At 38.3% G+C, this 57,671-nt stretch carries 53 protein-coding genes, 1 tRNA gene, 2 rRNA genes and 1 riboswitch (2 of these 57 running past the window's edge); of the genes, 33 read left to right on the forward strand and 23 right to left on the reverse strand.

The features are described from left to right. From cydD to ydiJ, 8 genes are all read right to left on the reverse strand, one after another. Window positions 1-1,710 carry the 5' portion of a heme ABC transporter permease/ATP-binding protein CydD gene (gene cydD / locus ACPT8Q_RS04845; RefSeq protein WP_061671336.1) on the reverse strand. 51 nt of this gene lie to the left of the window's left edge, so the window shows 1,710 of its 1,761 coding nt (coding positions 1-1,710); its start codon is at window positions 1,708-1,710; its stop codon lies beyond the left edge, outside the window. 61 nt (window positions 1,711-1,771) lie between these two features. Continuing rightward, window positions 1,772-2,728: a thioredoxin-disulfide reductase gene (gene trxB / locus ACPT8Q_RS04850; protein ID WP_005627209.1), complete on the reverse strand. Its 957-nt coding sequence runs from the start codon at window positions 2,726-2,728 to the stop codon at window positions 1,772-1,774. 73 nt (window positions 2,729-2,801) lie between these two features. Further along, a complete protein-coding gene (locus ACPT8Q_RS04855; protein ID WP_050949352.1) occupies window positions 2,802-3,659 on the reverse strand; it encodes a co-chaperone YbbN in 858 nt (285 codons plus the stop codon). Between the two features lie 79 nt (window positions 3,660-3,738). Then, a complete protein-coding gene (gene hemH / locus ACPT8Q_RS04860; RefSeq protein WP_118879896.1) occupies window positions 3,739-4,710 on the reverse strand; it encodes a ferrochelatase in 972 nt (323 codons plus the stop codon). Continuing rightward, window positions 4,707-5,123: a hotdog fold thioesterase gene (locus ACPT8Q_RS04865; protein WP_050949353.1), complete on the reverse strand. Its 417-nt coding sequence runs from the start codon at window positions 5,121-5,123 to the stop codon at window positions 4,707-4,709. Before ACPT8Q_RS04865 ends, hemH begins: the two co-directional genes overlap by 4 nt. A gap of 45 nt (window positions 5,124-5,168) precedes the next feature. Then, window positions 5,169-5,618, reverse strand: a complete 450-nt coding sequence (locus ACPT8Q_RS04870; protein ID WP_021035459.1) for a hypothetical protein — start codon at window positions 5,616-5,618, stop codon at window positions 5,169-5,171. Next, entirely contained in the window at window positions 5,575-5,757 is a 183-nt protein-coding gene (locus tag ACPT8Q_RS04875; RefSeq protein ID WP_050949355.1) for a hypothetical protein, read from the reverse strand. The genes ACPT8Q_RS04870 and ACPT8Q_RS04875 overlap by 44 nt, the downstream gene beginning before the upstream one ends. 53 nt (window positions 5,758-5,810) lie before the next feature. Beyond that, on the reverse strand, window positions 5,811-8,894 hold the full coding sequence (gene ydiJ / locus ACPT8Q_RS04880) for a D-2-hydroxyglutarate dehydrogenase YdiJ (RefSeq protein ID WP_118879897.1): 3,084 nt from the start codon (window positions 8,892-8,894) through the stop codon (window positions 5,811-5,813). A gap of 365 nt (window positions 8,895-9,259) precedes the next feature. Between ydiJ and ompA the strand changes: the two genes are divergently transcribed. Then, a complete protein-coding gene (ompA, locus tag ACPT8Q_RS04885) occupies window positions 9,260-10,336 on the forward strand; it encodes a porin OmpA (RefSeq protein WP_118879898.1) in 1,077 nt (358 codons plus the stop codon). A gap of 147 nt (window positions 10,337-10,483) precedes the next feature. Beyond that, on the forward strand, window positions 10,484-10,807 hold the full coding sequence (gene grxD, locus ACPT8Q_RS04890; RefSeq protein ID WP_014550916.1) for a Grx4 family monothiol glutaredoxin: 324 nt from the start codon (window positions 10,484-10,486) through the stop codon (window positions 10,805-10,807). Between the two features lie 76 nt (window positions 10,808-10,883). Here grxD and hisC read toward each other — a convergent pair whose 3' ends face one another. Together hisC and serC are read right to left on the reverse strand one after the other, a co-directional pair. Further along, window positions 10,884-11,984 carry a histidinol-phosphate transaminase gene (gene hisC / locus ACPT8Q_RS04895; protein WP_061671337.1) on the reverse strand — a complete coding sequence of 367 codons (1,101 nt, stop codon included), beginning with the start codon at window positions 11,982-11,984 and terminating at the stop codon, window positions 10,884-10,886. 89 nt (window positions 11,985-12,073) lie between these two features. After that, the gene (gene serC, locus ACPT8Q_RS04900) at window positions 12,074-13,162 is read right to left on the reverse strand and encodes a 3-phosphoserine/phosphohydroxythreonine transaminase (protein WP_425622254.1); all 1,089 of its coding nucleotides are present in this window, start codon (window positions 13,160-13,162) and stop codon (window positions 12,074-12,076) included. Window positions 13,163-13,352: 190 nt separating this feature from the next. On the opposite strand from serC, the gene ACPT8Q_RS04905 reads away from it, so the two are divergent. Further along, window positions 13,353-13,697: a DUF496 family protein gene (locus ACPT8Q_RS04905; protein ID WP_050837723.1), complete on the forward strand. Its 345-nt coding sequence runs from the start codon at window positions 13,353-13,355 to the stop codon at window positions 13,695-13,697. Between the two features lie 39 nt (window positions 13,698-13,736). Here ACPT8Q_RS04905 and ACPT8Q_RS04910 read toward each other — a convergent pair whose 3' ends face one another. Together ACPT8Q_RS04910 and ACPT8Q_RS04915 are read right to left on the reverse strand one after the other, a co-directional pair. After that, on the reverse strand, window positions 13,737-14,303 hold the full coding sequence (locus ACPT8Q_RS04910; protein WP_050949360.1) for an aminotransferase class IV family protein: 567 nt from the start codon (window positions 14,301-14,303) through the stop codon (window positions 13,737-13,739). 139 nt (window positions 14,304-14,442) lie between these two features. Then, the gene (locus tag ACPT8Q_RS04915; RefSeq protein WP_050949361.1) at window positions 14,443-15,435 is read right to left on the reverse strand and encodes an aminodeoxychorismate synthase component I; all 993 of its coding nucleotides are present in this window, start codon (window positions 15,433-15,435) and stop codon (window positions 14,443-14,445) included. Window positions 15,436-15,476: 41 nt separating this feature from the next. Here ACPT8Q_RS04915 and ACPT8Q_RS04920 point away from each other — a divergent pair, with 41 nt between their 5' ends. The 6 genes from ACPT8Q_RS04920 (at window position 15,477) to fbpC (ending at window position 21,232) form a co-directional block, all read left to right on the forward strand. Then, entirely contained in the window at window positions 15,477-16,049 is a 573-nt protein-coding gene (locus ACPT8Q_RS04920) for an anthranilate synthase component II (RefSeq protein WP_050949362.1), read from the forward strand. 460 nt (window positions 16,050-16,509) lie between these two features. Continuing rightward, window positions 16,510-17,256 (forward strand): methyltransferase regulatory domain-containing protein, encoded by a 747-nt coding sequence (locus ACPT8Q_RS04925; protein WP_374955602.1) that lies wholly within the window; start codon window positions 16,510-16,512, stop codon window positions 17,254-17,256. Continuing rightward, window positions 17,229-17,387: a hypothetical protein gene (locus ACPT8Q_RS04930; protein WP_374955601.1), complete on the forward strand. Its 159-nt coding sequence runs from the start codon at window positions 17,229-17,231 to the stop codon at window positions 17,385-17,387. The genes ACPT8Q_RS04925 and ACPT8Q_RS04930 overlap by 28 nt, the downstream gene beginning before the upstream one ends. A gap of 151 nt (window positions 17,388-17,538) precedes the next feature. Continuing rightward, window positions 17,539-18,537 carry an iron ABC transporter substrate-binding protein gene (locus tag ACPT8Q_RS04935; RefSeq protein WP_021035450.1) on the forward strand — a complete coding sequence of 333 codons (999 nt, stop codon included), beginning with the start codon at window positions 17,539-17,541 and terminating at the stop codon, window positions 18,535-18,537. A 117-nt stretch (window positions 18,538-18,654) separates the two neighbouring features. Further along, window positions 18,655-20,175, forward strand: coding sequence for an ABC transporter permease (locus ACPT8Q_RS04940; RefSeq protein ID WP_005664941.1), 1,521 nt, complete (start codon window positions 18,655-18,657; stop codon window positions 20,173-20,175). Then, window positions 20,162-21,232, forward strand: a complete 1,071-nt coding sequence (gene fbpC, locus ACPT8Q_RS04945; RefSeq protein WP_021035448.1) for a heme ABC transporter ATP-binding protein FbpC — start codon at window positions 20,162-20,164, stop codon at window positions 21,230-21,232. Before ACPT8Q_RS04940 ends, fbpC begins: the two co-directional genes overlap by 14 nt. A gap of 34 nt (window positions 21,233-21,266) precedes the next feature. Here the strand turns inward: fbpC and ACPT8Q_RS04950 are convergent, their stop codons facing one another. The 3 genes from ACPT8Q_RS04950 to ACPT8Q_RS04960 are packed head-to-tail and all read right to left on the reverse strand — an operon-like array spanning window position 21,267 to window position 23,454. Next, window positions 21,267-21,947: a M15 family metallopeptidase gene (locus tag ACPT8Q_RS04950; RefSeq protein ID WP_061671338.1), complete on the reverse strand. Its 681-nt coding sequence runs from the start codon at window positions 21,945-21,947 to the stop codon at window positions 21,267-21,269. A 1-nt stretch (window position 21,948) separates the two neighbouring features. Continuing rightward, window positions 21,949-23,082 carry a succinyl-diaminopimelate desuccinylase gene (gene dapE, locus ACPT8Q_RS04955; protein WP_050949364.1) on the reverse strand — a complete coding sequence of 378 codons (1,134 nt, stop codon included), beginning with the start codon at window positions 23,080-23,082 and terminating at the stop codon, window positions 21,949-21,951. 27 nt (window positions 23,083-23,109) lie between these two features. Next, window positions 23,110-23,454: an ArsC family reductase gene (locus tag ACPT8Q_RS04960; RefSeq protein WP_050847244.1), complete on the reverse strand. Its 345-nt coding sequence runs from the start codon at window positions 23,452-23,454 to the stop codon at window positions 23,110-23,112. 132 nt (window positions 23,455-23,586) lie between these two features. Here ACPT8Q_RS04960 and ACPT8Q_RS04965 point away from each other — a divergent pair, with 132 nt between their 5' ends. Further along, the gene (locus tag ACPT8Q_RS04965) at window positions 23,587-23,754 is read left to right on the forward strand and encodes a hypothetical protein (RefSeq protein WP_168770120.1); all 168 of its coding nucleotides are present in this window, start codon (window positions 23,587-23,589) and stop codon (window positions 23,752-23,754) included. A gap of 66 nt (window positions 23,755-23,820) precedes the next feature. Here ACPT8Q_RS04965 and htpG read toward each other — a convergent pair whose 3' ends face one another. Together htpG and ACPT8Q_RS04975 are read right to left on the reverse strand one after the other, a co-directional pair. Beyond that, the gene (gene htpG / locus ACPT8Q_RS04970; RefSeq protein WP_061671339.1) at window positions 23,821-25,701 is read right to left on the reverse strand and encodes a molecular chaperone HtpG; all 1,881 of its coding nucleotides are present in this window, start codon (window positions 25,699-25,701) and stop codon (window positions 23,821-23,823) included. Window positions 25,702-25,822: 121 nt separating this feature from the next. Further along, window positions 25,823-26,884: an ABC transporter substrate-binding protein gene (locus tag ACPT8Q_RS04975; RefSeq protein ID WP_050949366.1), complete on the reverse strand. Its 1,062-nt coding sequence runs from the start codon at window positions 26,882-26,884 to the stop codon at window positions 25,823-25,825. A 52-nt stretch (window positions 26,885-26,936) separates the two neighbouring features. Next, a riboswitch (TPP riboswitch) is annotated at window positions 26,937-27,026 on the reverse strand. 120 nt (window positions 27,027-27,146) lie between these two features. Here ACPT8Q_RS04975 and uvrD point away from each other — a divergent pair. The 5 genes from uvrD (at window position 27,147) to ACPT8Q_RS05000 (ending at window position 33,305) form a co-directional block, all read left to right on the forward strand. After that, window positions 27,147-29,321, forward strand: coding sequence for a DNA helicase II (gene uvrD / locus ACPT8Q_RS04980; protein WP_050949367.1), 2,175 nt, complete (start codon window positions 27,147-27,149; stop codon window positions 29,319-29,321). 92 nt (window positions 29,322-29,413) lie between these two features. Continuing rightward, a complete protein-coding gene (locus tag ACPT8Q_RS04985; protein WP_050949386.1) occupies window positions 29,414-30,415 on the forward strand; it encodes an ABC transporter permease subunit in 1,002 nt (333 codons plus the stop codon). 14 nt (window positions 30,416-30,429) lie between these two features. Then, complete coding sequence (locus tag ACPT8Q_RS04990) at window positions 30,430-31,317, forward strand: ABC transporter permease subunit (RefSeq protein WP_076773390.1); 888 nt, start codon at window positions 30,430-30,432, stop codon at window positions 31,315-31,317. Between the two features lie 9 nt (window positions 31,318-31,326). After that, window positions 31,327-32,319, forward strand: a complete 993-nt coding sequence (gene dppD, locus ACPT8Q_RS04995; protein WP_044330457.1) for a dipeptide ABC transporter ATP-binding protein — start codon at window positions 31,327-31,329, stop codon at window positions 32,317-32,319. A gap of 2 nt (window positions 32,320-32,321) precedes the next feature. Next, window positions 32,322-33,305, forward strand: coding sequence for a peptide ABC transporter ATP-binding protein (locus tag ACPT8Q_RS05000; protein WP_061671340.1), 984 nt, complete (start codon window positions 32,322-32,324; stop codon window positions 33,303-33,305). A 28-nt stretch (window positions 33,306-33,333) separates the two neighbouring features. Here ACPT8Q_RS05000 and ACPT8Q_RS05005 read toward each other — a convergent pair whose 3' ends face one another. Continuing rightward, entirely contained in the window at window positions 33,334-34,140 is an 807-nt protein-coding gene (locus ACPT8Q_RS05005; RefSeq protein WP_050949388.1) for a DNA ligase, read from the reverse strand. A gap of 205 nt (window positions 34,141-34,345) precedes the next feature. Here ACPT8Q_RS05005 and lpcA point away from each other — a divergent pair, with 205 nt between their 5' ends. The 7 genes from lpcA to ACPT8Q_RS05040 all read left to right on the forward strand — a co-directional run bounded on the left by lpcA (window position 34,346) and on the right by ACPT8Q_RS05040 (window position 38,878). Continuing rightward, window positions 34,346-34,930 carry a D-sedoheptulose 7-phosphate isomerase gene (gene lpcA / locus ACPT8Q_RS05010; RefSeq protein ID WP_050949369.1) on the forward strand — a complete coding sequence of 195 codons (585 nt, stop codon included), beginning with the start codon at window positions 34,346-34,348 and terminating at the stop codon, window positions 34,928-34,930. Window positions 34,931-35,056: 126 nt separating this feature from the next. Then, the gene (gene artP, locus ACPT8Q_RS05015; protein ID WP_014550906.1) at window positions 35,057-35,788 is read left to right on the forward strand and encodes an arginine ABC transporter ATP-binding protein ArtP; all 732 of its coding nucleotides are present in this window, start codon (window positions 35,057-35,059) and stop codon (window positions 35,786-35,788) included. Between the two features lie 16 nt (window positions 35,789-35,804). Beyond that, window positions 35,805-36,524 (forward strand): lysine/arginine/ornithine ABC transporter substrate-binding protein, encoded by a 720-nt coding sequence (locus tag ACPT8Q_RS05020; RefSeq protein WP_048951360.1) that lies wholly within the window; start codon window positions 35,805-35,807, stop codon window positions 36,522-36,524. 3 nt (window positions 36,525-36,527) lie between these two features. Next, window positions 36,528-37,193, forward strand: coding sequence for an arginine ABC transporter permease ArtQ (gene artQ / locus ACPT8Q_RS05025; protein WP_044330467.1), 666 nt, complete (start codon window positions 36,528-36,530; stop codon window positions 37,191-37,193). Beyond that, entirely contained in the window at window positions 37,193-37,876 is a 684-nt protein-coding gene (gene artM / locus ACPT8Q_RS05030; RefSeq protein WP_050949370.1) for an arginine ABC transporter permease ArtM, read from the forward strand. Before artQ ends, artM begins: the two co-directional genes overlap by 1 nt. A gap of 134 nt (window positions 37,877-38,010) precedes the next feature. Further along, a complete protein-coding gene (locus ACPT8Q_RS05035; RefSeq protein ID WP_050949371.1) occupies window positions 38,011-38,202 on the forward strand; it encodes a hypothetical protein in 192 nt (63 codons plus the stop codon). Window positions 38,203-38,419: 217 nt separating this feature from the next. Further along, window positions 38,420-38,878, forward strand: a complete 459-nt coding sequence (locus tag ACPT8Q_RS05040) for a hypothetical protein (RefSeq protein WP_050949372.1) — start codon at window positions 38,420-38,422, stop codon at window positions 38,876-38,878. Window positions 38,879-39,046: 168 nt separating this feature from the next. Here the strand turns inward: ACPT8Q_RS05040 and ACPT8Q_RS05045 are convergent, their stop codons facing one another. The 3 genes from ACPT8Q_RS05045 to metK form a co-directional block, all read right to left on the reverse strand. Then, the gene (locus tag ACPT8Q_RS05045; protein WP_050949373.1) at window positions 39,047-39,559 is read right to left on the reverse strand and encodes an opacity family porin; all 513 of its coding nucleotides are present in this window, start codon (window positions 39,557-39,559) and stop codon (window positions 39,047-39,049) included. Between the two features lie 50 nt (window positions 39,560-39,609). Continuing rightward, window positions 39,610-40,125, reverse strand: a complete 516-nt coding sequence (locus ACPT8Q_RS05050) for a SprT family zinc-dependent metalloprotease (RefSeq protein ID WP_050949374.1) — start codon at window positions 40,123-40,125, stop codon at window positions 39,610-39,612. Window positions 40,126-40,412: 287 nt separating this feature from the next. Then, entirely contained in the window at window positions 40,413-41,567 is a 1,155-nt protein-coding gene (gene metK / locus ACPT8Q_RS05055; protein WP_050949375.1) for a methionine adenosyltransferase, read from the reverse strand. Between the two features lie 510 nt (window positions 41,568-42,077). On the opposite strand from metK, the gene ybeY reads away from it, so the two are divergent. Both ybeY and ACPT8Q_RS05065 read left to right on the forward strand, forming a co-directional pair. Further along, window positions 42,078-42,542 carry an rRNA maturation RNase YbeY gene (gene ybeY, locus ACPT8Q_RS05060; protein ID WP_061671342.1) on the forward strand — a complete coding sequence of 155 codons (465 nt, stop codon included), beginning with the start codon at window positions 42,078-42,080 and terminating at the stop codon, window positions 42,540-42,542. A gap of 17 nt (window positions 42,543-42,559) precedes the next feature. Next, on the forward strand, window positions 42,560-43,345 hold the full coding sequence (locus tag ACPT8Q_RS05065; RefSeq protein ID WP_061671343.1) for a Cof-type HAD-IIB family hydrolase: 786 nt from the start codon (window positions 42,560-42,562) through the stop codon (window positions 43,343-43,345). Window positions 43,346-43,381: 36 nt separating this feature from the next. On the opposite strand, the gene ACPT8Q_RS05070 is transcribed toward ACPT8Q_RS05065, so the two are convergent. Together ACPT8Q_RS05070 and gap are read right to left on the reverse strand one after the other, a co-directional pair. Next, on the reverse strand, window positions 43,382-45,181 hold the full coding sequence (locus tag ACPT8Q_RS05070) for an AMP-dependent synthetase/ligase (protein ID WP_050949378.1): 1,800 nt from the start codon (window positions 45,179-45,181) through the stop codon (window positions 43,382-43,384). A 193-nt stretch (window positions 45,182-45,374) separates the two neighbouring features. Further along, a complete protein-coding gene (gene gap, locus ACPT8Q_RS05075; RefSeq protein ID WP_050949379.1) occupies window positions 45,375-46,394 on the reverse strand; it encodes a type I glyceraldehyde-3-phosphate dehydrogenase in 1,020 nt (339 codons plus the stop codon). Between the two features lie 250 nt (window positions 46,395-46,644). On the opposite strand from gap, the gene gmk reads away from it, so the two are divergent. From gmk to ACPT8Q_RS05120, 9 genes are all read left to right on the forward strand, one after another. Next, window positions 46,645-47,271, forward strand: a complete 627-nt coding sequence (gene gmk, locus ACPT8Q_RS05080; protein ID WP_021035427.1) for a guanylate kinase — start codon at window positions 46,645-46,647, stop codon at window positions 47,269-47,271. 62 nt (window positions 47,272-47,333) lie between these two features. After that, window positions 47,334-47,600, forward strand: coding sequence for a DNA-directed RNA polymerase subunit omega (gene rpoZ / locus ACPT8Q_RS05085; protein ID WP_042593663.1), 267 nt, complete (start codon window positions 47,334-47,336; stop codon window positions 47,598-47,600). Between the two features lie 291 nt (window positions 47,601-47,891). Beyond that, window positions 47,892-50,006: a bifunctional GTP diphosphokinase/guanosine-3',5'-bis pyrophosphate 3'-pyrophosphohydrolase gene (gene spoT, locus ACPT8Q_RS05090; protein WP_050949380.1), complete on the forward strand. Its 2,115-nt coding sequence runs from the start codon at window positions 47,892-47,894 to the stop codon at window positions 50,004-50,006. Continuing rightward, on the forward strand, window positions 50,003-52,084 hold the full coding sequence (gene recG, locus ACPT8Q_RS05095) for an ATP-dependent DNA helicase RecG (RefSeq protein ID WP_061671345.1): 2,082 nt from the start codon (window positions 50,003-50,005) through the stop codon (window positions 52,082-52,084). Before spoT ends, recG begins: the two co-directional genes overlap by 4 nt. Window positions 52,085-52,113: 29 nt before the next feature. Continuing rightward, window positions 52,114-52,923, forward strand: a complete 810-nt coding sequence (murI, locus tag ACPT8Q_RS05100; protein ID WP_061671346.1) for a glutamate racemase — start codon at window positions 52,114-52,116, stop codon at window positions 52,921-52,923. 210 nt (window positions 52,924-53,133) lie between these two features. After that, window positions 53,134-54,279, forward strand: a complete 1,146-nt coding sequence (gene lldD, locus ACPT8Q_RS05105) for an FMN-dependent L-lactate dehydrogenase LldD (RefSeq protein WP_050949383.1) — start codon at window positions 53,134-53,136, stop codon at window positions 54,277-54,279. Window positions 54,280-54,644: 365 nt separating this feature from the next. Next, window positions 54,645-56,183, forward strand: a 16S ribosomal RNA gene (locus ACPT8Q_RS05110). A 131-nt stretch (window positions 56,184-56,314) separates the two neighbouring features. Then, window positions 56,315-56,390: transfer RNA gene (locus tag ACPT8Q_RS05115), tRNA-Glu, on the forward strand. Window positions 56,391-56,659: 269 nt separating this feature from the next. Next, window positions 56,660-57,671, forward strand: a 23S ribosomal RNA gene (locus ACPT8Q_RS05120); it runs 1,886 nt beyond the window's last position. The 16S and 23S rRNA genes sit together here with 1 tRNA gene alongside, the layout of an rRNA operon.

The following is a 57,671-nucleotide window of genomic DNA, read 5'->3' on the forward strand; positions in this document are numbered from 1 at the left end:
ATGTTGTAATTCGGCAAATTTACCTTGCTGTACTATTTCTCCTCGTTGCATCACAAAAATTTGATCACATTGTTTCAAATCTTCAATTCGGTGTGTAATCATCAGTGTAGTTTGATGCTGGCTTGCTTCATTCAATGCTTGTAAAACAAGATTTTCTGATTGCGCATCTAAGCTTGCGGTTGGCTCATCAAGCAGAAGCAAATCGCCTTTGCGTAACAAAGCACGAGCAATGGCAAGGCGTTGCGCTTGTCCTACAGAAATGCCTAATCCACCATCTTTGATTTCGTGATGAAGTCCAAGTTTATCGGTAAATTCTTTCGCTTGAGAATGCATTAATGCTTGATTAATTTCTTCATCGTTGGCTTGAATATTGCCAAGTAGTAAGTTTTCCTTAATTGTGCCTTGTAATAACAATGGATTTTGTCCTACCCACGCAATATGTTTTCGCCAGTCAGCTAGATTGCTTTCGCGAAGTTCTTGACCATTAATTTTGAGCGAGCCTTTATAAGGTAAAAAGCCCAAAATAGCATTTATTAATGAAGTTTTACCTGCACCACTTTGTCCTACAAGTGCAACATTGTGATTTGCTGGAATTTGGAAGTTTAACGGCTTGGTTAATGCTGAACCCTGTGTCGAAAGCACCACTAAATTTTCGGCAGAAATTTCAACCGCACTTTCTAAAGAAATTGTTTTTTCATTTTGATGAACGGTTAAATAATCAGCTTCTAAGAAATCAACAATGGCATCTGCTGCACCAATACCCGCTGCGCGGTCGTGGTAATAAGTGCCGAGATCACGCAAGGGTTGATAAAATTCAGGCGCAAGAATTAAACAAAAGAAACCTGTGAAAAGTGTAAGCGGTGCATTATAGGTGCCAAATTCAATTTGACCTAAGTAGCTAAAACCAAAATAGACCGCCATCAGTGCAATGGAAATAGAGGTAAAAAATTCCAATACAGCAGAAGAGAGAAAAGCGAGTTTTAGCACATCCATTGTGGTCTCACGAAAATCTTCAGTGGCGTTTTCAATATGCTCAGTTTGTTCAGAAGTGCGGTTAAAAAGACGCAAGGTTTCTAAGCCGCGTAAGCGATCTAAAAATTGGGCACTTAGGCGAGAAAGGGTATCCATATTTTTTTGGCTGTTGTCAGCCGCAGCAATACCAACAATGATCATAAATAGAGGAACAAGCGGTGCAGTAATCATTAAGATTAAGCCTGCAGCCCAGTTCAACGGAAATACAGCAATGAAAATAACCACTGGAACAATGGCTGAAAGGCTTTGTTGAGGCAGAAAACGGGCATAGAAATTATGTAAGTTTTCTACTTGTTCTAACATAATGCTTGCCCAACTTCCAGCTGGTTTTTGATTAATTGTCGCAGGGCCGACAAGATGAATTTTATCCAGAATTTTTTGACGAATATGGTTGCGTAATAATTGTCCGCTTCGGAAACCAATTTTTTCTCGTACCCATAAAATAATAGCACGCATCCCGAAGCCGATAATTAGCCCGAGAAAATAAGGAATAAGTTCATCACGAGGCACATTTTGCATAATCAGTTTATCGAGCAACGTCGCAAGAAAATAAGTTTGCGCGACTAAAATAAGTGCAGAAAGCGTAGCGAGAGCAATGTTTGCACGCATTAATTTTTTGATAGGTTCTTGTTGTGCGCGAAGCCATTGTTGTAAATATTTTTGACGAACTTTATTCATAGGTTTATCGAGATATAGAAAAAGTTCCCCTCTTTTAAAAGAGGGGAATTAGCTAGAAAATTTATGCTTCTTGAGCATCTAAGTAGCGTTCTGCATCCAAGGCTGCCATACAACCAGTTCCTGCAGAGGTAATGGCTTGGCGATAATTGTGATCCATTACATCGCCTGCTGCGAACACGCCTTCCACAGAAGTGGCTGTTGCATTGCCTTCAAGACCAGATTTTACAACGATATAGCCATTATTCAATTCTAGTTGCCCTTGGAAAATTTCCGTATTTGGCGAGTGACCAATGGCTACGAATAAACCATCTAATTTGAGTTCTTCTTTCTCGCCAGTTTTTGTGTTGGCTAAACGTAATCCTGTTACACCCATATTATCGCCCAATACTTCATCTAAAGTGCGGTCAGTATGAAGAACGATTTTTCCTTCTTCCACTTTTTTGTACAAACGATCGATAAGAATTTTTTCCGCACGGAAGCTATCGCGACGGTGGATTAAATGCACTGTACTTGCAATATTGGCTAAGTAAAGGGCTTCTTCCACCGCAGTATTTCCTCCACCAATCACACCGACTGGTTTATTACGATAAAAGAATCCATCACAGGTTGCACAAGCGGAAACACCACGACCTTTGTAGTTTTCTTCTGAAGGTAAGCCAATATAGCGTGCAGAGGCACCTGTTGCGATAATTAACGCATCACAAGTGAAATTTTGCACATCGCCAAAAAGTTTGAATGGGCGAGAAGACAAATCTACGCGATTGATATGATCGAAGACGATTTCTGTCTCAAATTTTTCTGCGTGTTGCAACATACGTTGCATTAAACCTGAACCAGTAGTCATCTCAAAATCGCCCGGCCAGTTTTCGATTTCATCTGTAGTGGTAAGCTGGCCACCTTGTTGTAAACCCGTTACCAATACTGGTTTTAAGTTTGCACGTGCTGCATAAATGGCTGCCGTATAACCAGCAGGGCCTGAGCCTAAAATTAAAAGTTTTGCGTGTTTGGTATCTGACATAAAGAATCCTTGTTTGTAGTTAAGTAATAATATAATGCAATAAGTTGCATTTTACTGATTATAAACTTTTTGCTTAATAAAGCAGCGAATAAAGTAATCGACGAAATTTATTTGTCAGCGGATCAGCATTGCCCATTGCGCTTAAAATAGATAAAAATTGTTGTTTAACTTCACCATTTTGCGCGCCTAAGTCGGTTTTTAAAATACCGAAAAGTAGTGTCAGTGCTTCTTCATTTCTGCTCGCTTGATGAAGCTGAACAGCAAGTTTTATTGCAATTTCAGGCGTTGGATTTTTGGCATAATCAGCTTGTAATTGTTGAATTTCAGGCGTATCTGAAGCTTGAATTTGTAGCTCAATTTGTGCCTGTAATCCGTGCCAACGACTATCACGATCTTGCAATGGAATTTGATTTAAAATTTCTTGTGCTGGCTCCGTTTTTTTCATTGCAATATAGGTTTCAGAGTAGAGTAGGGCAACATCGCTATTTTTCTTATCTGAAAGTTCCCACGCATCTTTCAATAATGGCAATGCAGCTTCGTAATTTTCTACTTGCAAGAAATCTAATGCTTGTTGGAATTTTAAATCTTCCTCTTTAGGTAAAATAATGCTTAATCGTTGGATTAATGAAGATTTATCAAGCACGCTTGGAAATGCATCTAATGCCTGTGCTTCTTTAAACAAATAGGTGGTTGGCAATGCTTGGATGCGGAATTGTGCGGCAATCATTCGCTCTTTTTCACAATTTACTTTTCCAAGAATAAATTGTCCTTGATATTGTTCTGCAACTTGCTCAAGTAGCACCAAAAAATCTGCCGATTCTTTATGCGTTGGCGCATAAAAATTGATGACAAGTGGTTTTTCTAAGGATTGTTGCAGTATTTCAGTAAGATTTTGTTCGTTGATCTCAACGATAAAAGGAAAATCAGCCATGTTTTATCCTTGTGAAAAAAATAATGGCTGATTTTAGCAAAGTGCGGAAGATTTTAGAAACGTTTTACCATTTCTATTATTAAGTAAGTTTTTCTAGGATCAATTTTCCCATCATTTTAATATGTGCATGCTCTACATTAAGTGCAGGAATATATTGATAAGATTGTCCGCCATTGTTTAGGAAATTTTCTCGATTTTCTTCGTCAATTTCTTCAATGGTTTCTAAACAATCTACGGAGAAACCCGGGCAAATAACGGCAATTTTTTGAATGTTCTGTGCTGCAGCAGATTCTAAAAATTTATCGGTATAAGGTTGCAGCCATTCTTCACGGCCAAAGCGAGATTGAAACGTCATTCTCCATTGGTTTTCTGTTAAGCCCAGCTTATTAACAACTGCAATAGTCGTTTGTTTACAATGTTCACGATAATAATCGCCCATTTTTTCGTAACGCAGAGGAATACCGTGATAAGAAAATAACAAAAACTCATCGGATTTTAACCGCACTTTTATGGAGTCGGCTAAGGCATTAATGTAATTTTCATCAATATGATAAGAATGGATGAAATCAAAAGGCAGTAATCCTCGTTCTTCTTTAAGAGCGTTAGCGAAAGCATCAAATACTGCGCCTGTAGTTGAGCTAGAGTATTGCGGATAAAGAGGCAAGACAATAATTCGCTCAACTTGATTTTTAAGCAAATTTTTCACCGCACTTTGCATTGATGGATTGCCATAAGTCATGGCAATTTCTACTTGAGTATCGATATTTTGATTATCTAAATAGGCTTGTAATGCGTCTTTTTGTTGTCGTGAAATAGCAAGTAAAGGCGATCCTTGCTCTGTCCAAATGGCTTGATAATTTTTGGCGATACGTTTTGAACGCAATGGCAAAATAATGGCTTTGAGTAGAGGATACCATTTGCAACGGGGTAAATCGACCACGCGAGGATCCGTTAAGAATTGCCATAAATAACGGCTAATTGACTTTGGCGTTGGGCTATCTGGCGTGCCTAGATTGGCAAGTAATACGCCGATTTTTGCTGGTTTTGTCATAAATTGATTACGGAAAGGGTTAATCTAGAAACACAACAAAGTTTATTCTCTTCTGTGCGGATGTCAATTTGCCAAACTTGGATATTTCTGCCCAAATTAATTGGCGTGGCTCTTGCAGTTACTTTACCTGAACGAACAGGGCGAAGATGATTGGCGTTAATATCTAATCCCACCACAGTTTTGCCTTCTTCCAAACAAAGCGAACCCGCAAGAGAACCAATTGTTTCAGCTAAAGCAACCGAAACCCCACCGTGCAACACACCAAACGGCTGCATAGTACGATGATCCACTGGCATCGTCGCTTCAATCCAATCCTCGCCAAAAGCAGAAATTTCAATGCCAAGATGGCTAACTGCACTGTTAGCACAAATTTGATTTAAGTTTTCAAGGGTAAAAGTTTTTTTCCAGAGCATTTTTATCTTTATAAAAAATAAAGGTAAATTATTAGACTTACTTCATTAATAATTGCCTTTTTTAATTAATGTATCGACGGTCATTTTGATTTTTTTCAAGATTGCTTCATTATTTTTTTCATTTAATGAGCCAAACATTTTATCGTGCGTGATTAAAAATCTGACAGAAAAACTATATTCTCCTCGTTGATCCTCATTATCTTTTCTTAATACGATTAAAGGGTCATTCTTTTCTGAAATTCTAGCGTGATAAAGTTCTAAATACCAAGGGATAGCGTATTTACCCAGATCAGAACGTTTTAAACGACCAACTTTGCGATCACTATAATTTTCGTAAACTTCAACAAACCCTTGTTGTTCCCATTTATCAAGTAATTCAAAAACATCCATTGCGTAATTATCGATGTCTTCATCACTAAAACCTAGTTCTCGACTGATTTCTCTAAACAATTTATGTAGAGAAACTTTTGCTGGAATCTTTATTACATTTGCCATAATTGTAAATTTCCATAAATTTTTTTAAACGCTCTTCACGTGTTTCGCCTGTGATTCTGGTGCTTTCAATATGATTGCCCAGCTTTATCAGCTCATTAATGAGTTCTTGATTGGTTGGTGGTGAAAAATGTCTAGACATATTTCCTCCTTAGTAGTATCAAGTTTTGATGTTATTGTGGCATAAGTTCTCTTTTATTCCAATATTTCTAATAACGCCTGCACAGGATGCTTCAACACCACATGTTCATAACGTTTTACTTGACTGCGGCAAGAATAACCGGTTGCTAAACAAAAGTGCGGATCTTTTCCATGTAGTTTTTTATGCCATGATACATCGTAGATTTCTCGGCTCATTTTTTGATTTTGCACTTCATGTCCAAATACACCAGCCATACCGCAACAGCCTACTTTTTCTACATTCAGTTGTTGTCCAAATCTTCCAAAAATTTCTTGCCATTCTTTTGGACTATTCGGCATAAAAGTAGATTCCGTACAATGAGGGAATAAATACCAACCTAAAGTGCGGTCAGTTTTGGCGATGTTTTTTAACTTCTCTTGCAAATCCGCATTTTGTAATCTTTGTTTTAACCATTCGTGAGCAGTGAGAACGTGAAAATCGCCCCGTTTTTCTTGTAGTGCTTCTTTATATTCATCTCGATAAGACAGCACGATGGCTGGATCAATGCCTACAAGTGGAATGCCTAATTTTGCCATTCGATTTAAAAACTCGGCTTGGTTTTGGGCTGTTTTGCTAAAGCGTTTTAAGAAGCCTTTAATGTGCATTGCTTTGCCGTTTGGTTTAAATGGCAACAGAATTGGTGTGAAGCCTAATTTCTGCGTAAGCATAACAAAATCGCGTACCACTTTCGCATCATAGTAAGAGGTATAAGGATCTTGCACAATAAATAAAACATTGTTTTTTTCTACCGCACTTAGGTTTTCCAATTCTTCTAAGGATTTTCCTTGATAATGAATTTCTACCAGCTGTTGTTGCAAATTGGGTTCAGAAAGCAAGGGCAAATCGGTCATGCCTAGCGTTTTTTCCACTAATGTTTGCGTGATTTTTAGCTTGGTAAAATAATTAAACAATTTTGCCTGTTTTGCCATATAAGGCGCAGCGATTTCTAAATTTGCCACAACGTGATCTTTTGCCGGTCGTAAGTAGCGACTGTGATAAAAATGAAAGAATTTCGCACGGAAACTTGGCACATCAATTTTAATCGGGCATTGACTCGCACAGGCTTTACAAGCAAGGCAAGTATCCATTGCAGCTTTCACTTCGTGAGAAAAATCATAATCGCCTCGCCATTTTTGAACCGTATTGCTTAGTCTTTTCACAAGTGCGGTTAGTTTTATTTCTGTTTTACGGAAGTCTAATTGTTCGGGCGAAACATTTTCATTTGCCATCAATCGCAGCCATTCTCGCACCATCGCAGCGCGACCTTTCGGCGAAAATACACGGTTTTTACTGACTTTCATTGATGGACACATAATACTGTGTTCATCAAAATTAAAACATAAACCGTTTCCATTGCAGTTCATCGCACCCTTAAATTCATCACGCATTTGGATAGGAATTTGGCGATCCTTATCAGCCCGCATTGGCGAAAGAATAGAATAAAGTTCCTCTTTGGAATCTAAAGGCGTACAGATTTTGCCGGGGTTTAAGCGATTGTTCGGATCGAATAAGGTTTTGATATAACGAAGTTCGTGCCAGAGTTCTGGCGTAAAGAATTTTTCGCCGTAATGGGAACGCACGCCTTTTCCGTGTTCTCCCCAAAGTAATCCACCATATTTAATTGTAAGTTCTGCCACTTCATCTGAAATTTGTTTAAATAATTTCACTTGTTCTTTATCGCATAAATCAAGTGCAGGGCGAACGTGCAACACGCCTGCATCCACGTGACCAAACATGCCATATTGTAAATTGTGTTTATCTAATAAAGCACGAAATTCACTGATGTAATCCGCAAGATTTTCTGGGGGAACACAAGTATCTTCTACAAAAGGAATCGGTTTGGCTGCACCTTTTGCATTACCAAGTAAGCCCACCGCTTTTTTTCGCATTGCATAAATTCGTTCAATAGACGGTAAATCAGAACAGACTTGATAGCCAATAATGTGATCTTGATTGTGTTCAATTTTTTCATCAAGTGAGTGACAAAGTGCGGTGACTTGGCGGTCGATTTTTTCTTTATTATTACCGGCAAATTCCACAATATTTAAACCGAGAATTGGATCTTCTTCATCTTCTGTCAGAAGTTCATTCACAGAGTGCCAAATAATATCTTGTTTGGCGAGGTTTAAGACTTTGGAATCAACAGTTTCCACAGAAAGCGCATTGGCTTTGACCATAAAAGGTGCATTGCGTAATGCCGCATCAAAAGAACGATATTTAATATTGATGAGCGTGCGATACTGCGGAATTGGCAGAAGATTGAGTTTGGCTTCGCAAATAAATGCGAGAGAACCTTCAGAGCCAGTGAGAATTCTCGTAAGATTAAATTCACTTTCATCTTCATTGAATACATTTTTCAGATCGTATCCCGTTAAAAAACGGTTAAGTTGTGGCAAATCTTTAATGATTGCCGCTCTTTTTTCTTTGCAGTGTTGTGCGATTGTTTGGTGGAGCTTTTTGCTGTTTTCACTTAATTCAAGCGCATCAATGTTTTCTAAAACATCAACAGAATTGACCGCACTTGTATCTAAAATCTCACCGTTCATTAATACTGCGCGTAATGCTAAAACGTGATTAGAGGTTTTACCATATTGTAATGAACCTTGCCCCGAGGCATCCGTATTAATCATTCCACCTAAAGTCGCTCGATTGCTGGTGGATAACTCTGGGGCAAAGAATAAGCCATATGGTTTTAAAAATTGATTAAGTTGATCTTTTACTACGCCAGCTTGTACTCGAACCCAACGTTCTTTTACATTGAGTTCTAAAATGGCAGTCATATGACGAGAAAGATCCACTACTATATTGTTATTAAGGGATTGACCATTGGTGCCAGTGCCGCCGCCGCGAGGCGTAAAGCTGATTGATTGATATTCAGGTAAATTTGCCAATTTGGTTATACGTACTATATCAGCTACAGTTTTCGGAAAAAGAATCGCTTGTGGAAGTTGTTGATAAACGCTGTTATCCGTAGCCAGGCTTAATCTATCCGAATAATTTGTCGCAATATCTCCCTCAAAATGTTGGCGTTGAAGATCGTCAAGATAATCAAGTACATATTGTTCAATTTGAGGAATGCGATTTAGACTTGGCAACATAGTATTTGACCCATTTAAACATATCAGATGGAGGCTTTGATAATATCCTAAGGCTAGAATAATGTCGATCAGGAAAGAGAGGGGAGAAAGTAAAAAGTCTGTTTAAGAAAGCGTTATTTTGAATAAAAACTAAACAAATAATTCAAAATAATTTGATCTTTTTAAAATTCATAGGATAATGATCACACTTTTGAACGTTCCTTTGGGGAAAACATAAACAAAGGAATTGAGTTTGTAAAAAGGTAGCAATGAGGCAAATTCAAACCCTCGTTAAGTACTGTTTAGAAGATAACTTTGATTAAAAGTTCGGTCTAAACGGGAATAATTTTTTATTACTATTCGATGACTAAATAGAGGACATCAAAATGAAAAAAACTGCAATCGCATTAGTAGTTGCTGGCTTAGCAGCAGCTTCAGTAGCTCAAGCAGCTCCACAAGAAAATACTTTCTACGCAGGCGTTAAAGCTGGTCAAGGATCTTTCCATGATGGTATTAACAATAATGGCGCAATTCAAGAGCATTTAACACTTAGTTATGGTTACAGACGCAATACTTTCACTTATGGTGTATTTGGTGGTTACCAAATTTTAAATCAAGATAATTTTGGTTTAGCTGCTGAATTAGGTTACGATGATTTTGGTCGTGTAAAACTTCGTGCAGAAGGAAAAACTAAAGCTAAACATACTAACCACGGTGCGCACTTAAGCTTAAAAGGCAGCTATGAAGTGTTAGACGGTTTAGATGTTTATGGCAAAGCAGGTGTTGCTTTAGTACGTTCTGATTATAAATTTTATGAAGCTCCAAACAGTACTCGTGACCACAATAAAGGTCGTCATAGCTTGCGTACCTCTGGTTTATTCTCTGTAGGTGCAGAATACGCAGTATTACCAGAATTAGCAGTTCGTTTAGAATACCAATGGCTAACTCGCGTAGGTAAATTCCGTGAACAAAATAGACCAAATAGTGCAATTAACTACAACCCTTGGATTGGTTCTATCAATGCGGGTATTTCTTACCGCTTTGGTCAAGGCGAAGCACCAGTTGTTGCAGCACCTGAAATGGTAAGCAAAACTTTCAGCTTAAATTCTGATGTAACTTTTGCATTTGGTAAAGCAAACTTAAAACCTCAAGCACAAGCAACATTAGACAGCGTCTATGGCGAAATTTCACAAGTTAAAAGTGCAAAAGTAGCGGTTGCTGGTTACACTGACCGTATTGGTTCTGATGCGTTCAACGTAAAACTTTCTCAAGAACGTGCAGATTCAGTAGCTAACTACTTTGTTGCTAAAGGTGTTGCAGCAGACGCAATCTCTGCAACTGGTTACGGTGAAGCAAACCCAGTAACTGGCGCAACTTGTGACCAAGTTAAAGGTCGTAAAGCACTTATCGCTTGTCTTGCTCCAGACCGTCGTGTAGAAATCGCGGTAAACGGTACTAAATAATTTTAGTCGTTTAACGAAAGATTAAATACAGGAAAAGGCTTAAACTTCGGTTTAGGCCTTTTGTTTTAAATGAAACTAAAACCAAGCATTTTAATCAAGTTTTAACTTGTGATAGAATGCTTACCTCGTTTATTTATAGGAAACATTATGGAAACCTTAGACAAGATCAAAAAGCAAATTAGTGAAAACCCCATTCTTATTTATATGAAAGGTTCGCCAAAATTTCCATCTTGTGGTTTTTCTGCTCGTGCATCTGAGGCATTAATGAATTGCAAAGTGCCTTTTGGTTATGTAGATATTTTGCAACATCCAGATATTCGTGCTGAGTTACCAACATATGCAAATTGGCCAACTTTCCCACAATTATGGGTTGAGGGAGAATTAGTTGGTGGTTGCGATATTATTTTAGAAATGTATCAAGCAGGCGAATTGCAAACTTTATTAGCTGAAGTGGCAGCAAAACACGCTTAATTACATTAGAAAAATAAAACCCGCAATAAGCGGGTTTTTTATATAATAAATTTACCTTTCATTATTGAATAATAGATTAAGCAAACTTTAATACCTTAGAAAGTGCGGTAAAAAATTTATCGTTTTCTTCAGGTAAACCAATACTTATGCGTAAATGATTTGGCATACCATAACCAGCAATTGGGCGAACAATTACGCCTTCTCGCAATAACGCATCATAAATTGGTGCGGCAGGTTGTTTGAAATCAATGGTTATAAAATTTCCTTTGGAGGGAATATAGTCCAATTGATTTTTTTGACAAAAGTCTTCATAACGTCGCATTTCTATTCGATTATTTTCAACGACTTTTTCAACAAATTCATCGTCATTCATTACGGCAACAGCAGCGGTTAATGCCAAAGAATTACAGTTAAATGGTTGTCGAACTCGATTTAATAAATCTGCGATTTCTGGATTAGATACTGCATAACCAATGCGTAAGCCTGCCAAGCCATAGGCTTTAGAAAGAGTGCGTGAAATAATTAAATTTGAATATTTTTTTAATAAACTGAAAGAGTCCACTCGTTCTTCAGATCTAGTAAATTCTGTGTAGGCTTCATCTAATACCACGATTACATTTTCGGGGACTTTTGCTAAAAAATATTCAATTTCTTGCGATGTTAAAAAATTACCCGTTGGATTATTGGGATTAGCAATGTAAATGAGCTTTGTTTTATCAGAAAGTGCGGTTAAAAATCCTTGTAAATCGTGCCCCCAATTTTTAGCTGGAATTTCTTTTGCAATTGCATTTATCGCTTTAGTCACTAAAGGATAAACAATAAAGGCATATTGTGAATAAATGATTTCATCGCCTTCCGTTGCGAAAGTGTGAGCAAAAAGTTCTAATAAATCATTTGAGCCATTTCCAAGCGTAATTTGATTTGGTTGAACGCCAAATTTTTTTGCGATAGTTTGTTTTAATTCAAAGCCATTCGCATCTGGATAACGAGTTAGTTTATCTAATTGTTCAAAAATTGCTTTTTTTGCACTTTCTGGAAAACCAAATGGGTTTTCGTTTGAGGCAAGTTTAACGATATTGGAAATACCAAGTTCTCGTTCTAATTCCTCAATGGGTTTGCCTGCTTGATAAGGGGATAAGGATTTTACGCCACGATTGGCAATGTTGATGTACTGCATAGTGTTATTTGTAAATATTGATATGGGTTAGTATGAATTTTCAAATAAATTTGGGCGTAGTAAATATGCCCATTGAAAATGTTCTTTAACTATTGAGGAAGATTTTCAGCTTCAAATTTTTTCATAAATGAAATGAGTGCCTCAACGCCTTCTTGTGGCATAGCATTATAAATAGATGCACGCATCCCACCTAAAACCTTGTGACCTTTCAAGGCTTGTAAGCCAGCCGCTGTGGATTCTGATACAAATTTTGCATCTAATTCAGCATTGCCAGTGATGAAAGTGACATTCATTGTTGAGCGGTTTTCTTTTGCTACCACATTGCGATAAAGTTTGCTCGAATCAATATAATCATAAAGAGTTTGTGCTTTTAGTGCATTACGTTTTTCGATTATTTCTAAGCCGCCTATTTCTTTAAGATGTTTAAATACGAGGGAACATAAATACCACGCAAAAGTTGGGGGCGTGTTGATCATTGAATCTGCATCACGTTGAGTGGCATAATTCCAAATAGATGGGGTTTCTTTACGTGCATTACCGATTAAATCCTCACGAATAATAACTAATGTAATGCCCGCAGGGCCAAGATTTTTTTGCGCACCTGCATAAATTACACCAAATTTACTGATATCGATTTGACGTGAAAGAATATTTGAAGACATATCAGCGACCAATACGGCATCGCCTACATTTGGTACATCAAAAATTTCTACACCACTGATGGTTTCATTTGGGCAATAATGAACGTAGTCATATTGATCAGCAATATGGCTAAAATCAAGATCGGTAATTCGGGTTTGTTCGCCATTTTCTACGATAGTGATTTCATCAATTTCTGCAAAATTTCTTGCTTCTTTTGTCGCTGTAGCTGACCAATGCCCACTATTTAAATAAAGGGCTTTGCCTTTTTTACCGATTAAGTTCATCGGAATTGCGGCAAATTGACCGCGAGCGCCACCTTGTAAGAAAAGTACACGATAGTTATCAGGAATATTGTAAACCTCACGTAGATCTTTTTCCGCTTGGGTAACGAGTTCCATAAAATACTTTCCGCGATGGCTTACTTCCATTACAGAAACACCTTGATTGAGCCAGTTTGTAAGTTCATTTTGTGCTTTTTGCAACACTTCTGGGAAAATCATCGCAGGGCCTGCGCTAAAATTAAAGACTTGTGACATTGTATTTCCTTGCTTTTTATGAAAATAATGGTGTCTTTTTTATCACTACAAAAATCGATAATCAATGCTTTTTACTGAAATCAAAAAAATTCTTTCCATCATTCATAAAATAGAGGGTAAATTTTGACGATTGATTAAAAAAAAGCTAAATTACGGCACAGTCATTTTATTTATTTTAAAGGGAGTTGTGATGGAAATTGTGAATAAACAATCTTTTCAAGATGTGCTGGAATACGTGCGTATGTATCGTTTAAAAAATAGAATTAAACGAGATATGGAAGACAATAATCGTAAGATTCGTGATAACCAAAAACGCATATTATTGTTGGATAATTTAAATCAATATATTCATGATGATATGACTATTGCAGAAGTACGCAGAATTATTGAAAGTATGCGTGATGATTATGAAAGCCGTGTGGATGATTACACAATTCGCAATGCTGAACTTTCTAAGCAACGCCGTGAAGCGAGTACGAAAATGAAAGAGCAGAAAAAAGCACACGCAGAATTATTGAAAAACGCTGAAAAATAATAGGATAACTAGAGCCGACTAAATCAGTCGGCTTATTTTTTATAAGCTATTCATTGCGTTAATGATTTTAATTTCATCAAAATTGACAATATCTTCTTGGAATATTGTACGTTCTTGAATTTTCCTCTCTTGTAATAATTTTTCTCGTTGTGTGCCTAAAAGCAATGGCGTGTCTGGTGTGTACCATTTTTTTCCTTGACGGAAAATTAAATTACCAATTGAACAATCTGTCACTTTTCCATTTTTGATAATCATAATTTCATCACAAGCACCACGTTGTGCAAACAATGTATTAATTAAACTGCGATCTGAATATTTCAAACTATATTCAATGTCATCACAAATTACAGGTTGAAAAGTGCGGTAGATTTTTCGCTGGTATTCAAAATATTGAATTTTTGTGGTTTCGGCATTGTAATCAATACGGCAGCGAACTAATCGATTTTGTAAATCTTCAGGCAGTTGAATAAGGGAAAAAAGATCAAAAATTTTCACCGCACTTTTTCCATAATATGCACGCAAACTACGTTCATATCGCGCTTGGTGTAAATCGATATTTTTAATTTCCCCCTTTTCAATGCAAAGGGTTTCAAATAAAGGGAACATTAAAGTATTCCTGTTAGTTATTACAAGTTACTCTAGGTTAAGCATAATTCAACCCCTATTGGGGCGGTAGTTAGAAATACCCCAAAGGGGAATAACTATGCGTAACCGTGGGTACACTTACCCACGGTATAACAGATTTTTATATCGCGTAAGTTTCTGAAATAGGCAAATAAACTTTTTCAAGCAATTCCTGATATTCATCTGCCACGCGACTGTGAATGGTTATACCACCCCCACTATGAAAATAAAATTTTTCATCTACTTGAGAAATAAATCGAATTGCCACCGCACTTTGTAGTGTTTTACCATCAAATATGCCAAAGATTCCTGTGTAATAACCACGTTTTTGTTTTTCTGCTTGTTGAATAATTTGTGTGGTTTTCTCTTTTGGGGCGCCACTAATGGAACCAGCAGGCAAGAGTTTCGCTAAAATATCTCCAATTTGATTTTGCCAGTTTTTATTCAATTTTCCGCAAATTTCAGAACTGGTTTGCAGTATTTCGCCTTTCTGAGTCTTAATACGCTCGATATAACGAAATTTTTTCACTTGAATGTGTTCTGCCACCATTGATAAATCATTACGCATTAAATCAACAATTGTGTAATGCTCGCGTTGTTCTTTTTCATTTGTGAGTAACTGATTTTCTGCATCGGGCAGAGACGCATTAATTGTCCCTTTCATGGGATAAGTAAAAATGCGGTTATCCTGAATATTGACAAAACATTCAGGCGAAAAGCAAACAAATTGATCTTGTAACCACAATTTATAAGGTGCATTGGTTTGATGAAAAATTTGTTCCAGTGAAAGATTTCCTGAAATTTCAGTAGGATAAGTTAGATTCAATAAATAAGAATTACCTTTTTGCAATTCACTTTGAACAAGTTCAAAACCTTGTTGATAAAGCGAGAAGGGCATTGGATGTTGGGTAAAATTAAGAGGGAGAGGTCGGGGAGAAATTGTGCTATTTCTTTTCCCTAAAATATCAAAATAAATGCCTTGTTGTGCAGAATTTTCGAGAGGATAAATCAAGGGTTTTTCTTTTTCAAAATCAATAAGAAAGAAAAATGGCGTGCGTTGTTTTCCATAATGATTAGCCTGTTTAATAAAATGTTGCATTGTGATTTGTGCCATTTAGCGTAAAATTGCCCGATTATAACGAATAGCGAGCTGTTATGAAATTACTCATCATTAATAATCACGATTCTTTTACTTTTAACTTGGTAGATTTAATTCGGAAATTAAATGTGCCTTATGACGTTTTAAACGTGGAAGATTTGAAAGAAAATACAGCGGAAAAATATAGTCATATATTGATTTCGCCAGGGCCTGATGTGCCACGTGCTTACCCACAACTTTTTTCTATGTTGGAAAAATATTATCAGCAGAAATCTATTTTAGGTGTGTGTTTAGGGCATCAAACCTTATGTGAATTTTTTGGTGGTACATTGTATAACTTAGAGAAAGTTCGTCACGGTCAGAAAAGAACATTAAAAGTGCGGTCAAATTCCCCATTGTTTTTTGATCTTCCAACTGAATTTAATATCGGGCTATATCATTCTTGGGGCGTGCAGAAAGACGATTTTCCTCATAGCCTAGAAATTACCGCACTTTGTGATGAAGATGTAGTGATGGCAATGCAACATAAATCTTTACCAATTTATAGCGTTCAGTTTCATCCTGAGTCTTATATGTCAGACTTTGGAGAGCAAATTTTGCGTAATTGGTTGGCGATTCCTGCTATCTAATTTTGAATGGGCATATAATACACCACCAAATTCCACATTTGATCTATAAAAAAGAATCAGAGGCATATCAAAGCAAATTATTAGTTCATATTGTTTCTTTCAAACTAAGTAATAAAACTACGTTACATCCTATTATTTTTGTAGATTTCCTCCGATTTACCCATCGTAAATCAACAAACATTTCCCCCGCTCTGTTTTTGTGTCAATTCACTTTACAATATTGCACTTCAAAAATATTGAAAATTTCTACATTAACAGGATAAATAATGGCAACTCAACTCAACTCAACTCAGCATAATCGCTACGATGAACTAGGATACTATTCAAAACCCTTTGCTTATACGAGTATTTCGCTTTTGGAAGGGAATGCGACCTTTGGGGATTAAAGTCGCCAGCACTCAAAGGGGCTAAAGTATTAGAATTAGGTTTTTCTTTTGGTGGTAACCTAATTTCTCAAGCAATTTATTATCCAGATACGGAATTTGTTGGCGTGGATTTAGCAGATAGTCAAATTACCCAAGGTAATGAAATTATTCAATCAATGGGCTTAACCAATGTGCGTTTAGAAACAAAAAATATTCTTGATATTACGCCTGAATTTGGCATGTTTGACTATATTATCGTGCATGGTATTTATTCTTGGGTGCCTGATAATGTGAAAGATAAAATTCTTGAAATTTGTCGTGAAAATTTAACCTCAAACGGTATTGCTTATATTTCTTATAATACCTACCCAGGTTGGAAAAGCCGCGAAGTTGCACGGGATATTATGCTTTATGCCAATAAATATACGCAAGATTTGCCACTTGCAGAACAAACTCGTCGTGGTAAAGTGGTGGTTCAATTATTTTCTGATGCGATTAAATCCATTGCCTCTGAAAAAATAAAAAATCATAGCCGAGTGGATAATTTTGATAGTATTCAAATACATAGTGATCATTATGTTGCACACGAATATCTTGAATACCACAATCATCCAATTTATCTTCATCAATTTGTGGATAGTGTCAATCAACATCAATTAGCTTATATTGGCGATACCAGTTTCCAACTTTCCTATATTTCTTGGATGCCTCACCATTTGAGAGAAATGATCGATCAATTATCTGAGACTGATTATGTCGCCCGTGAGCAATGCCTTGATTATCTTTACGATGTGGCATTTAGACGAAGTTTGTTATGTCATCAGCATTACAAGGCTATTTAATTCAAAATGAATATAAAGATATGAACAACAATGATAAGTTGATTGATGAAACTTATCATTGCACTGAGTTGTTTAATGCGCTTTGTGATGTATTAACAAGATTAGGTTATATCCAGCCTGTAAACCTATAATCTGTGGACGATGCGTGTTATGTACCGTTTTATTTTTCATCTAAATATTAACTTAAATTGAGAATTATTTGCATTTAAATGAAATTAGGCATAGAATAGCCGCAATTCAGTCTTAACTGAATAATTTGCACTCAACATAAGGAGCTTTTCAATGCAATTTAAACATTTCAAACTTGCTACCCTTGCGGCAGCACTTGCTTTTTCTGCTAATAGTTTTGCTGATATTACCGTTTATAATGGTCAGCACAAAGAAGCCGCTGTTGCAGTGGCAAAAGCCTTTGAACAGGAAACAGGCATTAAAGTTACGCTAAATAGCGGAAAAAGTGCGCAACTTGCAGGTCAATTAAAAGAAGAAGGCGATAAAACACCAGCCGATGTTTTCTATACTGAACAAACAGCGACTTTTGCCGATCTTTCTGAAGCAGGGCTTTTAGCACCAATTTCAGAACAAACCATTAAACAAACTGCACAAAAAGGCGTACCACTTGCACCGAAAAAAGACTGGGTTGCATTAAGTGGTCGTTCTCGCGTAGTGGTTTACGATCACACTAAATTATCTGAAAAAGATATGGAAAAATCAGTGCTTGATTATGCAACACCAAAATGGAAAGGCAAAATCGGTTATGTATCAACTTCTGGTGCGTTCTTAGAGCAAGTTGTTGCTTTAAGCAAAATGAAAGGGGACAAAGTTGCGCTTAATTGGTTAAAAGGCTTAAAAGAGAACGGAAAACTTTACGCGAAAAATAGTGTGGCATTACAAGCAGTTGAAAATGGCGAAGTGCCTGCTGCGTTAATCAATAACTATTATTGGTATAACCTAGCAAAAGAAAAAGGCGTGGAAAACCTAAAAAGCCGTCTTTATTTCGTTCGCCACCAAGATCCAGGTGCGTTAGTTAGCTATTCAGGTGCTGCAGTATTGAAAGCCTCTAAAAATCAAGCTGAAGCACAAAAATTCGTTGATTTCTTAGCGAGTAAAAAAGGTCAAGAAGCATTAGTGGCAGTGCGTGCAGAATATCCATTACGCACAGATGTGGTTTCGCCATTTAATCTTGAACCTTATGAAAAATTAGAAGCACCTGTGGTATCCGCAACAACAGCTCAAGATAAAGAGCACGCGACCAAATTAATTGAAGAAGCTGGATTAAAATAATCCAAATATTGCGTGTGTGGATTTGAAAAAATTCACGCACGCGTTTACAATTCTCTACCAAAATTAACCGCTTGCGTGCGTGAACTGAAAGGTTCACATTCCTAAAAGGATTTAACTTTGCCTCGCAGACCGCCATTCTGGCTCACTTTACTTATCATCTTAATCGGGCTTCCGTTATGTTTGCCGTTTCTGTATGTCATTTTACGTGCGACAGATGTGGGATTAATGCGAAGTGTTGAGCTATTATTTCGCCCTCGAATGGCTGAATTATTAAGCAACACAATGCTTTTAATGATTTGTGTTACTATCGGTGCTATTTCACTTGGCACGCTTTGTGCTTTTTTACTTGAACGTTATCGCTTTTTCGGTAAAGCTTTTTTTGAAGTGGCGATGACGTTACCCCTTTGTATTCCCGCCTTTGTAAGTTGTTTTACTTGGATCAGCCTCACATTCCGCGTTGAAGGTTTTTGGGGAACAATTGGTATTATGACATTAAGTTCGTTTCCTTTGGCTTATTTGCCCGTTTCCGCTATATTAAAAAGACTTGATCGTTCTCTTGAAGAAGTAAGCCTTTCGCTTGGTAAAAGCCCTGTGTATACCTTTTGGTATGCCATTTTTCCGCAACTTAAACCTGCCATTGGCAGCAGTATCTTACTGATTGCTTTACATATGCTGGTCGAATTTGGTGCAGTGTCAATTTTAAATTATCAAACCTTTACCACCGCCATTTTCCAAGAATATGAAATGTCTTTTAACAACAGCACTGCTGCATTATTATCCGCCGTTTTAATGGCGATTTGTGTACTTATTGTTTTTGGGGAAATTTTCTTTCGTGGAAAACAAACCCTTTACCACAGTGGAAAAGGTGTTACGCGTCCTTATCTCGTAAAAACACTTTCCTTTGGAAAACAATGTTTAACATTCGGATTTTTCTCTAGCATATTCATTTTAAGCATTGGCGTACCTGTAATTATGTTAATCTACTGGCTTATTGTGGGAACTTCACTCGAAAGTGCGGGCGATTTTTCAGAATTTTTATCGGCATTCAGTAATTCATTTATCATTTCAGGCTTAGGCGCATTACTCACTGTAATTTGTGCCTTGCCATTAGTTTGGGCAGCTGTTCGTTATCGTAGTTATTTAACGATTTGGATCGATCGCTTGCCATATCTATTACACGCAGTGCCAGGCTTAGTCATTGCCTTATCATTAATCTATTTTTCCATCAATTACGCTAATCACCTATATCAAACTTTTTTTGTGATTATCATTGCCTACTTTATGCTCTATTTGCCAATGGCACAAACTACATTAAGAGCGTCCTTGGAGCAACTTTCCGATCAAATCGAAAAAGTCGGTCAAAGTCTTGGGCGAAGCCCTTTCTATATTTTTCGCACCTTAACGTTACCAGCCATATTACCGGGTGTGGCAGCCGCATTTGCTTTGGTTTTTTTGAATTTAATGAAAGAGCTTACCGCCACACTTTTGCTCACACCAAATGATATTAAAACCTTATCCATTGCCGTGTGGGAACATACCAGCGATGCACAGTATGCTGCCGCAACCCCTTATGCGTTAATGCTCGTTCTTTTTTCGGGTATTCCTGTATTTTTATTGAAAAAATATGCGTTTAAATAAAATGATAAATAATCCGTTATTAACCGTTAAAAATCTCAATAAATTTTTTAATGAACAACAAGTTCTGCACAATATTTCATTCAGCTTACAACGCGGAGAAATCCTCTTTTTACTTGGTGCTTCAGGCTGTGGGAAAACAACCTTATTGCGAGCGATCGCAGGCTTTGAACAACCCAATACTGGCGAAATTTGGCTAAAAGAGCGGTTAATTTTTGGCGAGAATTTTAATCTGCCAACGCAACAACGCCATTTAGGTTATGTTGTGCAAGAGGGCATACTTTTTCCTCACTTAAGTGTCTATCGCAACATTGCTTACGGATTAGGCAATGGCAAAGGAAAAAATAGTGAAGAAAAAACGCGAATTGAACAAATAATGCAACTCACGGGTATTTTTGAACTGGCGGATCGCTTTCCACATCAACTTTCGGGCGGGCAACAACAACGCGTAGCATTGGCACGCGCTTTAGCCCCGAATCCAGAACTGATTTTATTAGACGAGCCTTTTAGTGCCTTAGATGAACATCTTCGCCAGCAAATTCGCCACGAAATGCTCCAAGCCCTACGTCAAAGTGGTTCGTCTGCGATTTTCGTTACTCACGATCGTGATGAAGCCTTACGCTACGCTGATAAAATCGCCATTATTCAGCAAGGTAAAATTTTACAAATCGACACGCCTCGCACACTTTATTGGTCGCCTAATCATCTTGAAACAGCAAAATTTATGGGAGAAAGTATTGTTTTACCTGCAAATCTGATCGATGAAAATAACGCTCAATGCCAATTAGGCAATATTCCTGTAAAAAATAACTCAATCTCTCAAAAACAAGGTAAGATTTTGCTTCGTCCAGAACAATTTAGCCTGTTTAAAACATCGGAAAATCCAACCGCACTTTTCAATGGGCAAGTGAAACAAATCGAATTTAAAGGGAAAATTACCGCTGTTCAAATTGAAATTAATGGCTACGCAATATGGATTGAGAACATAATTTCCCCTGATTTATCTATTGGCGATAATTTGCCTGTTTATTTACATAGAAAAGGGCTTTTTTACGCTTAACAATAAAGCCTTATCTTCACGATAAGGCTTATTTTTAAACAATATATTCAGAAAAAATTTGTTCAAGATTTGATATTAAACAGTCTGCCCCTAAAATATTTTCTCCTTTCCATGCCTGTTGTAAAATATCTGGAGAAAATTGCTGGCTTGCCAATTCAGCTAACGGCAAATAACTGATATGCCAAGGCTCCCGCCCCACTTTCTTATTGGACTGCATATTTATAAAAGGCAAAGCAAAATCAAAGTGCGGTAAATTTTCCGTAAGAAATTCACTCAATTCAAAGAAATAGCCACCTTTTTCATATTCCCAAGGCTCCAGTTGTAAAGATTGCTCTTGTGGCAAAAGATCAGGATCGAAAATATCCACTTCCGTCCCCCAATGATGACGGCTAGCTGCTGGCAATGCAGACCAACGTAAAATCGCCTGACATTTTTGCCAGTCATCTAATTGGTTCAAATCTAATGCCTTGCCTGCGTCATCGTGTACTTTTCTCTCGCCCTTAAATTTGCTGTTCCAAATAAGCTGTTGGCGTTCAAAATCACGAAAACTGCTCGCAGGCTGTAAATTAAAGCCATTTTTCGCCGCACTTTGTTGCAACCCTTGAAATGCGTTCACAACTTGCATTTGCAAAAAATGATTTGAGGAATGAGTTGTGGGTAAATTGATTAAATGCTCACGAGACTTTCCTGTAAGCATTTCTGGCGTTAATTTCATTTTAGCTATCCAATAAATTCACTAACATTTTGTGATAAATTTCACCGCACTTGCCAAGATCTTCCACGCTGACACATTCATCGACTTTATGAATAGTTGAATTTAACGGGCCAAATTCCACTACTTCAGCGCCCATCAATGCAATAAAACGACCATCTGACGTACCACCACCTGTTTCAGTTTGTGGCGTTATGCCTGTGATTTCCTCAATAGCGGAGGTTATCAAATCCAATAATTTACCCGGTTTCGTTAAAAACGGTTTACCTGATAAATTCCATTCAATACGATATTTCAAATTGTGTTTTGCTAGCATTTCAGCTACTTTTTGCTTGATGATTTCATCCGTGACTTCTGTGCAATAACGCAAATTGAACTGAATATATAACTCGCCTGGAATCACATTATTACTTCCTGTGCCCGCATGAATATTAGCAATTTGTAGGCTTGTGGGTGGGAAAAATTCATTACCTTTATCCCATTGATAGGTCGTTAATTCTTGCAAAAACGGGGCTGCTTTATGGATTGGGTTTTCAGCTAAATGCGGATAGGCTACGTGCCCTTGAATACCTTGAATATAAAGATTTCCTGTAATTGAGCCTCGGCGACCATTTTTGACAACATCGCCCAAGTTTTTAGCACTAGACGGCTCGCCAACCATGCAATAAGTAATTTTTTCATCACGCGCCATTAAAGTCTCAACCACACGCACAGTACCATCTTTTGCAGTCGCCTCTTCATCAGAGGTAATCAATAATGCAATGGTGCCTTTATGATTAGGATTTGCTTTTACATATTCTTCTGCTGCCACAATCATTGCTGCAAGGGATCCTTTCATATCCGCCGCACCACGCCCATAAAGCATGCCATCAATAATATCCGCAGAAAATGGCGGAGACGACCATTGATTTTCATCGCCAGTAGGCACAACATCCGTATGTCCTGCAAACGCAATAACTGGCTCGCCCGTTCCGTGTTTTGCCCACAAATTCAACGTATCATTAAAAGGCATCCATTCAATTTGAAAACCTAACTTTTCTAAACGTTCGGCAATAATTTGCTGACAGCCTTCGTCATTCGGGCTAATAGACGGGCGACGAATTAAATCTTGCGCCAACGAAATCACTTTTTCTTTCATAAAAACTCCTAAGAAAATAACCGCACTTTAGGCAAAAGCAGCCTGATATTCCTTTTCATTAAAACCAATTAATGCCTTCCCATCTTGTAAAATAATTGGGCGTTTAATTAAAGTTGGATTTTCCTCCAACACGGAAAGTGCGGTCGTTTTATCAAGAGAATTTTTAACTTGCTCATCCAAATTACGCCAAGTTGTACTGCGTTTATTCACTAACACATCCCAGCCAAATTGAGTTTCCGCTTGGGTTAAAAAATTCAAATCTAAACCATCAACACGGTAGTCGTGAAGTTTGTGTTCAATGTTGTGATCCGCCAGCCATTTCAACGCTTTCTTCACTGTATCGCAATTTTTAATGCCGTAAACTGTAATCATATTTTTCTCTCTTATTTGTTATTTGGCTGAGTATTATAACTGAAAAACAACCAATAATTCGAAGAAAAAACAGATGAAAAAAGTCGCTTAGTCAGGCATAATATTGTCAATATTCACAGTAAGGAGTCTCAAATGGAACTTACTTTTAAACAAATTTCTGATTTACTCAAAACGCAAAAAAAAGACGAGGAAGCATACGCTTTTAGTTTGGAAGAACGACAATTAGCTGCAAAAGCAAGTTCGGAAACTTGGCAAGCTATTTTAAATCATAAAATTGAGCCATTCGATTTTAAAAAATAGAGTTGATTATGCTGCCAACATACGATGTTTAATAAGCCCGATTAAATCGGGCTTATTTATTTTTAGTTAGCCTAATAATTTATTTATTCTTTTAATAAACGCAGCTGGGTTTTCCAAAGAACCTCGCTCTGCTAACATAGCTTGTTCGAGCAACAATTCCACCCAATCAGAAAATTCTGTTTCATCTGCAATCTCAGCCACTTTTTTCACTAAGTGGTGTTCTGGATTAAGTTCAAAAGTGTATTTTACTTCTGGAACAGGTTGCCCTGCGGCTGCAAACAATTTCGCCATTTGAGTCGTCATTTGATCATTATCCGTAGAAACCACCGCTGGTGTATCCGTTAAATTGTGAGTTAAACGCACCGTTTTCACACGTTCGCCAAGCAAGTTTTTCACACGCTCAATAAAACTACCAAAGGCTTCATCTTGTTGTTTTTGTGTTTCAGATTCTTTATCCGCTAAATCGCCTAAATCCAAATCGGCTTTCGTGATACTTTGTAATTGTTTACCGTCAAATTCAGTTAAATAGCTTAACATCCATTCATCAATGCGATCGGAAAGTAATAAAACCTCAATGCCTTTCTTATTGAATAATTCCAAGTGCGGACTATTTTTCGCTGCAACATAACTATCTGCTGTAATGTAATAGATAGCTTTTTGCCCCTCTTTCATACGCGAGATGTAATCTTCTAAAGACACAGTTTGCTCGCTGCTATCATTATGCGTTGAAGCAAAACGCAATAACTTCGCGACAGTTTCTTTATTAGCAAAATCTTCTGCAGGGCCTTCTTTCAAGACTAAACCAAACTCTTTCCAGAATTGGAGATATTTTTCTGTATCATCTTTTGCTAATTTTTCTAGCATTTGTAATGAACGCTTAGTTAATGCTTTGCGTAATGCAGCAGTAATTTTGTTATCCTGTAAAATTTCACGAGATACATTTAATGGCAAGTCATTGCTATCGATTAAACCACGCATAAAACGTAGATAATTCGGCATAAATTGCTCAGCATCATCCATAATAAATACGCGTTGAACATAAAGTTTTAAGCCGTGTTTATGTTCGCGATTAAATAAATCCCAAGATGCTTTAGCTGGCACATAAAGCAAACTAGTATATGCTTGATTTCCTTCAACTTTGTTATGCGCCCAAGTGACAGGATCTGCAAAATCATGGCTTAAATGTTTGTAAAACTCTTTGTATTCCTCATCGGAAACATCATTTTTAGAACGCGTCCAAAGTGCATCGGATTTATTAATTTTCTCCCATTTTTCACCGCACTCTTTGCCTTCATCATCGTATTCTTTCGTCAGCATTTCCACTGGCAAACCAATATGGTCAGAATATTTACCGATAATTTCACGCAAACGCCATTCGTTTAAAAATTCTTTTTCATCTTCACGTAAGTGCAAAATCACATCAGTGCCACGGGATTTTTTCTCAATATCCGCCACAGAATATTCGCCTTCACCCGCAGATTCCCAAAGCACCGCTTTATCCGCCTCTTCACCAGCTGCTCTAGTTTTTACAGTCACTTTATCTGCCACAATAAAAGCTGAATAAAAACCCACACCAAATTGCCCAATAAGTTGGCTATTTTTTGCTTGGTCTTGGCCAAGTGCGGTTAAAAATTCTTTTGTTCCTGATTTTGCAATCGTTCCCAAATGATCGATGACTTGCTCACGGGTCATGCCAATTCCGTTATCACTAATTGTAATAGTGCCTTTATCCGCATCAAAGCTAACACGCACACGCAAGTCGCCATCGCCTTCATATAAAGCAGGGTTGGAAAGCGCTTTAAAGCGTAATTTATCTGCCGCATCAGAGGCATTAGAAATTAATTCACGTAAGAAAATTTCTTTGTTGGAATACAAAGAATGAATCATTAATTGGAGGAGTTGTTTGACTTCAGATTGGAAGCCACGAGTTTCTTGATTTTGTGACATAATTTTTTCCTTCATAAAGATAAAAATTGAACGTCACAGATATAAGAATAAAAAGAAAGATTTCAAGGGGAAAAGCAAAGTGCGGTGAATTTTCACCGCACTTTTATCAGGCTAACATCAATTACTCTTTTCTTTCCTTCACATTTTCAACCCAGCGTTCTATTAATCGTTTCGCCTCTTGATCCGAACCAAATTTGATGAAATCAATATCAAGTAGTTTAAGTTTTGCTGGCTCTGAAAGATGTGGATGCGCTTTGGCATGAATATTTGTTGGCAGTTGGTAAGAATCCGCCTCACGCCAATGAATTTCTTGGGCTTCAGCAGAAAGAACAAAATCGACAAAGCGTTTAGCATTCTCTAAATTGCGTCCATTTTTAATGATACTGACCGCCCCTAACGTATAGCCTATGCCTTCGCAAGGTAAAGTACCAATAACTGGCGCACCTTTATCCTTTTCACGCACATAAGTATGCATAAAACCAATATCAACAGCGGCTGCGCCCGTAGAAATATTAGCCGTTGCTAATCCAGTTTTCGTGTATTGAGCAATGTTTTTGTCAAGTTCTTTCAAATAAGCAAAGGCTTTATCTTCGCCCATAATTTCAATTAAAGTTGTAAGAATAGTGTAGCCAGTGCCCGATACTCGAGGATCTGGATATTGAATTAACCCTTTAAATTCTGGTTTTAATAAATCAGCATAACATTGAGGTTTCGCGATATTTTTTTCAGCTAGCAGTTTTTCATTCATCCCAATGCCAAGCTCCATAAGATAAATAATCGACGTAGTATCGCCACGTTGTTCCGTGAGCTTTTTGAATTGAGGCATAATTTCTTTTTGCAGAGGCGAACGATAAGTTTCTAACAAACCTGCATCTCGTGCTTGAAAGTGCGGTTCCAATGTACCGCCATACCACACGTCTGCTTGTGGATTTTCTTTTTCAGCTTTGATTTTGCCTAATACAGTCCCAGTGCTATTACGCACAAACTGAGTGTCCACATTATATTTTTTGCTAAAAGCGCGAGCGACTTTTTCACAAGTCGTGTTTTGGACGCTGCAATACAGCACTAATTTGCCTTCTGCTTGAGCAGGGGTTGATAAACTTAATCCTAATAAGCCGCAACCAAGCACGCTGGAAAGTGCGGTCAATTTAAAAGAATTTTTTAAAGAAAAAGAGAGTGTCATGATGCATCCTTACTTATATGAATACAGAAAAAAGTAAGTCAGCCCTTTAAGTAAGAAGGAGAGATTAGTTTCCTACGCCAGTGCTAACTGTTTCAGGTTCACGGGTATTTTCTCAGCGATGTCCGCACCCCGACTAACCGTGAATCAATATAAGTTGTAATACTATTTTTGTAAAGTCGGATAAGTTTATGATTTTCTTGATTGTGATATAAAAAAATTAGACTTATAATTCCTGTAAATTTGAACAGATAAAAATTTCATCATGGATATTTCTGAATTACTTGACGGACTTAACGATAAACAACGCAAAGCCGTAGCTGCTCCTCTTGGTAATCACTTAGTGCTAGCTGGTGCAGGCTCTGGTAAAACGCGCGTATTGACGCACCGTATCGCTTGGTTAATTGCGGTAGAAAATATTTCTGAAGGCAGTATTATGGCGGTAACGTTTACCAATAAAGCGGCAGCAGAAATGCGTCATCGTATTCAATCTACCCTTGCCAAACACGCACAACATCAATTATTTGGTATGTGGATTGGAACCTTTCATAGCATTGCCCATCGTTTATTGCGAGCCCACCATTTAGATGTAGGATTGCCACAGGATTTCCAAATTTTGGATTCAGAAGATCAACTTCGTTTAATTAAACGGTTATTAAAATTACATAATTTTGATGAGAAAGCTTTTCCGCCGAAACAGGCTTGTTGGTACATCAATAACAAAAAAGATGAAGGCTTGCGACCAAACGACATTGAAGATTTTAATGATCGTCAAGAACGTGAATGGATTAAAATTTATCAGATTTATCAAGACACTTGCGATCGCGCAGGATTAGTCGATTTTGCTGAATTATTAATTCGATCCTATGAATTATTTGAGAAAAAACCATTGATTTTGCAACGTTATCAACAACGTTTTCAGCATATTTTGGTAGATGAATTTCAAGACACCAATAAAATCCAATATAAATGGATCAAAATTCTCGCAGGAAAAACAGGCAAAGTAATGATTGTGGGCGATGATGATCAATCTATTTATGGCTGGCGTGGCGCACAAATTGAAAATATTCAAAAATTCTTGAAAGATTTCAAAGCAGAAACCATTCGTCTTGAACAAAACTATCGTTCTACCGCCAATATCCTAAACAGCGCAAATGAATTGATTGCAAACAATAGTGATCGTCTCGGTAAAAATTTATGGACAGAGGGTGAAAAAGGCGATCCCGTGGGCATCTATGCTGCCTTTAATGAATTAGACGAAGCAAAATTCGTTGCTTCACAAATTCAGGATTGGGTAGAAAATGGCGGAAAACTTGATGATTGCGCTGTACTTTATCGTAGTAATAGTCAATCACGGGTTATTGAAGAAGCCTTAATTCGTTGTCAAATTCCATATCGTATTTATGGCGGTATGCGTTTCTTTGAACGTCAAGAAATTAAAGATGCGTTAGCCTATCTTCGTTTGATTAATAATCGTCAAGATGATGCGGCTTTTGAGCGTGTAATTAATACGCCAACCCGTGGCATTGGCGACCGCACTTTAGATATATTGCGTAACTTAACACGCGAACGCCAAATTACCTTATGGCAAGCAGTACAAGTCGCAACACAAGAAAATATGTTGGCTGGACGAGCCTCAACAGCCTTATTACGTTTCCAAGAATTAATTAATTCATTACAACTTGATATCGCAGAAATGCCACTTTTCGCACAAACTGATTTTGTGATTAAACATTCGGGCTTATATGAAATGTATCAACAAGAAAAAGGCGAAAAAGGCGAAGTGCGTATTGAAAACTTGGAAGAATTAGTTACCGCAACCCGTGAATTTATTAAACCTAATGATGCGGAAGAAATGACCGAACTCACTGCCTTTTTAACTCACGCTTCCTTAGAAGCTGGCGAAGAACAAGCCTCTCCGCATCAATCCTGTGTAGAAATGATGACGTTACACTCTGCGAAAGGCTTAGAATTTCCTCGTGTATTTATGGTGGGCGTAGAAGAAGGATTATTCCCAAGTTTTCGTTCTTTTGAAGAACCCAGACGTTTAGAAGAAGAACGTCGTTTAGCTTATGTTGGTATTACTCGCGCGAAGAAAAAACTGACAATTTCTTATGCAGAAAGCCGTCGATTATATGCAAAAGAAGAACGTCATTTACCATCGCGTTTTATTGCAGAATTACCGCAAGAATGTATTCAAGAAATTCGTTTACGAGGGACAGTCACTCGAGCAATGAACCTTGCAAAAGTCGGGTCGGTATCCCCTGTAAGTAAAAATGAATGGAAAATGGGACAAAAAGTCAAACATGAAAAATTTGGTTTCGGCACAGTGATTAATGTTGAAGGTTCTGATAACAATACGCGTCTCCAAATTGCTTTCCAAGCACAAGGCATTAAATGGCTTATTGCGCATTTGGCAAAACTGGAAAAAGTGCGGTAGAATCCAGAAGCGTTTTATTTTTTACCGATGAATTTTTTTTTGAAAAGTGCGGTGGATTTTTACCGCACTTTTATTGTCTATTGAGTGCTGGAATGTTTAAATTTGTTTTCAAACGTATCTTAATGGTGATCCCTACTTTTATTGCCATTACTTTTATTACCTTTGCCCTTGTGCATTTTATTCCTGGTGATCCTGTGGAAATTATGATGGGGGAACGTGGCTTAACGCCAGAAGCACATCAACAAATGATGCATCAATTAGGCTTAGATCTTCCTTTATACCAACAATATTTCAATTACATCGGGAATGTGTTGCAGGGGGATTTCGGTGCATCGTTCCGCACTCAACAACCTGTTCTTAGTGAATTTTTTACGCTTTTTCCTGCTACCGCTGAATTAGCATTTTTTGCGTTATTTTGGTCATTATTAGGCGGCGTTATTTTAGGCACAATTGCCGCAGTAAAAAAAGACAGTTGGATTTCTCACACGGTTACAGTAGCATCGCTCACAGGTTATTCTATGCCAATTTTCTGGTGGGGTTTAATTTTAATTTTATATGTTTCGCCACAACTTGGTTTACCGCAAGGCGGACGTTTAGATAATGAATTTTGGATCGATACACCAACAGGATTTATGCTTATTGATAGCTGGCTTTCAGGTGTTTCTGGTGCTTTTGAAAATGCAGTGAAATCTCTAATTCTTCCTGCCATCGTATTAGGCACAGTTCCTCTTGCCATTATTACTCGTATGACACGCTCTGCGATGTTGGAAGTATTAGGCGAAGATTACATTCGCACGGCAAAAGCAAAAGGTTTAAGCTATACTCGAATTGTTATTGTTCACGCATTGCGTAATGCGTTAATTCCTGTTGTTACTGTAGTGGGATTAATTGTAGGTCAATTGCTTTCTGGTGCAGTTCTCACCGAAACCATTTTCTCTTGGCCAGGAATTGGAAAATGGATTATTGATGCTATTCAAGCCCGTGATTATCCAGTATTACAAGGTTCTGTACTGATTATTGCGACGATTATTATTGTGGTAAATTTAACCGTCGATTTACTTTACGGCGTGGTCAATCCGCGTATCCGTCATTAATTGTGGGAGAAATTATGTCTGACACGCCTTCAACTTTCGCGCCGAAAACGCCCTTGCAAGAATTTTGGTTTTACTTCAAACAAAATCGTGGTGCGCTAATTGGCTTAATCTTTATTTTACTGGTTGCCTTAATCAGCATTCTCGCGCCTTATATTGCGCCTTTTGATCCAACGGAGCAAAATCGTACCGCACTTTTACTGCCTCCCGCTTGGTATGAGGGCGGCAATCCTGCCTATTTACTCGGGACAGATGATATTGGGCGAGATATTCTTTCGCGCATCATTTACGGAACACGAATTTCCGTCTTTGCGGGATTTGTCATCGTATTGCTATCCTGTGCCTTTGGCACCAGTCTTGGCTTGATTTCTGGCTATTATGGCGGCGTGCTAGATACAATTATCATTCGCCTAATTGATATTATGCTCGCGATTCCAAACTTGCTTTTGACGATTGTGGTCGTCTCTATTTTAGAGCCATCACTCGCCAACGCCACTTTAGCTATCGCCGTTGTGTCAATTCCTAGCTATGTGCGTTTAACTCGAGCAGCCGTGATAAATGAAAAAAATCGTGATTATGTGACTTCATCTAAAGTGGCTGGTGCAGGTATTTTACGCCTCATGTTTATTGTGATTTTACCAAACTGTTTAGCCCCTTTAATTGTGCAAATGACAATGGGTATTTCTAATGCGATCTTAGAACTCGCGACACTTGGTTTCTTAGGCATTGGGGCAAAACCGCCAACACCAGAACTTGGCACAATGCTTTCAGAAGCACGTGGTTTTATGCAAGCGGCAAACTGGTTGGTTACAATTCCCGGTTTAGTGATTTTATCTTTGGTATTAGCTTTCAACTTAATGGGCGATGGCTTGCGTGATGCCCTTGATCCAAAACTCAAACAATAGGAAAACAGAATGGCATTATTAGACGTAAAAGAACTTTCTGTTCACTTTGGCGATAAAAAAACGCCATTTAAAGCAGTGGATCGTATCAGCTATCAAGTTGCACAAGGCGAAGTGCTTGGCATTGTGGGAGAATCGGGATCAGGGAAATCTGTTAGCTCTCTCGCAATTATGGGATTAATTGATCATCCTGGGCGTGTATCGGCAGAATCCTTGCAATTTGAAAACACAAATTTACTTACTTTAGATCATAAAGCCAAACGTCAGCTTATTGGTGCTGATGTTGCGATGATTTTCCAAGATCCGATGACAAGTTTAAATCCAGCTTATACTGTGGGTTTCCAAATTATGGAAGCGTTAAAAACTCACGAGGGTGGCACAAAAAAGGCGAGAAAAGACCGCACTTTAGAGCTTTTAAGATTGGTTGGTATTCCAGATCCTGAATCTCGAATGAATGTTTATCCCCATCAGCTTTCTGGCGGTATGAGCCAACGTGTGATGATTGCGATGGCAATTGCCTGCAGACCTAAATTATTGATTGCTGACGAGCCAACCACCGCATTGGACGTGACTATTCAAGCACAAATTATGGAACTCTTACTTGAATTACAAAAGAAAGAATGTATGTCCCTAATTTTGATTACTCACGATCTAGCACTTGTGGCAGAAGCGGCTGATCGAATTATCGTGATGTATGCTGGACAAATCGTTGAAGAAGGCACCGCAAAAGATATTTTCCGCGATCCAAAACATCCTTACACGCAAGCCTTGTTACGTTCATTACCAGAATTTGCAGAAGGAAAATCTCGCTTAGCGTCATTACAAGGTGTAGTACCTGGAAAATACGATCGCCCAACAGGCTGCTTATTAAATCCTCGTTGCCCTTATGCCACTGAATACTGCCGCCAAGTTGAACCTCTATTGCATCAGATCGGTTCGCGTAAAGTAAAATGCCATACTCCGCTGAACGAGCAAGGCAATCCCGTTGAATATCAAGGAGCTTAATAATGACGAATGAAATAAAAGAAAATGCGCCATTATTAAATGCGATTGGCTTAAAAAAATATTACCCTGTAAAAAAAGGCTTGTTTGCAAAAACACAGCAAGTAAAAGCCTTAGACGGTGTCTCTTTTCAGCTTGAACGTGGTAAAACTTTAGCTGTCGTGGGGGAATCTGGTTGTGGAAAATCAACGCTAGGACGTTTACTAACCATGATTGAACAACCAACCGAAGGCGAGCTGTATTACAAAGGGCATAATTTTTTAGAAAATGATTCTGAAACAAAAGCACTACGTCGTAAAAAAATTCAGATTGTTTTCCAAAACCCTTATGCGTCATTAAATCCACGTAAAAAGATTGGTTCAATTTTGGAAGAACCATTAATTATCAACACAAAACTTTCCGCCAAAGAACGGCGAGAAAAAGTTTTATCGATGATGGAAAAAGTGGGATTGCGAGCTGAATTTTATGACCGTTATCCCCATATGTTTTCAGGTGGACAACGCCAACGCATCGCCATTGCACGTGGTTTAATGTTAAATCCTGATGTTGTCGTTGCCGATGAACCTGTTTCTGCATTGGATGTTTCCGTGCGTGCGCAAGTACTGAATTTAATGATGGATTTACAAGATGAATTAGGCTTGTCTTACGTGTTCATTTCACACGATCTTTCTGTGGTAGAACATATCGCTGATGAAGTGATGGTAATGTATCTAGGTCGTTGTGTCGAAAAAGGAACAACAGAGCAAATCTTCTCTAATCCTCAACATCCTTATACCAAAGCGTTACTTTCAGCGACACCACGTTTGTCGCCAAACTTGCGCCGTGAACGTATAAAGCTGACGGGCGAATTGCCAAGTCCGATTAATCCGCCCAAAGGCTGTGCATTTAATCCTCGTTGTTGGAAAGCGACAGAAAAATGCCGTGAAAATCAACCGCACTTAGAGCAACATACTGATGGCAAATTAATCGCTTGTTTCCATATTGATTAAATTCATTTTGTCAGACTAATAAATAGGCTCATTTTTTCTCTCGCCAATAGGTTGCAAATCGAGGTTTTCCATTATTCGTAAGACCTCGATATTTATAAGTAATCACAGATCCTATCGGAGGGGGATTTTCTCGTTCGTTTAAGTTAAAACCCGAACCGATTTTAAATTCTCCCCGATGATTTTTACAAGTTAAAGCACCCATCACATTTTCAAATTGTCCTTTGCCTTTATGGTGTGCAATGACTGTACATTCTTCATCTCGTGCTGTTTTTAATTTTAAAATTTGTGAGCTTCGCTTACGTTCATAAGGAGCATTGGGGTTGCGTACAACAACGCCCTCGCCTTGCAAATTTTCGACTTGTGCAAGAAATTGATATAAATGGGTTTTATCTTTAACAGGAATTTGCTCAATAATTTCAATATAAGTTGTGGGATATTCAACTAAATACGCTTTCAATTTAGCTAAACGCTCAAATAAATTCCCCTCTGCATCAGGTACATCAAAAACATACAATTTAAGTTTTTCCCAACCCTCGCCTTTGAAAGATTTTGTGATGGATGAAATTTCCTCAAAATGATTTCGCTCACTAAATAATTCGCCATCAATGGCAAAAGGCGGAAAATCCTTAATGAAATAGGCGGGCGGCGATAAAGGTTGCCCCTGTCGGGTTAATAATTGCTTTCCATTCCAATAACCGCGTACGCCATCTAACTTTTCAGACATTACCCAACCCTCTATGGGTTGATTATTGTAGGTATGAAGAAGCATTAAATCTGAGTTAGCAAAAGCAAAAGAACTCGCCAAGAAAAGTAACAAAGTGCGGTAAAATTTCATTGTGTTTTTGAAAATTAAAAGGCTAATAAGTTTACGCAAGATAAACATATCTTGAAAAATCCCCAACCATTCAAACTTATTTTTTCGATCTAAATCGCAAAAAATCATCATTTCATCGAAAAAAGATGAATTTTTATTTACGCTAGCGAAGAATCTTCATCTGCTATACAATGCCATCGCAATTTTATGCTAAAAGGAGCAATCAATGTATTTAGATCAAATCAAAGCAGAACTTGTGGAAGCACAAGATGTGTTAAACAAATTTATTGCTGATGAAAATAACATTAAATTAATTCAAGAAGCCGCATTATTAATTTCCAACAGTTTCAAGCAAGGCGGAAAAGTGCTTTCTTGTGGTAATGGCGGTTCGCACTGTGATGCGATGCATTTTGCAGAAGAATTAACTGGTCGTTATCGTGAAAATCGCCCTGGTTATCCCGCTATTGCGATTTCAGATGCAAGCCATTTAAGCTGTGTAAGTAATGATTTTGGCTATGAATATGTATTTTCACGCTATGTTGAAGCGGTGGGTCAAAAAGGCGATGTGTTATTCGGTTTATCAACTTCAGGCAATTCAAAAAATATCTTAAATGCTATTGAAGCGGCAAAAGCAAAAGGAATGAAAGTGATTGCGATGACAGGCAAAGATGGCGGAAAAATGGCAGGATTAGCAGATGTTGAAATTCGCGTATCCCATTTCAGTTATGCAGATCGTATTCAAGAAATCCATATCAAAGTCATTCATATTTTAATGATGTTAATTGAGTTTGAAATGGCAAAACAAGCCTAAAGTGCGGTTGATTTCAATCAAGTTTTTAAAATCCCAAATTTTTTTGGGATTTTTTATTAATAGCATTTGCATAATTATGCATAAAAATGTAATATTTTTTCATCTTATAAAGCATAGAGAAGAAAAATGGCTATTCGTGTTAAAAATCTCAATTTCTTTTACGGTTCATCACAAGCGTTATTTGATATTAACCTTGAAGCTGAAGAGGGCGATACCGTTGTGTTGCTGGGCCCAAGTGGCGCAGGCAAAAGCACATTAATTCGCACATTAAATTTGTTAGAAGTGCCAAAATCTGGCGAATTAAGCATTACAAACAATGAATTTAATTTATCCAATGCAATGGCAAATCCCAAAGCAATCAGACAATTACGCCAAGATGTAGGAATGGTGTTTCAACAATATCATCTTTGGCCGCACTTAACGGTAATTGAAAACTTAATTGAAGCACCAATGAAAGTGCGTGGTGTGAGTGAAAGTGAAGCGAAAACTGATGCAATGGAATTGTTAAAACGTTTACGTTTAGAACAACTTGCTGATCGCTTTCCATTACATTTGTCAGGTGGGCAACAACAACGTGTTGCAATAGCGCGCGCACTGATGATGAAGCCACAAGTTCTATTATTTGATGAACCAACGGCTGCATTAGATCCAGAAATTACAGCACAAGTTGTAGATATTATTAAAGAATTACAAGAAACTGGCATTACGCAAGTGATTGTAACCCACGAAGTCAATGTTGCACAAAAAGTAGCAACTAAAGTGGTGTATATGGAACAAGGTAAAATCGTCGAAATGGGATCGGCTGATTGCTTTGAAAATCCGAAAACCGAACAATTTAAACACTATCTTTCTCACTAGAAATAAGGAGCTTACGATGAAAAAAACATTATTAACTGCCATTTTATTGGGATCATCTGTTGCTGCAAACGCACAAGAACTCACTTTTGCAATGGAACCTAGCTATCCACCATTTGAAACCACAAATGAAAAAGGCGAAATTATCGGCTTTGATGTGGATGTGGCAAATGCAATTTGTCAAGAAATCCAAGCAACCTGTAAATTCAAGAGCGAAGCCTTTGATGCGTTAATTCCAAATTTAAAAGCAAAACGTTTTGATGCGGCAATTTCCGCTATTGATATTACTGATGCTCGTGCAAAACAAGTGCTATTCTCTGATCCATATTACGACAGCACAGCAAGCTATGTTGCTCTTAAAGGCAAAGCAACTTTAGAGAGCGCAAAAAATATAGGTGTTCAAAATGGCACAACATTCCAACAATACACCGTAGCGGAGACCAAGCAATATACTCCAAAATCCTATTCAACTTTACAAAATGCTATTTTAGACTTAAAGAGCGGTCGGATTGATATTATTTTTGGCGATACCGCAGTGCTTTCCGATATGATTTCCAAAGAGCCAGAAATTCAATTTATAGGCGAAAAAGTAACCAATAAAAAATATTTTGGTAACGGGATAGCGATTGCAATGCACAAATCAAACAAAGATTTGGCGGCACAACTAAATAAAGGTTTAGCTGCAATTAAAGCGAATGGCGAATACCAAAAAATCTATGATAAATGGATGACAAAATAATTTATGTTTTCTGACTTTCTTTCTTTAATGTTTACCGCTGCCCTAATGACTTTAGGGCTTGCGGTCTGTTCATTGATCTTAGGCTTATTTTTAAGCCTAATTTTTACCGCACTTGAAGCAAATCGTTTTGTTGGCAAGCCGATGACAATATTTGTGGCATTATTACGTGGCTTACCCGAAATTATTGTTGTATTACTTGTCTATTTTGGTTCTACTGAATTAGTAGAAATGCTAACAGGAGAATACATTGAATTTGGGGCATTTGGCTGTGGTGTGTTTGCGCTTTCTCTTATTTTTGCGGCTTATGCTTCACAAACATTACGCGGCGCAATTCAAGCCATACCAAAAGGACAATGGGAATCAGGTGCAGCGTTAGGTTTAAGCAAAAGCTATACCTTTATTCACATTGTTATGCCACAAGTATGGCGTCACGCTTTACCAGGTTTAAGCAATCAATGGCTTGTATTACTAAAAGACACAGCATTAGTTTCATTAATTGGCGTAGATGATTTGATGCGCCAAGCGGATCTGATTAATGCCAATACACATCAACCCTTTACTTGGTACGGTATTGCTGCGTTAATTTATTTAGCGGTAACATTAATTAGCCAAGTTGGTATTCGAAAATTAGAGCTGCGTTTTACTCGTTTTGAAAGGGGCGTGAAATAATGTTTCAAGAATATTTAACTGTGATCGCACAAGGGATTCCAACGAGTTTACTACTTACTGTCGTATCCTTACTGATTGCTTTCTTTTTAGCCTTATTTCTTACTTTTTTACTTTCAATGGAAAATAAATGGATAAAAAGTGCGGTCAATTTATACCTTACTTTATTCACAGGCACGCCACTGTTAGTACAGTTCTTTTTAATTTATGCGGGGCCCGGTCAATTTCAATGGATTATTGACAGCCCATTATGGTTTTTCTTATCCAATGCGTGGTTCTGTGCCACATTAGCTTTAGCACTAAATAGTGCAGCTTATTCCACCCAATTATTTCACGGTGCAGTAAAAGCCATTCATAAAGGACAATGGGAAAGTTGTGCAGCGTTAGGATTAAGCCGATTACAGACACTCAAAATCTTAATTCCCTACGCTTTAAAACGCGCATTGCCGTCTTACAGTAACGAAATTATTTTGGTATTTAAAGGCACGGCATTAGCTTCCACCATTACCATTATGGATATTATGGGTTACGCACGCCAACTTTATGGTACAGAATATGACGCACTGACAATTTACGGCATTGCGGGCGGTATCTATTTAATAATCACAGGCATTGCGACTTTATTACTACGTAAATTAGAGAAAAAAGTATTGGCATTTGAACGTTTTGAAGTAACCAAAGCATAAAGTGCGGTAAAATTTTTAGTGATTTTTAAATCCCGACCTAGGTTGGGATTTTTTAATTGAAAAGTAAAAGCTACTTCGTCATATCTTTGCCTTGTGCTATACTTTTCCAAAATATAGTATTAACGAGGAAAATAATGAATTTTGAGCAAATTATAGAACAACGTATTAAAGCCCTAAAAGAAGCCCATATCAGTAATCAAATTGAAGGAGCAGATATGGGCGATAGCACATTTTCTACTATGCTTGAAAGAGCTAGCGCACCGATTACCAATGAAGAATTTGAACGACAAGAACTATTATTTGTTAAACAATTATTCGCCCAATAAAAAGACTACCTTAGCGAGAAATCGAATCTCTGATAATTTAATATTAATTACTACAGGTTGTATATAGTAATTTGTTAAAAGCACGTTAATTTTATATATCTCAAAATCAAAAAAGGATAAACGTGATGACAAACAAAATTTCAGTGGAGAATATACAGAGGTAAACTCAGACAATTATTATACCCTAAAAGGACAATTGAAAACTGAATCAGAATCTATGCAAGAAGGCATCGATAAGGCAAAAGAGACATTTAAAAAGGATGTAGAAAAATACAGCGAGTTATCAGAATTGCGAAATTTGATCGAGGGAGAAATCCCTGCTGCAAACAGTACATTTAATTCTCGAAAGACTGCGTATACTACATTGCAAAACAAAATGAATAGTACAAGTTCAAACAGTCAAAAACTGAAAGCCGAAGATGTACAGAAAGCCAAAGAAGCCAAAGAAAAAGCTGAAGCAAATTTGAATAAGCTAAAGGCTCGTCGTAGCGAATTAGAAACTAAACATAGCATAACGATGACATCTGATGCGGCAAATAATAACGATTCAGAGAAAAATAAAAAAGAACTCGAAGAAATTGAGAAAAAACTGACCGCACTTGATGCTCAACTTGTTACAGATGAAGGAAATCTAAAAGAAAAACAAATAGCTCAAAATAAAATTGTTTCAGTATGATTAGCCTTTTTGGCGCTGCTGATACCAATAACGGTGTGGGTGCTGCAACTGGGGTAAGTTTTGGGTTTTAGCCTATTGAAATAATCCAAAAATAAATAACGGTGATTGTTTTAAACGATCACCGTTAAATTAAAGTGTTTTATAAAAAAGATTTTTGTATTCTAAAAATTAGAATCCGTAACCCACGCCAACTTTTGCGCCATAATTATTAACTTTGGTACTATCAAAATTACCTAAACGATTGTATTCAACACCGCCATTTGCATACCAGTTGCCATCTAATTTATATTTCGCACCTGCTACAACACCATAGCCGAGCTTAATATCAGAAGAACTTTTAAACTTTTGTTCTGCGCGATTGGTGTATTTAAATTGATTAGCCGCTACACGAGCACCAACATAAGGTTGCACTTTAGAATTTGTATCAAAATCATAAAATACCGAAGTACCTAAACCTTGAATTTTTGTGCCATCAACTTTTCCGTGATGTGTATAATCAGCCGCAACGCGTGTATTTCCTACTTTATAACCCACGGATACACGAGGTTCAACTCTTGTATTATTACTACCGTTTGCTTTAGTTTGAGATAAACCGATATCGCCTTCAGCATAGATATTCGCATCTGCAACAGAAGCAAAGGTAAATGCACCAACAATAACTGCTAATAAAGATTTTTTCATTGGATAATCCTTTTATTTATTGAATAAACTGAGAAAATATATCACAAAAATTATTCGTCTTCATCGACAAAAATTAATTTTCCCTTACATTTTTTACACAAATATTCGATGTTTTCTTTCATTATTTTGTTATGCCGACGAATACTTAGAAAATGGGTTTGGCACGCACAACGATATTCAAAGGTTTTACCTTGCACATTTTTTATATCAAATTGATGACAGGTATCTGCAGGCAGCTTAAAAATTTCATTCATTACAAATTGCCATTCTTTCCCGTGTGGTTTTACGCGACCAAACATTTTATACACAATCAAATGCGCAAGCTCGTGTGGCACGACTTGTCGAATAAATTCATCTGCATTTTCTAATAACAAAGTGCGGTTAAATTTTATTTCATTTTTTTGTAGGTAAGCCACGCCTGCCTTTATGCCACGCAACTCATAATTTACCTCAGGCATTGTAAACTTTCGCTTAAAATAAGCCTCTGCCAGTTGCAAGGATTGATTCAATTTGCGTTGCACTTGCATTTTTAAGTGACGGAATGGAATTAATGATATTGATGTCATAGGTAAAAGCAAAACCGCTAGATAAGCGGCTTTTATATGATAGAATGATCAGTGGTTGGTCAGGTACGTTATTGCCTGACTGGGGGGGGCAGGTAATGCAATCATCTCGATCAGTTTGTTTTAACACTGATTGGGAGACAAAATTGATGAAAATTATCTTTATAATCGTCATCATATTTATTTTGTTACTGTATAGCTCGCCAGCTTGGTAACACTTATCAGTCAAGGCAACAAGAAACCTTGTTGCCTTTCCAATATAAGCCTTTCAAACTAAAAATTCAAGCCTATTATTTTAAACCTGCTGCAACACGTAATTCTGCTGCACGATCCACTTTTTCCCAAGGGAATTGCTCACGACCGAAATGACCATAAGCTGCCGTTTCACGATAGATTGGTTGAATTAAATCTAACATTTTAATTAAGCCATAAGGACGTAAATCAAAAAATTCACGCACTAACGATACTAATAATTCATTCGCAACTTTTCCAGTTCCAAAGGTTTCGATCATGATAGATGTTGGATCAGCCACACCAATCGCATAAGAAAGTTGGATTTCACAGCGATCTGCCAAACCAGCTGCCACAATATTTTTTGCGACATAGCGTGCTGCATAAGCCGCAGAACGATCTACTTTAGAGGGATCTTTTCCTGAGAATGCGCCACCACCGTGACGAGCGGCACCACCGTAAGTATCGACGATAATTTTACGACCAGTTAAACCACAATCCCCCACCGGTCCACCAATAACAAAACGGCCAGTCGGGTTAATGAAAAATTTTGTTTCTTTAGAAAGCCATTCACTTGGTAATACAGGTTTGATAATTTCTTCCATCACACCTTCGTGTAAGTCTTTTTGGCTAACTTCTTCAGAATGTTGAGTAGAAAGCACAACCGCATCCACACCAACAATTTTATTATCTTCATATTTTAACGTTACTTGGCTTTTCGCATCAGGGCGCAACCATGCTAATTTACCGCTTTTACGCACTTCAGCTTGTTTTTCCATTAAACGATGTGCATAAGTAATAGCTGCAGGCATTAATACATCCGTTTCATTGGTGGCATAACCAAACATAATACCTTGGTCGCCTGCGCCTTGATCTAATGGATTTTCACGATCAACGCCTTGGTTAATATCTACAGATTGTTTACCAATCGCATTAAGCACTGCACAAGAATGGCCATCAAAACCCATTTCAGAATGTTCATAACCAATATCACAAATCACTTTACGGGTTAAATTCTCAATATCAACCCACGCAGAGGTTGTGATTTCCCCACCCACCAATGCCATACCGGTTTTTACGTAGGTCTCACAAGCTACTCGTGCTTTTGGATCTTGTTTTAGGATTTCATCAAGTACTGCATCAGAAATTTGATCGGCAATTTTATCTGGATGCCCTTCAGAGACAGATTCAGATGTAAATAAATAGCTAGACATATTTTCTCTCTTATCTTTTAAATTTGGATGTATTGACGTATAGACGGCTATAATACGCATTTTTGCTTAATAAGCAAGCGGTATTATGGGTTAGTTGTTGTAATTGTGTTTACTTCAAAACACAAAATTAATTTTAATTTATAGAAATTGTGGATAAGTGTCTAGTTGCATCCTACATATCCTTGTGTTTAACTAATCCAGTGAGAGTGGTTAAAAATTTAAGCATAAAAATCAACTATAGCGAATATTTTTCAGTTTGCTTCGAAAATGGAGTGTAAAATGTGCAGGGGATGATTTTGTCTATATAGAGGGAATAGTTTGATTTTCATATTTATCCTACGATATATGTTTTATATTAAGAAAAGATTAATTTGTGGAGAGTAATTGGGCTTGTTGTTAGTTCGCTTTATTTTTACACACAAGAATAGTCATAAGTTCACGCGTTTGTTATATGTATTCAATAGGTGCAAAAAGTGCGGTCAGAAATTGAAAAGAATTTAGGAGAGTAAAATGGGAAGTATATTGGTTGATTTGCAAATTGCCACAGAAAATATAGAGGGTTTACCAGCAGAAGAACAAATTGTTCAGTGGGCAACGGCGGCTGTTCAGCCTGAGGACAATGAAGTCGAAATGACGGTTCGTATTGTGGATGAAGCCGAAAGCCACGAATTAAATTTAACTTATCGTGGCAAGGATCGTCCGACTAACGTGCTTTCATTTCCATTTGAATGCCCCGATGAAGTGGAGTTGCTGTTGCTAGGGGATCTTGTTATTTGTCGTCAAGTCGTGGAGAGAGAAGCCGCAGAACAAGAGAAACCATTAATGGCGCATTGGGCGCATATGGTCGTGCATGGTAGCTTACATTTACTAGGCTATGATCATATTGAAGACGATGAAGCGGAAGAAATGGAAAGTTTAGAAACTCAAATTATGCAAGGATTAGGCTTTGATGATCCTTATCTAGCAGAGAAATAATTTTATTCGGAGTAATGATGTATAAAGCAGTATTTAGTGATTTTGATGGCACCTTATTAACTTCTCAACATACCATTTCCCCTAGAACTGTTGCGGTAATTAAGCGTTTAACGGCGAATGGCATTCCTTTTGTGCCAATTTCGGCACGTTCTCCTTTGGGGATTTTGCCTTATTGGAAACAGCTTGAAACGAATAATGTACTTGTTGCATTTAGTGGCGCGCTTATTTTGAATCAACATCTTGAACCAATTTATAGCGTACAAATCGATCCCAAAGATATTTTAGATATTAATGCCGTTTTGGCGGATCACCCTTTGCTTGGCGTGAATTATTATACAAATAATGATTGCCATGCTCGTGATGTAGAAAATAAATGGGTGATTTATGAACGCAGCGTCACCAAAATTGAAATTCATCCTTTTGATGAAATAGCAACAGGTTCGCCGCATAAAATCCAAATTATTGGGGAAGCAGAAGAAATCATTGAGATTGAAATTATTTTAAAGGAAAAATTTCCACATCTGAGTATTTGTCGTTCCCATGCTAACTTTTTAGAGGTAATGCACAAGAATGCAACCAAAGGAAGTGCGGTGCGTTTTTTGGAAGATTATTTTGGCGTACAAACTAATGAAGTGATTGCATTTGGCGATAATTTTAATGATCTGGATATGCTACAACACGCAGGGCTTGGAGTGGCAATGGGAAATGCGCCAGATGAAATTAAACAAGTGGCAAATGTGATTACGGCAACCAATAATGAAGATGGACTTGCATTGATTTTAGAAGAAAAGTTTCCTGAATAATTAGAAAAGAAAGGCTCTCAATTGAGAGCCTTTTGGTTATGCTTCTTGTGAATGATACATTGCTTCAATTTGCTTGCGATAACGTTCCAAAATCACTTTTCTACGCAATTTTAATGTTGGTGTAATTTCGCCTAATTTAATGCTGAATGCTTGAGAAAGTAACGTGAATTTTTTTACTTGCTCAAAATGGGCCAATTCTTTTTGCACCGCATTAATACGCTGCTCAAACATTTTCAGAATGTCAGAATTTTTTAGTAATTCTAAACGGTCATGATATTTAATATTGAGCTGTTTAGCGTATTCTTCCAAACTATCAAAGCAAGGCACAATCAGTGCAGATACATATTTTTTTGCATCGGCGATAATCGCAATTTGTTCGATAAATTTATCTTTACCGATTTTGCTTTCGATATATTGTGGCGCGATATATTTACCGTTTGAGGTTTTCATTAATTCTTTAATGCGATCGGTAATAAATAAATTGCCTTGTTCGTCAAACTCTCCCGCATCGCCAGTTTTTAAGAAACCATCTTCTGTAAAGGCTTGAGCCGTTTCTTCTGGCTTCTTGTAATAGCCTTTCATTACCATTTTGCCACGCACGAGGATTTCATTATTTTCCCCAATTTTAACTTCCGCTTTTGGCATCAGTGTTCCTATTGAATTTGGGTTAAATTGAAAATCGTGCCAGCAAGAAACGGTTGCAGTTGTTTCTGTCATGCCATAGCCTAATTTGATGTTGATACCAATGGCGTGGAAAAATAACCCAATAGCCGGTTCTAATTTTGCTCCTCCGCAAGGCATCATTTTTATACGCCCACCCAATAATTGGCGAAGTTTTGAGAGTACTAATTTATCCGCTAAAGCAAATTGTTTCTTCAATAAGAACGGAATAGCTTTGTTATTCGCACGTAAATCAAAATGTTTTTGTCCTACGGAAATTGCCCAATGGAACATTATTTGGCGAAGTTTTGGTACTTTTTGAACTTTATCCAATACGGCGGCATAAATTTTTTCGTAAAAACGTGGTACGGCACACATTAAAGTTGGGCGAATTTCTGTTAAAGCTGACCGCACTTGATTGGTGTCTTCTAAATAGCAAAGTATTGCACCTCTATGAAGAATATAAGCCGCCCAAGCTCGTTCGAAAATATGCGAAAAGGGTAAGAAAGAAAGTGAAATATCCTGATCTGTCACATTAAGTGAAAGATCATGCGTTTCTAATTGATGTGCGAGATTAGTGTAATCTAACATGACACCTTTTGGCTCTCCCGTTGTGCCTGAGGTATAAATAATCGTAAATAAATCCGATAATTGTTTTTGGTTTAAGCGTTGGGTTAGTTCATTTTGTTGTACGTTTGAACCTGTTTCAATAAAACTTTCCCAAGTGCAAGAAAGAGTATCTTGTTGTAATTGAATGGTGGATTTCATTGCCACAATTTTTTGTAATTGTGGACAATGATGAGCAATTTCCAATGCTTGATCGTATTGCTCTTGATCTCCGACGAATAGAATTTTTACATCGGCGTGATTTAGGATAAATTCTACTTGCTGGGCTGTATTGGTTGCGTAAATAGGTACTGTGATTGCTCGAATTTGTAAGGTCGCAATGTCAGCGATCGTCCAACGTTCCATATTATGGGCAAAAATAGCGATTTTATCTTGTACGCCAATATTGTGAGCAAGCAATGCACGAGAAAGTTGATTGAGTTGCTCTTGAAAATTTTTCCAAGAGATGTCTCGCCACAAGCCTCGTTCTTTATAGCGAAGTGCGGTCATATTTGCACGAGTTTTGGCTTGTTGTTGAATACGATGAACAAAATGGAGATCGAGATTCATATTAACCCTATTTTTGATTTTAATTGAGCGAACAGTTGTACGCTAATATAATCTTAAATAAGAATAAAAGCTAGAAGAATATTGATTATTTTAAATTATTTTTAGTGATCCCTCGTTCATTTTTAGATCGTAAATTAAATTCTAGATAATAAAAAACCGCTCCGAAGAGCGGTTAATTTTTTCAAAGTTTTAATTAGCCTTTGTAGTTGTAGATATGAGCAACTAAATCTAATACTTTGTTTGAGTAACCGGTTTCGTTATCGTACCAAGATACCAATTTAACGAAAGAATCAGTTAATGCGATACCTGCTTCTGCATCAAATATAGAAGTTAAAGCACAGCCGTTGAAGTCAGTAGAAACAACTGCATCTTCAGTGTAGCCTAATACGCCTTTTAATTCGCCATTGAAAGTTTTACCTTCAGCTGCGTCTTTGATTGCTTGTTTGATTGCATCGTAAGAAGCTGGTTTTTCAAGGTTTACAGTTAAATCAACAACAGATACGTTTGGCGTTGGAACACGGAAAGCCATACCAGTTAATTTACCGTTTAATGCAGGTAATACTTTACCTACTGCTTTCGCCGCACCTGTTGAAGATGGAATGATGTTTTGTGATGCACCGCGGCCGCCGCGCCAGTCTTTAGCTGATGGGCCATCCACAGTTTTTTGAGTTGCAGTCGTTGCGTGAACAGTGGTCATTAAACCATCTTTGATGCCGAAAGTTTCATGAACAACACGCGCTAAAGGAGCTAAACAGTTTGTTGTACAAGATGCGTTAGAAACGATATCTTGGCCTGCGTATGCGTTGAAGTTTACACCACGAACGAACATAGGGGTTGCATCTTTAGATGGGCCAGTTAATACAACTTTTTTCGCACCTGCAGTGATGTGTTTACGAGCAGTTTCATCAGTTAAGAATAAACCAGTCGCTTCAACAGCGATATCAACACCGATTGCACTCCAGTTTAAGTTTGCTGGATCACGCTCTGCAGTGACACGGATGGTTTTACCATTAACCACTAAGTTACCATCTTTCACTTCAACAGTGCCGTCGAAACGACCGTGAGTTGAATCATATTTCAACATATAAGCCATGTACTCAACGTCGATTAAGTCGTTAATACCTACAACTTCGATGTCATCACGGTGTTGTGCTGCACGAAATACGATACGACCGATACGACCAAAGCCGTTAATACCAATTTTAATTGCCATAAGATTTTCACCTTTTATTTAAGTTAAACAAATCTGTTCGCTTTGAGTAATACTACTTACTCAGTAAGATTGTGTTGTAGAGTATAGCACGAGCATTTTTATAAAACTATAACCCTACTACTTTTTTGTGATCTATATCAAATCATCATTAGAATGAAAAAGTACCGTAAAAAATCACCGCACTTTTGATGATTTTTTATAGAGAAATCTGCATAATAGACTGAAATTGTTAGAAAAGGTTAAATGATCTATGTCTCAAGGTAATCTTTATATTTTATCTGCACCAAGTGGTGCGGGAAAATCTTCATTAATTTCAGCGTTATTGGCATCAGATAGTTCAACTCAAAAAATGGTTTCTGTGTCCCATACGACCCGTGCCCCACGCCCTGGTGAAGTTGAAGGCGTACACTATTATTTTGTATCAAAAGAAGAGTTTGAATCACTCATTGAGCAAGATTTATTTCTAGAATATGCCAAAGTTTTTGGTGGAAATTATTATGGAACCTCTTTACCTGCGATTGAAGAAAATTTAGCAAAAGGCATTGATGTATTTTTAGATATTGATTGGCAAGGCGCTCAACAAATCCGTAAAAAAGTGCCTTCAGTAAAAAGCATTTTTATTTTACCGCCTTCATTGCCTGAATTAGAACGTCGTTTAATTGGTCGTGGGCAAGATAGTGAAGAGGTTATTGCTGAACGAATGTCAAAAGCGATAAGTGAAATTTCGCATTATGACGAATATGATTATGTTATTGTGAATGATGATTTCGAGAAAGCATTAAAAGATTTGCAAAGTATTTTGCAAGCAGAACGTTTAACCAAAAATTATCAGCAAAAACAAAATGCAATGTTAATTCAACAGCTACTAGCCAAATAAGGCGAAATTGAGTATTATAACGCCCTTTCAATAGAGTAATTTTTGACAAATCGGAGTAAATTATGGCTCGTGTTACTGTGCAAGATGCAGTAGAAAAAATTGGTAACCGTTTTGATTTAATTTTAACGGCTGCGCGTCGTGCAAGACAATTACAACTTAACCAAAGTGCGCCGTTAGTGCCAGAAAATAATGACAAACCAACAGTTATTGCATTGCGTGAAATCGAAAAAGGTTTGATTAATCAAGATATTATGGATGCACAAGAGTTCCAAGAAATGGCTAAAGTGCAAGAAACGGAAGAAGCAGCTATTGCATTAATTACAGAATAATCTTTTAAAAAGTGCGGTAAAAAATAAAGGTATTTTACTGAGGGTAGGTATACCCACGGTTAATTATGGTTATAGTTGTTCCCCTTTGGGGAACGTAATTTCTACCCCAAAGGGGTAATATTTAGTTAAACTAGGGTATACTTACCCTAGGCGATATTCTGTAACCGCGGGTAGGTATACCCACGGTTGATCATAGTTATAGTAGTTCTCCTTTGGGGAACTTTTGTCTTACCTAAAGGGTAACATTTCAATTACCCTAAGCGATATTTTTCAACGATAAGTAGGTCTCCTTTGGAACTGTTTGCGGATTTAGATCGAATTATTCAAGGGTATTTGCCCGCAGATAAAATTGAACTCATCAAGCGTGCGTTTGTGATTGCAAGAGATGCGCACGAAGGACAATTTCGCTCCAGCGGCGAACCTTACATTACTCATCCTGTGGCGGTAGCCTCCATTATTGCTCAACTACACTTAGATCACGAAGCGGTAATGGCTGCGCTTTTGCACGATGTTATTGAGGATACACCTTATACGGAAGAACAACTGAAAGAAGAGTTCGGTACCAGTGTGGCTGAAATTGTAGATGGTGTATCAAAACTCGATAAGTTGAAATTTCGTACTCGCCAAGAGGCACAAGTCGAGAATTTTCGCAAAATGATTTTGGCGATGACGCGTGATATTCGCGTTGTGTTAATCAAGCTTGCTGACCGCACGCATAATATGCGCACGCTTGGTTCGTTACGACCAGATAAACGCCGTCGTATTGCGAAAGAAACGCTTGAAATCTATTGTCCGCTTGCTCATCGTTTAGGTATTGAGCATATCAAAAATGAATTAGAAGACTTATCTTTTCAAGCAATGTATCCCCATCGCTATGAAGTGTTGAAAAAACTCATTGATGTGGCGCGGAGTAATCGACAAGATTTAATAGAACGTATTTCACAAGAGATTAAAGTGCGGTTAGAAAACGCAGGAATTTTTGCCCGAGTATGGGGGCGTGAAAAACACCTTTACAAAATCTATCAAAAAATGCGCATAAAGGATCAAGAATTCCACTCTATTATGGATATTTATACGTTCCGTGTGATTGTAAAAAATGTGGATGATTGTTATCGCGTTTTGGGACAAATGCATAATCTTTATAAGCCACGCCCTGGCAGAGTAAAGGATTATATTGCTGTGCCTAAAGCAAATGGTTATCAATCTTTGCAAACCTCAATGATTGGGCCGAAAGGTGTCCCCGTAGAAGTTCATATCCATACTGAGGATATGGAACAAGTCGCCGAAATGGGCATTACTGCACATTGGGTTTATAAAGAAAATGGTAAAAACGACAGTACAACCGCACAAATTCGTACACAACGCTGGCTGCAAAGTTTGGTCGAAATTCAACAAAGTGTAGGTAATTCGTTTGAGTTTATTGAGAATGTAAAATCAGAGTTTTTTCCTAAAGAGATTTATGTTTTTACCCCAAAAGGTCGAATTGTTGAGTTGCCAATGGGCGCAACGGCAGTGGATTTCGCTTATGCTGTACATTCAGATGTGGGGAATACTTGTGTTGGCGTGACTGTTGAGCATAAACCTTATCCGCTTTCACAAGCTCTTAAGTCTGGTCAAACGGTAAATATCATCACCGATCCAAATGCGTATCCTAAAACAGCGTGGTTAAATTTTGTGGTAACAGCTCGTGCGAAAACACGGATTCGTCATTATCTTAAACAACGCTGTGAAGAAGATGCCGTGAAATTAGGCGAAGTAGAGCTTAATACAGCATTACAGCCTCATAATTTAGGCGATTTTTCTATTCAACAAATTAGCACTGTATTAGATGCTTTAGCACTTTCTTCTTTAGATGAATTATTACGAGAAATTGGTTTAGGTAATCAGTCTGCCACCGTAATTGCGCATCAATTTGTGGGCGTTCCTCTTGAAGTTGTGGAGACAAAGAATCTTGAATTTGAGACAAAAACGCTCACTATTACACCAATGCAAGTGGGTAAAACCCAATTTGCTCAATGTTGCCATCCAATCCCGGGCGATCCTATTGTGGGATGTCGTACACAAGAAAACACAGTTATGGTACACCATCAACATTGTGCTAATTTAAAAAATGCTCGTCGCCAGTCCTTGGCTCAATGGGATAATGCTCAAAGTGCGGTAAGTTTTGAGGCAGAATTGCAAATTGAAATATTGAACGAACAAAATGCCTTGTTGAGTTTAATGACCGCAATTTCTGCGAGCGAAAGCAGTCTCCAAAATATTTGGACGGAAGAATTAGAGAGCAATTTATTGCTTGTGATTTTGCAAGTTTGTGTAAAAGATATTAAACACCTTGCCAATATTGTTCATCGTATTAAAGGCATTACTGGCGTTGTTAATGTCAAACGTAATATTAACGAGCTATGAACCTTGAGCTTCTCGATGCCGTCCCTTTGACCAGCCTCTCTGGTGTTGGGGCTGCCATTTCTAATAAATTGGCTAAAATCGGCATTCATAACCTGCAAGATTTACTCTTTCATTTACCTATTCGCTATGAAGATCGTACGCGAATTACGCCAATCGCTCATCTCCGCCCCGAACAATATTTTACCATTGAAGGAATTGTACAAACCTGTGAAGTCGCTTTTGGCCGCCGTCCTATTTTATCGGTAAGTTTGTCAGACGGTACATCGAAAATTATATTACGTTTTTTCAATTTTAATGCGGGGATGCGTAATAGTTTTCAAGTAGGAGTGCGAGTAAAGGCTTTTGGCGAAGTGAAACGTGGTCGCCATATGCCAGAAATTCATCATCCAGAATATCAAATTGTGCGAGATAACGCGCCTATTGTATTGGAAGAAACCCTAACGCCGATTTATTCCACGACGGAAGGGCTAAAACAAAATTCATTACGAAAATTAACGGATCAGGCTTTGGCATTACTCGACAAAGTTCAGATTGCAGAAATTTTGCCTAATGAATTTAACCCACATCAATATAGCTTAAAAGAAGCATTGAGATTATTGCATCGTCCGCCGCCAGATATTTCATTAGAAATGTTGGAGCGAGGCAAGCATCCAGCACAACAGCGCTTAATCTTTGAAGAGCTTCTAGCACATAATTTAGCTATGCAAAAAGTGCGGTTAGGAACGCAGCAATTTTCTGCTTTACCGCTACATTATCAAACAGATTTGAAACAGCGATTTTTAGCCACTTTGCCATTTCAACCCACTAATGCGCAAAAGCGAGTCGTGTCGGATATTGAACAAGATCTTATCAAAGATTATCCGATGATGCGCCTAGTGCAAGGGGATGTCGGCTCGGGAAAAACATTGGTTGCCGCATTGTCTGCTTTAACGGCAATTGATAACGGCAAACAAGTCGCCTTAATGGCGCCAACAGAAATATTAGCAGAACAGCATGCGAATAATTTTCGACGTTGGTTTGAGCCTTTCGGTATTGAAGTTGGTTGGTTAGCCGGTAAAGTAAAAGGAAAATCAAGACAAGCAGAGCTTGAAAAAATTAAAACTGGTGCGGTGCAAATGGTAGTGGGGACGCACGCTTTATTCCAAGAAGAAGTCGAGTTTTCTGACTTGGCATTAGTGATTATTGATGAACAACATCGTTTTGGCGTGCATCAACGATTAATGTTGCGTGAGAAAGGCGAAAAAGCGGGATTTTATCCCCATCAGTTAATTATGACTGCCACGCCGATACCAAGAACGTTAGCAATGACCGTATATGCCGATTTGGATACATCAATTATTGATGAATTGCCTCCCGGTCGTACGCCGATAACAACTGTAGTGGTTTCTGAAGAACGCCGCACTGAAATTGTGATGCGTGTAAAAAACGCTTGTGTTAATGAAAAACGCCAAGCCTATTGGGTGTGTACGCTAATTGATGAATCAGAGGTGTTAGAAGCTCAAGCTGCTGAAGCGATTTGGGAAGATCTAACTAAGGCATTACCTATGTTAACTATTGGGTTAGTGCACGGGCGGATGAAACCACAAGAAAAACAAGATGTTATGATGCGTTTTAAAAATGCAGAGTTGGATTTATTGGTGGCAACGACAGTAATTGAAGTGGGTGTTGATGTGCCGAATGCAAGTTTGATGATTATCGAAAATGCAGAGCGTTTAGGTTTATCGCAACTTCATCAGTTACGAGGGCGTGTCGGTCGAGGCAGCGCGGCTTCTTTTTGTGTACTAATGTATAAACCTCCACTCGGTAAAGTTTCGCAAAAACGTTTGCAAGTGCTACGAGATAGCCAAGATGGGTTTATTATTTCTGAAAAAGATTTAGAAATTCGTGGGCCGGGCGAAGTGCTTGGAACTAAACAAACAGGCATTGCTGAATTGCGAGTAGCAAATTTAATGCGAGATAGAAAAATGATACCAACGGTGCAATTTTATGCGAAATCGCTTATCCAAAAATACCCTGATGTGGCAGAAAGTCTAATCCGCCGCTGGCTCAATAATAAAGAAATCTACTCGAACGCTTAAAAGTGCGGTCAATTTTCAAAGAGTTTTAAATGGATAAAAAAGAAAAACGCCCAACTATACTCTTTTTTGATTCTGGAGTTGGTGGGTTTAGCGTATATCGTGAAGCCAAAAAATTATTACCAAATTGGCACTATCTCTATTGCTTTGATAATGCTGGCTTCCCTTATTCAGAACGTGAAGAAGAAAGTATTATTCATCGTACTTTAGCGATTTGCCAACTGATCAATCAACGTTATCCATTAGATGCAATTGTGATTGCTTGCAATACAGCGAGTACTGTTGTGCTTCCACCGTTGCGTGCCAATTTTGACATTCCTATTATTGGCACTGTACCAGCGATTAAACCTGCATCAGAAATAACAAAGACAAAACATATTGGTTTATTGGCGACGAAAGGGACTGTAAAGCGTCATTATGTCGATGATTTAATTGATAAATTTGCGCAAGATTGTGTTGTGGAGAGATTGGGATCAACAAAATTAGTCGAAATTGCGGAGCAAAAAATTCGTGGTCATTCCATTGATCTAATTAGCTTAAAAGATGAATTATCTCCGTGGGCAAATATGGCAGATTTGGATACATTAGTTTTAGGTTGTACTCACTTTCCACTTATCAAAGATGAAATTCAGTTGTGCTTGCCACAAATTAAATATTTTATGGATCCGAGCGCAGCGATTGCTAAACGGATAAAATCTTTACTCGATGATAAAAGTCTACAAGCGCAAAATGAAAAATATAATCAAATGTTTTGCACCGCACATTTTCCCGAAGAAGATCAATTCAAAAAATCTTTACATCTATGGGGATTTGAATTTTTGGAAGTAATCAAAATAGATTAAAAGTTAATAGATTAATGGTGTGATATTGATAAATTCACAATTTTTCCTAATTTCATAGGTAATTTTCTATCCAGATCTTTTCTATATGTCACTTTTTTAAAATAAATTGTGATCTAGTTCTCAAAATAATTATGATTTTTATTTAATTTGTTAAAATAGTGTTACAATACCTATCGGGTTTCTCACTATTTTATTTAATAAGAGGTAAAAATGATTATTTCATCAGCTAGCGATTATCGTGAAGCGGCACGCCGCCGTGTTCCTCCCTTTATGTTCCATTATGCCGATGGCGGTTCTTATACTGAGCAAACACTTGCGCGTAATGTGAGTGATTTGGAAAATATTGCTTTAAGACAACGTGTCTTAAAAGATATGTCTGAATTGGATACTAGTATAGAGTTATTTGGTGAAAAACTTTCAATACCAACTATTCTTGCACCCGTTGGGGCGTGCGGTATGTATGCACGTCGTGGTGAAGTGCAGGCAGCACAAGCAGCGGATAATAAGGGCGTGCCGTTTACTCTTTCAACGGTATCGATCTGTCCGATTGAGGAAGTTGCACCTGCGATTAAACGCCCGATGTGGTTCCAGCTTTATGTATTAAAAGATCGTGGCTTTATGAAAAATGCTCTTGAGCGTGCGAAGGCTGCGGGCTGTTCAACCTTGGTGTTCACCGTAGATATGCCAACACCAGGTGCGCGTTATCGTGATATGCACTCAGGAATGAGTGGTCCTTACAAAGAAATTCGCCGTGTTTTGCAAGGCTTTACGCATCCATTCTGGGCATATGATGTAGGTATTAAAGGAAAACCACACACTTTGGGCAATGTTTCTCATTATATGGGTAGACAAATTGGCTTAGATGACTATATTGGTTGGCTCACAGAGAATTTCGATCCGTCGATTTCGTGGAAAGATTTAGAATGGATTCGCGAGTTTTGGGAAGGTCCGATGGTGATCAAAGGGATTCTTGACCCTGAAGATGCAAAAGATGCGGTGCGTTTCGGGGCTGATGGTATTGTGGTGTCAAACCACGGTGGTCGTCAGTTAGATGGCGTGCTTTCAAGTGCAAGAGCGTTACCACCGATTGCTGATGCTGTGAAAGGGGATATTAAAATTATTGCCGATTCAGGCATTCGTAATGGTTTAGATGTAGTCCGTATGTTGGCATTAGGAGCAGACGCAACAATGTTAGGTCGAGCATTTGTTTATGCTTTAGGGGCAGCAGGTCGCCAAGGTGTTGAAAATATGCTCGATATTTTCAAAAAAGAGATGCGCGTAGCGATGACATTAACCAGCAATCGTACTATTGCCGATATTAAACCAGAGGCTTTAGTTGATCTAAGTAAACTTTAATTTATAAATTGAGATCAAAAATCAACCGTTTGTTGGTGGAATTATGTATTTTGCGTATGTATTTTCAACAAACGGTCGAGTTTTTCAAAAATTGTTGTAAAAAGTACTTGCAAGGGATTTGAAAATCCCTATAATGCACCGCACACAACGACGCACTGTTGTGAAGTTTTTAAGTTTCCAAGTGCGTCGTTCTTTTTTGCTCTTTAACAATATATCAGACAATCTGTGTGGGCACTTGTTGATTGACTTGTTTTAAAAATATTTTTTAATTTTGAAGTCTTAATAGGTGCTTAACTGAAAATTCATAATTACTTTTTTAAGTAGTGTTTATTTATAGCTAAGCAGTATATTGAGCGATTGAACTTGAATTGAAGAGTTTGATCATGGCTCAGATTGAACGCTGGCGGCAGGCTTAACACATGCAAGTCGAACGGTAGCAGGAGAAAGCTTGCTTTCTTGCTGACGAGTGGCGGACGGGTGAGTAATGCTTGGGAATCTGGCTTATGGAGGGGGATAACGACGGGAAACTGTCGCTAATACCGCGTAGAATCGGAAGATGAAAGTGCGGGACTGTAAGGCCGCATGCCATAGGATGAGCCCAAGTGGGATTAGGTAGTTGGTGGGGTAAAGGCCTACCAAGCCTGCGATCTCTAGCTGGTCTGAGAGGATGACCAGCCACACTGGAACTGAGACACGGTCCAGACTCCTACGGGAGGCAGCAGTGGGGAATATTGCGCAATGGGGGAACCCTGACGCAGCCATGCCGCGTGAATGAAGAAGGCCTTCGGGTTGTAAAGTTCTTTCGGTATTGAGGAAGGTTGATGTGTTAATAGTACATCAAATTGACGTTAAATACAGAAGAAGCACCGGCTAACTCCGTGCCAGCAGCCGCGGTAATACGGAGGGTGCGAGCGTTAATCGGAATAACTGGGCGTAAAGGGCACGCAGGCGGTTATTTAAGTGAGGTGTGAAAGCCCCGGGCTTAACCTGGGAATAGCATTTCAGACTGGGTAACTAGAGTACTTTAGGGAGGGGTAGAATTCCACGTGTAGCGGTGAAATGCGTAGAGATGTGGAGGAATACCGAAGGCGAAGGCAGCCCCTTGGGAATGTACTGACGCTCATGTGCGAAAGCGTGGGGAGCAAACAGGATTAGATACCCTGGTAGTCCACGCTGTAAACGCTGTCGATTTGGGGGTTGGGGTTTAACTCTGGCGCCCGTAGCTAACGTGATAAATCGACCGCCTGGGGAGTACGGCCGCAAGGTTAAAACTCAAATGAATTGACGGGGGCCCGCACAAGCGGTGGAGCATGTGGTTTAATTCGATGCAACGCGAAGAACCTTACCTACTCTTGACATCCAACGAATCCGATAGAGATATTGGAGTGCCTTCGGGAACGTTGAGACAGGTGCTGCATGGCTGTCGTCAGCTCGTGTTGTGAAATGTTGGGTTAAGTCCCGCAACGAGCGCAACCCTTATCCTTTGTTGCCAGCGATACGGTCGGGAACTCAAAGGAGACTGCCAGTGATAAACTGGAGGAAGGTGGGGATGACGTCAAGTCATCATGGCCCTTACGAGTAGGGCTACACACGTGCTACAATGGCGTATACAGAGGGAAGCGAAGCTGCGAGGTGGAGCGAATCTCATAAAGTACGTCTAAGTCCGGATTGGAGTCTGCAACTCGACTCCATGAAGTCGGAATCGCTAGTAATCGCGAATCAGAATGTCGCGGTGAATACGTTCCCGGGCCTTGTACACACCGCCCGTCACACCATGGGAGTGGGTTGTACCAGAAGTAGATAGCTTAACCTTTAGGAGGGCGTTTACCACGGTATGATTCATGACTGGGGTGAAGTCGTAACAAGGTAACCGTAGGGGAACCTGCGGTTGGATCACCTCCTTACCAAAGACGAGAGACAGCGAGTGCTCACACAGATTGGCTGATAGTTGTAGACAAGATTAAAAACGAAGCGAAAGCAACGTTGAAAAATAAACGTTAAAAGATAAAAAGAAGATAGAGTATCTTTAATTGATGTCCCCATCGTCTAGAGGCCTAGGACATCGCCCTTTCACGGCGGTAACCGGGGTTCGAATCCCCGTGGGGACGCCAATTAAAGATAACTTTGTTAGATTATCTTGTTGTTCTTTAAAAAATTGGAAACAAGCTGAAAACAAGAGATTTTCGAGAGAAAGTCTGAGTGGGCAAGATAGGAAAGTGAAAGAGAGAACTGAAAAGGAAACTCTAAAAACAAAACCTGTTTTGCATAAAATCTTGATTGAACAAAAGCAATCAAGTGTTTAGTTGAATGAAGATACGCATCAAATTGACCGCACTTTGAAGTGAAAACTTAAAGTGATTGAAAACATTTGAGGTTGTATAGTTAAGTGACTAAGCGTACAAGGTGGATGCCTTGGCAATCAGAGGCGAAGAAGGACGTGCTAATCTGCGAAAAGCTTGGATGAGTCGATAAGAGGCGTTTAATCCAAGATATCCGAATGGGGAAACCCAGTAGATGAAGAATCTACTATTAACAAGTGAATTCATAGCTTGTTGAGGCAAACCGGGAGAACTGAAACATCTAAGTACCCCGAGGAAAAGAAATCAACCGAGATTTCGTCAGTAGCGGCGAGCGAAAGCGAAAGAGCCAGTAAGTGATAGCAGTATAGTTAGGAGAATGTGTTGGGAAACACAATCAAAGAGGGTGATAATCCCGTATCTAAAAACCATATTGTGGTACTAAGCTAACGAGAAGTAGGGCGGGACACGTGATATCCTGTTTGAAGAAGGGGGACCATCCTCCAAGGCTAAATACTCCTGATTGACCGATAGTGAACCAGTACTGTGAAGGAAAGGCGAAAAGAACCCCGGTGAGGGGAGTGAAATAGAACCTGAAACCTTGTACGTACAAGCAGTGGGAGCCTGAAAGGGTGACTGCGTACCTTTTGTATAATGGGTCAGCGACTTATATTTTGTAGCGAGGTTAACCGAATAGGGGAGCCGAAGGGAAACCGAGTCTTAACTGGGCGAAGAGTTGCAAGGTATAGACCCGAAACCCGGTGATCTAGCCATGGGCAGGTTGAAGGTTGGGTAACACTAACTGGAGGACCGAACCGACTAATGTTGAAAAATTAGCGGATGACTTGTGGCTGGGGGTGAAAGGCCAATCAAACCGGGAGATAGCTGGTTCTCCCCGAAATCTATTTAGGTAGAGCCTTGAGGTGACACCTTTGGGGGTAGAGCACTGTTTCGGCTAGGGGTCCATCCCGGATTACCAACCCGATGCAAACTACGAATACCAAAGAGTGATACTCAGGAGACACACGGCGGGTGCTAACGTCCGTCGTGGAGAGGGAAACAACCCAGACCGCCAGCTAAGGTCCCCAAGTCTAT

This window comes from Haemophilus sp. HN_Hi10, from assembly GCF_049821985.1.
Classification (GTDB): domain Bacteria; phylum Pseudomonadota; class Gammaproteobacteria; order Enterobacterales; family Pasteurellaceae; genus Haemophilus; species Haemophilus influenzae_D.

Excerpts from the sequence above, each read along its gene's own strand:
- ACPT8Q_RS05065 (WP_061671343.1), top strand. The coding sequence starts at position 42,560 with ATGTATAAAGCAGTATTTAGTGATTTTGATGGCACCTTATTAACTTCT.
- artM (WP_050949370.1), top strand. The coding sequence starts at position 37,193 with ATGTTTCAAGAATATTTAACTGTGATCGCACAAGGGATTCCAACGAGT.
- serC (WP_425622254.1), bottom strand. The coding sequence starts at position 13,162 with ATGTCACAAGTCTTTAATTTTAGCGCAGGCCCTGCGATGATTTTCCCA.
- fbpC (WP_021035448.1), top strand. The coding sequence starts at position 20,162 with ATGCGTTTAAATAAAATGATAAATAATCCGTTATTAACCGTTAAAAAT.
- ACPT8Q_RS05020 (WP_048951360.1), top strand. The coding sequence starts at position 35,805 with ATGAAAAAAACATTATTAACTGCCATTTTATTGGGATCATCTGTTGCT.
- ydiJ (WP_118879897.1), bottom strand. The coding sequence starts at position 8,894 with ATGTTGCCAAGTCTAAATCGCATTCCTCAAATTGAACAATATGTACTT.
- trxB (WP_005627209.1), bottom strand. The coding sequence starts at position 2,728 with ATGTCAGATACCAAACACGCAAAACTTTTAATTTTAGGCTCAGGCCCT.
- dppD (WP_044330457.1), top strand. The coding sequence starts at position 31,327 with ATGGCATTATTAGACGTAAAAGAACTTTCTGTTCACTTTGGCGATAAA.
- ACPT8Q_RS04975 (WP_050949366.1), bottom strand. The coding sequence starts at position 26,884 with ATGACACTCTCTTTTTCTTTAAAAAATTCTTTTAAATTGACCGCACTT.
- murI (WP_061671346.1), top strand. The coding sequence starts at position 52,114 with ATGGATAAAAAAGAAAAACGCCCAACTATACTCTTTTTTGATTCTGGA.
- ACPT8Q_RS05000 (WP_061671340.1), top strand. The coding sequence starts at position 32,322 with ATGACGAATGAAATAAAAGAAAATGCGCCATTATTAAATGCGATTGGC.
- hemH (WP_118879896.1), bottom strand. The coding sequence starts at position 4,710 with ATGACAAAACCAGCAAAAATCGGCGTATTACTTGCCAATCTAGGCACG.
- lldD (WP_050949383.1), top strand. The coding sequence starts at position 53,134 with ATGATTATTTCATCAGCTAGCGATTATCGTGAAGCGGCACGCCGCCGT.
- uvrD (WP_050949367.1), top strand. The coding sequence starts at position 27,147 with ATGGATATTTCTGAATTACTTGACGGACTTAACGATAAACAACGCAAA.
- ACPT8Q_RS04920 (WP_050949362.1), top strand. The coding sequence starts at position 15,477 with ATGAAATTACTCATCATTAATAATCACGATTCTTTTACTTTTAACTTG.
- rpoZ (WP_042593663.1), top strand. The coding sequence starts at position 47,334 with ATGGCTCGTGTTACTGTGCAAGATGCAGTAGAAAAAATTGGTAACCGT.
- grxD (WP_014550916.1), top strand. The coding sequence starts at position 10,484 with ATGGAAACCTTAGACAAGATCAAAAAGCAAATTAGTGAAAACCCCATT.
- htpG (WP_061671339.1), bottom strand. The coding sequence starts at position 25,701 with ATGTCACAAAATCAAGAAACTCGTGGCTTCCAATCTGAAGTCAAACAA.
- ACPT8Q_RS04865 (WP_050949353.1), bottom strand. The coding sequence starts at position 5,123 with ATGCTCTGGAAAAAAACTTTTACCCTTGAAAACTTAAATCAAATTTGT.
- ACPT8Q_RS04935 (WP_021035450.1), top strand. The coding sequence starts at position 17,539 with ATGCAATTTAAACATTTCAAACTTGCTACCCTTGCGGCAGCACTTGCT.
- ACPT8Q_RS04965 (WP_168770120.1), top strand. The coding sequence starts at position 23,587 with ATGGAACTTACTTTTAAACAAATTTCTGATTTACTCAAAACGCAAAAA.
- ACPT8Q_RS04870 (WP_021035459.1), bottom strand. The coding sequence starts at position 5,618 with ATGGCAAATGTAATAAAGATTCCAGCAAAAGTTTCTCTACATAAATTG.
- gap (WP_050949379.1), bottom strand. The coding sequence starts at position 46,394 with ATGGCAATTAAAATTGGTATTAACGGCTTTGGTCGTATCGGTCGTATC.
- ACPT8Q_RS05070 (WP_050949378.1), bottom strand. The coding sequence starts at position 45,181 with ATGAATCTCGATCTCCATTTTGTTCATCGTATTCAACAACAAGCCAAA.
- artQ (WP_044330467.1), top strand. The coding sequence starts at position 36,528 with ATGTTTTCTGACTTTCTTTCTTTAATGTTTACCGCTGCCCTAATGACT.
- ACPT8Q_RS04855 (WP_050949352.1), bottom strand. The coding sequence starts at position 3,659 with ATGGCTGATTTTCCTTTTATCGTTGAGATCAACGAACAAAATCTTACT.
- artP (WP_014550906.1), top strand. The coding sequence starts at position 35,057 with ATGGCTATTCGTGTTAAAAATCTCAATTTCTTTTACGGTTCATCACAA.
- ACPT8Q_RS04910 (WP_050949360.1), bottom strand. The coding sequence starts at position 14,303 with ATGTTCCCTTTATTTGAAACCCTTTGCATTGAAAAGGGGGAAATTAAA.
- ACPT8Q_RS04990 (WP_076773390.1), top strand. The coding sequence starts at position 30,430 with ATGTCTGACACGCCTTCAACTTTCGCGCCGAAAACGCCCTTGCAAGAA.
- ACPT8Q_RS04905 (WP_050837723.1), top strand. The coding sequence starts at position 13,353 with ATGGAAATTGTGAATAAACAATCTTTTCAAGATGTGCTGGAATACGTG.
- ACPT8Q_RS05045 (WP_050949373.1), bottom strand. The coding sequence starts at position 39,559 with ATGAAAAAATCTTTATTAGCAGTTATTGTTGGTGCATTTACCTTTGCT.
- ACPT8Q_RS05050 (WP_050949374.1), bottom strand. The coding sequence starts at position 40,125 with ATGACATCAATATCATTAATTCCATTCCGTCACTTAAAAATGCAAGTG.
- ybeY (WP_061671342.1), top strand. The coding sequence starts at position 42,078 with ATGGGAAGTATATTGGTTGATTTGCAAATTGCCACAGAAAATATAGAG.
- recG (WP_061671345.1), top strand. The coding sequence starts at position 50,003 with ATGAACCTTGAGCTTCTCGATGCCGTCCCTTTGACCAGCCTCTCTGGT.
- ACPT8Q_RS05035 (WP_050949371.1), top strand. The coding sequence starts at position 38,011 with ATGAATTTTGAGCAAATTATAGAACAACGTATTAAAGCCCTAAAAGAA.
- lpcA (WP_050949369.1), top strand. The coding sequence starts at position 34,346 with ATGTATTTAGATCAAATCAAAGCAGAACTTGTGGAAGCACAAGATGTG.
- ACPT8Q_RS04915 (WP_050949361.1), bottom strand. The coding sequence starts at position 15,435 with ATGGCACAAATCACAATGCAACATTTTATTAAACAGGCTAATCATTAT.
- gmk (WP_021035427.1), top strand. The coding sequence starts at position 46,645 with ATGTCTCAAGGTAATCTTTATATTTTATCTGCACCAAGTGGTGCGGGA.
- ACPT8Q_RS04950 (WP_061671338.1), bottom strand. The coding sequence starts at position 21,947 with ATGAAATTAACGCCAGAAATGCTTACAGGAAAGTCTCGTGAGCATTTA.
- ACPT8Q_RS05005 (WP_050949388.1), bottom strand. The coding sequence starts at position 34,140 with ATGAAATTTTACCGCACTTTGTTACTTTTCTTGGCGAGTTCTTTTGCT.
- ACPT8Q_RS04930 (WP_374955601.1), top strand. The coding sequence starts at position 17,229 with ATGTCATCAGCATTACAAGGCTATTTAATTCAAAATGAATATAAAGAT.
- metK (WP_050949375.1), bottom strand. The coding sequence starts at position 41,567 with ATGTCTAGCTATTTATTTACATCTGAATCTGTCTCTGAAGGGCATCCA.
- ompA (WP_118879898.1), top strand. The coding sequence starts at position 9,260 with ATGAAAAAAACTGCAATCGCATTAGTAGTTGCTGGCTTAGCAGCAGCT.
- ACPT8Q_RS04985 (WP_050949386.1), top strand. The coding sequence starts at position 29,414 with ATGTTTAAATTTGTTTTCAAACGTATCTTAATGGTGATCCCTACTTTT.
- dapE (WP_050949364.1), bottom strand. The coding sequence starts at position 23,082 with ATGAAAGAAAAAGTGATTTCGTTGGCGCAAGATTTAATTCGTCGCCCG.
- hisC (WP_061671337.1), bottom strand. The coding sequence starts at position 11,984 with ATGCAGTACATCAACATTGCCAATCGTGGCGTAAAATCCTTATCCCCT.
- ACPT8Q_RS05040 (WP_050949372.1), top strand. The coding sequence starts at position 38,420 with ATGCAAGAAGGCATCGATAAGGCAAAAGAGACATTTAAAAAGGATGTA.
- ACPT8Q_RS04960 (WP_050847244.1), bottom strand. The coding sequence starts at position 23,454 with ATGATTACAGTTTACGGCATTAAAAATTGCGATACAGTGAAGAAAGCG.
- ACPT8Q_RS04875 (WP_050949355.1), bottom strand. The coding sequence starts at position 5,757 with ATGTCTAGACATTTTTCACCACCAACCAATCAAGAACTCATTAATGAG.